Annotated in this window: 55 protein-coding genes, 1 tRNA gene and 4 pseudogenes (2 of these 60 running past the window's edge); 30 read left to right on the top strand and 30 right to left on the bottom strand. The window is 48.7% G+C overall.

All coding sequences use genetic code 11. The annotated features are described in order from the left end of the window. Positions 1-236, top strand: partial view of a PEP-CTERM sorting domain-containing protein gene (locus tag KME12_00570; protein ID MBW4486260.1) — the end only. It extends 328 nt beyond the left edge of the window; the window shows 236 of its 564 coding nt (coding positions 329-564); the start codon falls outside the window, past its left edge; the stop codon is at positions 234-236. Positions 237-501: 265 nt separating this feature from the next. Here the strand turns inward: KME12_00570 and pyrC are convergent, their stop codons facing one another. Both pyrC and KME12_00560 read right to left on the bottom strand, forming a co-directional pair. Beyond that, on the bottom strand, positions 502-1,539 hold the full coding sequence (pyrC, locus tag KME12_00565; protein MBW4486259.1) for a dihydroorotase: 1,038 nt from the start codon (positions 1,537-1,539) through the stop codon (positions 502-504). A 129-nt stretch (positions 1,540-1,668) separates the two neighbouring features. Next, positions 1,669-1,801: pseudogene (locus tag KME12_00560) on the bottom strand (phage integrase N-terminal SAM-like domain-containing protein). Between the two features lie 265 nt (positions 1,802-2,066). Between KME12_00560 and KME12_00555 the strand changes: the two are divergent. The 6 genes and pseudogenes from KME12_00555 to KME12_00530 all read left to right on the top strand — a co-directional run bounded on the left by KME12_00555 (position 2,067) and on the right by KME12_00530 (position 6,304). Next, positions 2,067-2,510, top strand: coding sequence for a hypothetical protein (locus KME12_00555; protein MBW4486258.1), 444 nt, complete (start codon positions 2,067-2,069; stop codon positions 2,508-2,510). A gap of 168 nt (positions 2,511-2,678) precedes the next feature. Next, positions 2,679-3,617, top strand: coding sequence for an ADP-ribosylglycohydrolase family protein (locus KME12_00550; protein ID MBW4486257.1), 939 nt, complete (start codon positions 2,679-2,681; stop codon positions 3,615-3,617). Between the two features lie 181 nt (positions 3,618-3,798). After that, positions 3,799-4,155, top strand: coding sequence for a nuclear transport factor 2 family protein (locus tag KME12_00545; GenBank protein ID MBW4486256.1), 357 nt, complete (start codon positions 3,799-3,801; stop codon positions 4,153-4,155). Between the two features lie 120 nt (positions 4,156-4,275). After that, complete coding sequence (locus KME12_00540) at positions 4,276-4,767, top strand: hypothetical protein (GenBank protein ID MBW4486255.1); 492 nt, start codon at positions 4,276-4,278, stop codon at positions 4,765-4,767. A gap of 198 nt (positions 4,768-4,965) precedes the next feature. Continuing rightward, positions 4,966-5,748 (top strand): annotated as a pseudogene (locus tag KME12_00535) (class I SAM-dependent methyltransferase). 130 nt (positions 5,749-5,878) lie between these two features. Next, a complete protein-coding gene (locus tag KME12_00530; GenBank protein ID MBW4486254.1) occupies positions 5,879-6,304 on the top strand; it encodes a GFA family protein in 426 nt (141 codons plus the stop codon). A 344-nt stretch (positions 6,305-6,648) separates the two neighbouring features. Here KME12_00530 and KME12_00525 read toward each other — a convergent pair. The 3 genes and pseudogenes from KME12_00525 to KME12_00515 form a co-directional block, all read right to left on the bottom strand. Beyond that, positions 6,649-6,867 (bottom strand): annotated as a pseudogene (locus KME12_00525) (DUF433 domain-containing protein). Positions 6,868-6,990: 123 nt separating this feature from the next. Further along, the gene (locus KME12_00520) at positions 6,991-8,157 is read right to left on the bottom strand and encodes a pyridoxal phosphate-dependent aminotransferase (GenBank protein MBW4486253.1); all 1,167 of its coding nucleotides are present in this window, start codon (positions 8,155-8,157) and stop codon (positions 6,991-6,993) included. An 85-nt stretch (positions 8,158-8,242) separates the two neighbouring features. Beyond that, entirely contained in the window at positions 8,243-9,325 is a 1,083-nt protein-coding gene (locus tag KME12_00515; protein ID MBW4486252.1) for a class I fructose-bisphosphate aldolase, read from the bottom strand. Between the two features lie 411 nt (positions 9,326-9,736). Here KME12_00515 and KME12_00510 point away from each other — a divergent pair, with 411 nt between their 5' ends. Further along, on the top strand, positions 9,737-11,959 hold the full coding sequence (locus KME12_00510) for a phosphoketolase (GenBank protein MBW4486251.1): 2,223 nt from the start codon (positions 9,737-9,739) through the stop codon (positions 11,957-11,959). Between the two features lie 118 nt (positions 11,960-12,077). On the opposite strand, the gene KME12_00505 is transcribed toward KME12_00510, so the two are convergent. Next, on the bottom strand, positions 12,078-13,829 hold the full coding sequence (locus tag KME12_00505) for a GAF domain-containing protein (GenBank protein ID MBW4486250.1): 1,752 nt from the start codon (positions 13,827-13,829) through the stop codon (positions 12,078-12,080). 29 nt (positions 13,830-13,858) lie between these two features. Then, positions 13,859-14,665, bottom strand: a complete 807-nt coding sequence (locus KME12_00500; protein ID MBW4486249.1) for an alpha/beta hydrolase — start codon at positions 14,663-14,665, stop codon at positions 13,859-13,861. A 279-nt stretch (positions 14,666-14,944) separates the two neighbouring features. Between KME12_00500 and KME12_00495 the strand changes: the two genes are divergently transcribed. The 7 genes from KME12_00495 to KME12_00465 all read left to right on the top strand — a co-directional run bounded on the left by KME12_00495 (position 14,945) and on the right by KME12_00465 (position 20,827). After that, positions 14,945-15,592 (top strand): hypothetical protein, encoded by a 648-nt coding sequence (locus tag KME12_00495; protein ID MBW4486248.1) that lies wholly within the window; start codon positions 14,945-14,947, stop codon positions 15,590-15,592. 2 nt (positions 15,593-15,594) lie between these two features. Beyond that, complete coding sequence (locus KME12_00490; protein MBW4486247.1) at positions 15,595-16,920, top strand: four-carbon acid sugar kinase family protein; 1,326 nt, start codon at positions 15,595-15,597, stop codon at positions 16,918-16,920. Between the two features lie 90 nt (positions 16,921-17,010). Beyond that, the gene (gene minC, locus KME12_00485) at positions 17,011-18,030 is read left to right on the top strand and encodes a septum site-determining protein MinC (protein ID MBW4486246.1); all 1,020 of its coding nucleotides are present in this window, start codon (positions 17,011-17,013) and stop codon (positions 18,028-18,030) included. Between the two features lie 126 nt (positions 18,031-18,156). Beyond that, positions 18,157-18,963, top strand: a complete 807-nt coding sequence (minD, locus tag KME12_00480; protein ID MBW4486245.1) for a septum site-determining protein MinD — start codon at positions 18,157-18,159, stop codon at positions 18,961-18,963. Positions 18,964-19,081: 118 nt separating this feature from the next. Continuing rightward, positions 19,082-19,363 carry a cell division topological specificity factor MinE gene (minE, locus tag KME12_00475; GenBank protein MBW4486244.1) on the top strand — a complete coding sequence of 94 codons (282 nt, stop codon included), beginning with the start codon at positions 19,082-19,084 and terminating at the stop codon, positions 19,361-19,363. Then, a complete protein-coding gene (locus KME12_00470) occupies positions 19,360-19,878 on the top strand; it encodes a ferredoxin (GenBank protein ID MBW4486243.1) in 519 nt (172 codons plus the stop codon). The genes minE and KME12_00470 overlap by 4 nt, the downstream gene beginning before the upstream one ends. A gap of 301 nt (positions 19,879-20,179) precedes the next feature. Next, on the top strand, positions 20,180-20,827 hold the full coding sequence (locus tag KME12_00465) for a response regulator transcription factor (protein MBW4486242.1): 648 nt from the start codon (positions 20,180-20,182) through the stop codon (positions 20,825-20,827). Positions 20,828-20,928: 101 nt separating this feature from the next. Here KME12_00465 and KME12_00460 read toward each other — a convergent pair whose 3' ends face one another. The 5 genes from KME12_00460 to KME12_00440 form a co-directional block, all read right to left on the bottom strand. Beyond that, the gene (locus tag KME12_00460; protein MBW4486241.1) at positions 20,929-21,276 is read right to left on the bottom strand and encodes an NIL domain-containing protein; all 348 of its coding nucleotides are present in this window, start codon (positions 21,274-21,276) and stop codon (positions 20,929-20,931) included. A 17-nt stretch (positions 21,277-21,293) separates the two neighbouring features. After that, entirely contained in the window at positions 21,294-21,665 is a 372-nt protein-coding gene (locus KME12_00455) for an NIL domain-containing protein (GenBank protein ID MBW4486240.1), read from the bottom strand. Between the two features lie 10 nt (positions 21,666-21,675). Further along, positions 21,676-22,557 carry a sulfate ABC transporter permease subunit CysW gene (cysW, locus tag KME12_00450; protein ID MBW4486239.1) on the bottom strand — a complete coding sequence of 294 codons (882 nt, stop codon included), beginning with the start codon at positions 22,555-22,557 and terminating at the stop codon, positions 21,676-21,678. After that, on the bottom strand, positions 22,547-23,404 hold the full coding sequence (gene cysT, locus KME12_00445) for a sulfate ABC transporter permease subunit CysT (GenBank protein MBW4486238.1): 858 nt from the start codon (positions 23,402-23,404) through the stop codon (positions 22,547-22,549). The genes cysW and cysT overlap by 11 nt, the downstream gene beginning before the upstream one ends. A 176-nt stretch (positions 23,405-23,580) precedes the next feature. Continuing rightward, positions 23,581-24,669 carry a sulfate ABC transporter substrate-binding protein gene (locus KME12_00440; protein MBW4486237.1) on the bottom strand — a complete coding sequence of 363 codons (1,089 nt, stop codon included), beginning with the start codon at positions 24,667-24,669 and terminating at the stop codon, positions 23,581-23,583. A gap of 194 nt (positions 24,670-24,863) precedes the next feature. On the opposite strand from KME12_00440, the gene KME12_00435 reads away from it, so the two are divergent. Then, a tRNA-Thr gene (locus KME12_00435) sits at positions 24,864-24,936 on the top strand. A gap of 249 nt (positions 24,937-25,185) precedes the next feature. Here KME12_00435 and KME12_00430 read toward each other — a convergent pair. Both KME12_00430 and KME12_00425 read right to left on the bottom strand, forming a co-directional pair. Then, positions 25,186-26,511, bottom strand: a complete 1,326-nt coding sequence (locus tag KME12_00430; GenBank protein MBW4486236.1) for a hypothetical protein — start codon at positions 26,509-26,511, stop codon at positions 25,186-25,188. Between the two features lie 592 nt (positions 26,512-27,103). After that, positions 27,104-28,135 (bottom strand): AI-2E family transporter, encoded by a 1,032-nt coding sequence (locus KME12_00425; GenBank protein MBW4486235.1) that lies wholly within the window; start codon positions 28,133-28,135, stop codon positions 27,104-27,106. 253 nt (positions 28,136-28,388) lie between these two features. On the opposite strand from KME12_00425, the gene KME12_00420 reads away from it, so the two are divergent. From KME12_00420 to KME12_00400, 5 genes are read left to right on the top strand one after another with little or no spacing between them, the layout of a single operon-like run. After that, the gene (locus KME12_00420; protein MBW4486234.1) at positions 28,389-29,588 is read left to right on the top strand and encodes a PQQ-dependent sugar dehydrogenase; all 1,200 of its coding nucleotides are present in this window, start codon (positions 28,389-28,391) and stop codon (positions 29,586-29,588) included. 55 nt (positions 29,589-29,643) lie between these two features. Continuing rightward, on the top strand, positions 29,644-30,450 hold the full coding sequence (locus tag KME12_00415; protein ID MBW4486233.1) for a superoxide dismutase: 807 nt from the start codon (positions 29,644-29,646) through the stop codon (positions 30,448-30,450). 44 nt (positions 30,451-30,494) lie between these two features. Next, a complete protein-coding gene (locus KME12_00410; GenBank protein ID MBW4486232.1) occupies positions 30,495-31,832 on the top strand; it encodes a ferric reductase-like transmembrane domain-containing protein in 1,338 nt (445 codons plus the stop codon). A 6-nt stretch (positions 31,833-31,838) separates the two neighbouring features. Further along, entirely contained in the window at positions 31,839-31,997 is a 159-nt protein-coding gene (locus tag KME12_00405; GenBank protein ID MBW4486231.1) for a hypothetical protein, read from the top strand. A 3-nt stretch (positions 31,998-32,000) separates the two neighbouring features. After that, positions 32,001-33,440 carry a hypothetical protein gene (locus KME12_00400; protein MBW4486230.1) on the top strand — a complete coding sequence of 480 codons (1,440 nt, stop codon included), beginning with the start codon at positions 32,001-32,003 and terminating at the stop codon, positions 33,438-33,440. Here the strand turns inward: KME12_00400 and KME12_00395 are convergent. Further along, positions 33,381-33,569, bottom strand: coding sequence for a PAS domain-containing protein (locus tag KME12_00395; GenBank protein MBW4486229.1), 189 nt, complete (start codon positions 33,567-33,569; stop codon positions 33,381-33,383). The genes KME12_00400 and KME12_00395 overlap by 60 nt on opposite strands. A gap of 328 nt (positions 33,570-33,897) precedes the next feature. Next, positions 33,898-35,112 (bottom strand): acetamidase/formamidase family protein, encoded by a 1,215-nt coding sequence (locus tag KME12_00390; protein MBW4486228.1) that lies wholly within the window; start codon positions 35,110-35,112, stop codon positions 33,898-33,900. Positions 35,113-35,368: 256 nt separating this feature from the next. Between KME12_00390 and KME12_00385 the strand changes: the two genes are divergently transcribed. Beyond that, positions 35,369-36,067 (top strand): DUF4397 domain-containing protein, encoded by a 699-nt coding sequence (locus tag KME12_00385; GenBank protein MBW4486227.1) that lies wholly within the window; start codon positions 35,369-35,371, stop codon positions 36,065-36,067. A gap of 37 nt (positions 36,068-36,104) precedes the next feature. On the opposite strand, the gene KME12_00380 is transcribed toward KME12_00385, so the two are convergent. Beyond that, the gene (locus tag KME12_00380; GenBank protein ID MBW4486226.1) at positions 36,105-37,637 is read right to left on the bottom strand and encodes a SagB/ThcOx family dehydrogenase; all 1,533 of its coding nucleotides are present in this window, start codon (positions 37,635-37,637) and stop codon (positions 36,105-36,107) included. Positions 37,638-38,062: 425 nt separating this feature from the next. On the opposite strand from KME12_00380, the gene KME12_00375 reads away from it, so the two are divergent. Continuing rightward, positions 38,063-38,602 carry a pentapeptide repeat-containing protein gene (locus tag KME12_00375; protein ID MBW4486225.1) on the top strand — a complete coding sequence of 180 codons (540 nt, stop codon included), beginning with the start codon at positions 38,063-38,065 and terminating at the stop codon, positions 38,600-38,602. A gap of 6 nt (positions 38,603-38,608) precedes the next feature. Further along, positions 38,609-39,268: a deoxyribonuclease V gene (gene nfi / locus KME12_00370; protein ID MBW4486224.1), complete on the top strand. Its 660-nt coding sequence runs from the start codon at positions 38,609-38,611 to the stop codon at positions 39,266-39,268. A 13-nt stretch (positions 39,269-39,281) separates the two neighbouring features. Here nfi and KME12_00365 read toward each other — a convergent pair whose 3' ends face one another. Continuing rightward, entirely contained in the window at positions 39,282-39,683 is a 402-nt protein-coding gene (locus KME12_00365) for a hypothetical protein (protein ID MBW4486223.1), read from the bottom strand. Positions 39,684-40,036: 353 nt separating this feature from the next. Between KME12_00365 and cynS the strand changes: the two genes are divergently transcribed. Beyond that, the gene (gene cynS, locus KME12_00360; protein ID MBW4486222.1) at positions 40,037-40,477 is read left to right on the top strand and encodes a cyanase; all 441 of its coding nucleotides are present in this window, start codon (positions 40,037-40,039) and stop codon (positions 40,475-40,477) included. A 104-nt stretch (positions 40,478-40,581) separates the two neighbouring features. After that, on the top strand, positions 40,582-41,583 hold the full coding sequence (locus KME12_00355; protein MBW4486221.1) for a cation diffusion facilitator family transporter: 1,002 nt from the start codon (positions 40,582-40,584) through the stop codon (positions 41,581-41,583). On the opposite strand, the gene KME12_00350 is transcribed toward KME12_00355, so the two are convergent. Then, positions 41,545-42,534, bottom strand: a complete 990-nt coding sequence (locus KME12_00350; GenBank protein MBW4486220.1) for a class I SAM-dependent methyltransferase — start codon at positions 42,532-42,534, stop codon at positions 41,545-41,547. The two genes, KME12_00355 and KME12_00350, sit on opposite strands and share 39 nt — an antisense overlap. 162 nt (positions 42,535-42,696) lie before the next feature. On the opposite strand from KME12_00350, the gene xth reads away from it, so the two are divergent. Together xth and KME12_00340 are read left to right on the top strand one after the other, a co-directional pair. After that, the gene (xth, locus tag KME12_00345) at positions 42,697-43,503 is read left to right on the top strand and encodes an exodeoxyribonuclease III (GenBank protein ID MBW4486219.1); all 807 of its coding nucleotides are present in this window, start codon (positions 42,697-42,699) and stop codon (positions 43,501-43,503) included. A 70-nt stretch (positions 43,504-43,573) separates the two neighbouring features. Continuing rightward, entirely contained in the window at positions 43,574-44,461 is an 888-nt protein-coding gene (locus tag KME12_00340) for an SDR family oxidoreductase (GenBank protein MBW4486218.1), read from the top strand. 11 nt (positions 44,462-44,472) lie between these two features. Here the strand turns inward: KME12_00340 and KME12_00335 are convergent, their stop codons facing one another. The 5 genes and pseudogenes from KME12_00335 to KME12_00315 form a co-directional block, all read right to left on the bottom strand. Further along, positions 44,473-47,202: a hypothetical protein gene (locus KME12_00335; GenBank protein ID MBW4486217.1), complete on the bottom strand. Its 2,730-nt coding sequence runs from the start codon at positions 47,200-47,202 to the stop codon at positions 44,473-44,475. 355 nt (positions 47,203-47,557) lie between these two features. After that, on the bottom strand, positions 47,558-48,334 hold the full coding sequence (locus KME12_00330) for a TIGR00297 family protein (protein ID MBW4486216.1): 777 nt from the start codon (positions 48,332-48,334) through the stop codon (positions 47,558-47,560). Between the two features lie 93 nt (positions 48,335-48,427). Further along, positions 48,428-49,819: a tRNA uridine-5-carboxymethylaminomethyl(34) synthesis GTPase MnmE gene (gene mnmE, locus KME12_00325; GenBank protein ID MBW4486215.1), complete on the bottom strand. Its 1,392-nt coding sequence runs from the start codon at positions 49,817-49,819 to the stop codon at positions 48,428-48,430. 71 nt (positions 49,820-49,890) lie between these two features. Beyond that, a complete protein-coding gene (locus KME12_00320; GenBank protein MBW4486214.1) occupies positions 49,891-50,502 on the bottom strand; it encodes a hypothetical protein in 612 nt (203 codons plus the stop codon). Between the two features lie 24 nt (positions 50,503-50,526). After that, positions 50,527-50,742 (bottom strand): annotated as a pseudogene (locus KME12_00315) (DUF2281 domain-containing protein). Positions 50,743-50,847: 105 nt separating this feature from the next. Between KME12_00315 and KME12_00310 the strand changes: the two are divergent. Next, positions 50,848-51,933 carry a mechanosensitive ion channel family protein gene (locus KME12_00310; GenBank protein ID MBW4486213.1) on the top strand — a complete coding sequence of 362 codons (1,086 nt, stop codon included), beginning with the start codon at positions 50,848-50,850 and terminating at the stop codon, positions 51,931-51,933. 6 nt (positions 51,934-51,939) lie between these two features. Continuing rightward, positions 51,940-53,046 (top strand): mechanosensitive ion channel family protein, encoded by a 1,107-nt coding sequence (locus tag KME12_00305; protein ID MBW4486212.1) that lies wholly within the window; start codon positions 51,940-51,942, stop codon positions 53,044-53,046. On the opposite strand, the gene KME12_00300 is transcribed toward KME12_00305, so the two are convergent. From KME12_00300 to KME12_00275, 6 genes are all read right to left on the bottom strand, one after another. Beyond that, positions 53,029-53,184, bottom strand: coding sequence for a hypothetical protein (locus KME12_00300; protein MBW4486211.1), 156 nt, complete (start codon positions 53,182-53,184; stop codon positions 53,029-53,031). The genes KME12_00305 and KME12_00300 overlap by 18 nt on opposite strands. After that, positions 53,168-53,365 (bottom strand): hypothetical protein, encoded by a 198-nt coding sequence (locus KME12_00295; protein ID MBW4486210.1) that lies wholly within the window; start codon positions 53,363-53,365, stop codon positions 53,168-53,170. Before KME12_00295 ends, KME12_00300 begins: the two co-directional genes overlap by 17 nt. A gap of 365 nt (positions 53,366-53,730) precedes the next feature. Next, positions 53,731-54,123, bottom strand: coding sequence for a hypothetical protein (locus tag KME12_00290; protein MBW4486209.1), 393 nt, complete (start codon positions 54,121-54,123; stop codon positions 53,731-53,733). Further along, positions 54,116-54,673, bottom strand: coding sequence for a SocA family protein (locus KME12_00285; GenBank protein ID MBW4486208.1), 558 nt, complete (start codon positions 54,671-54,673; stop codon positions 54,116-54,118). The genes KME12_00290 and KME12_00285 overlap by 8 nt, the downstream gene beginning before the upstream one ends. Before the next feature lie 114 nt (positions 54,674-54,787). Further along, complete coding sequence (locus tag KME12_00280; protein MBW4486207.1) at positions 54,788-56,224, bottom strand: YdiU family protein; 1,437 nt, start codon at positions 56,222-56,224, stop codon at positions 54,788-54,790. Between the two features lie 92 nt (positions 56,225-56,316). Beyond that, positions 56,317-56,904: the 3' portion of a bifunctional (p)ppGpp synthetase/guanosine-3',5'-bis(diphosphate) 3'-pyrophosphohydrolase gene (locus tag KME12_00275; protein MBW4486206.1), read on the bottom strand. 1,662 nt of this gene lie beyond the right edge of the window; the window shows 588 of its 2,250 coding nt (coding positions 1,663-2,250); its start codon lies beyond the right edge, outside the window — the gene reads right to left on this strand; it ends in the stop codon at positions 56,317-56,319.

Genomic DNA, 56,904 nt, shown 5'->3' with positions numbered 1-56,904 from the left:
TTTTCTCCCCCTTCATTGTGGAGGCTCCAGGCTCTTTTCTCTTTTTTGAGCGGTTTGAAAAAAGGTATATTGAGGACTTATTTTTCCCATCTGAAACCAGGGGCTCATTTACAGCAGAGTTGGTTCCTGCCGAAAACCCACCCGTAGAAGTTCCTGAGCCTGGAGTTTTGCTAGGCACTCTAGCAGTAATGGGGATGGCTTATAAACTGAAAGGGCGTTTCCTGCGCAGTTGCTAATCTAATACCAATTCAACTTAAGGATGCATAGAGAATTGGTATTACAGCTTATTAGTGAAGGTGATAAAAATTTAAGCGAGTAGAGTAAGCATTGCTTATGAAAACTTGAGAATTTAATGTCATGTATGTATAAATGATTATGGATTATGGATAAAGAACTTACACAGACAACCACCTCAGAAATTCAACTCTTCCAAAGCGTTGAACAGAAAGAAGACTTTTTCTTTTTACTCGGTACACGATCATCCCAATCAATTAACTTCTGTCACGCCGCGTCACGCCATTGCCACGTCATCTCTTGACCTGCCCCTAAGGGCACAAGCCCAGCTTCAGTGAATGGAACTTCATTGGGAACGCGCCAGGTCGTTTTGGTCAAAGTAATCTGTTCGGTATTGCGCGGGAGTTGATAAAAATCTGGCCCATAGAAGCTGGCGAAAGCTTCAAGTTTATCGAGTGCATCAACACTCTCAAAAGCTTCTGCGTATAACTCCATCGCGTGCAGAGCTGAATAGCAACCCGCGCACCCACAGGAACTTTCCTTGCTATCGCGGGGATGGGGAGCGCTATCGGTGCCAAGAAAAAACTTAGGATTGCCAGAGGTTGCTGCTTGCAAAAGAGAGAGGCGGTGCTCCTCACGTTTCAAAACTGGCAGGCAATAAAAATGGGGGCGAATGCCACCTTGAAATAGGATATTGCGGTTAAACAACAAATGCTGTGGCGTGATCGTTGCAGCGACATTGTTGGCAGACAGAACATACTGCACAGCGTCTGAAGTGGTAACGTGCTCAAGCACCACACGCAGATTGGGAAATCGCTGCTTGAGAGGGATCAAATGCCGTTCGATAAATACTTTCTCGCGATCGAACATATCAACATCTTGATCGGTCACTTCCCCATGCAGGAGTAAAGGCATGTCTACCTGCTGCATCACTTCAAAGACGCGATCGCACTTACGAATATCCGTCACACCGAAGTCTGAATTGGTCGTTGCACCCGCTGGGTAGTACTTGACCGCTTTGACAAACTGGGATTCTTTAGCCGCGATAATTTCTTCGGGACTCGTGTTATCGGTGAGGTAGAGCGTCATCAGGGGCTCAAACTGTTGGCCTGTCGGATTGGCGGCAAGGATGCGATCGCGATAGGCCGCAGCATCAGCGACCGTGCGGATTGGCGGCTTCAAGTTCGGCATGATGATCGCGCGGGCAAATTGACGCACTGTATGAGGCAGAACCGCTTTTAGTGCCGCACCATCGCGTAGATGTAGATGCCAGTCGTCAGGTCGGGTGATCGTAAGCTTTTGCATCTCCCAATTATAAAACCGCTAGTGCTTTGTGATGCCTTGAGGAGAATTGTTATCAGGGCGATCGCTAGGTTATGAAAGGCGATCGCGGGAGATGTGGCAGGATGGTTCAGGGAACGGGCTGGTGCTGAAATGACGATTATTATGAAACAGGATGTAGCAGCGAATCCACTGCACGTAGTTTTTTTTCAGCACGGTAGGCGTAATGCTTGAGACGAATGGCATCCCGCACCTGATCCAGCAATCTCTCAGGAGGTGGTTGCATAGTGATAAGCAGATGTACTGCGCATTTAATAGTACATCTGATCGCCTACGTAGGGGATCTGAAAATGTGCGGAAAGATTCTCGCTATTCAGCTTGGGCGGCGTATTATGCAGAAATAATTTGCATTTTGCATAAGTAGTACATTTAGAATCTTAGACAGATTATTGCTGCCTATTTACCCTAATTGGGATCTTATGCAGAAATTTTCAGCCTATTAATAGTTCGGCGGCTTGCGCGCAGCCTTGTTGAAAGTGAAACTTATTTCTATGAATCGTGACGATGTTTTACCTTTAGTCAGGTCAACCAAAGATGACGAAATGTATAAGCAACTTCGGGAAGCACTGCGCCAAATGGATGAAGTGGAACTGTTTCATGGCCTTTATTGGGTTGCTGTCGAAACTCCTTATCAAACGCCGAGTTTTCCAATTTATTACGCTGGCAATCTTTTGTTTGACCTAAACCCGACTTGCCAAATCAGTTGTGAAGAAGCTGTCAGGGCTATGTTGTCGCCTGGATGGGACATCAGTCTTGAGGAAGTGCCTTGGTATTTGTATAAGCAGTTTGGTATAGCTCCCATCCATGAAGCTGTTGAGCGAATTCGCCCAGAACCTTTATCAAACGAAGAGCGTGTGAGATTAGATACTGTGAAGTATTGGGCAGACACGATTCACAAAGAGGGCATCGAAATCAACGAGAAATGGCGGATATAGCTCGTCAACAAGCCGCCGAACAAGGCGCTGCACCCGACCGCCTACAGCTTCGCTCGTTCCTCGCTGCGCTTTCGGCGGCGGGTGATCTTGGTCGTTATACTGCCAACCAAATCTTTGAGATTACGGACTGCGGCCAATGTGGGAGCAGTGAAAAGTATTGTTGATCCTATGAAACACTCAAAGGTACTAGCTGGTCTAATGGGTCTTTGCATAGGGGATGCTCTTGGCGTTCCCGTTGAGTTTTCAACTCGTGAAGAACGAACTCAACACCCTGTTCTTGATATGAACAGCCACAATGCTTGGAATGAACTTCCTGGTACTTGGTCTGATGATAGTTCTCTAACCTTCTGTCTAGCTGATTCTCTCTGTAATGGCTTTTCGTTGCAGGCGATTGCCGATTCCTTCTGTGACTGGTATTACGAGCAGAGGTGGACTGCACGAGGAAAAGTGTTTGACATTGGAATTACGACACAAATGGCAATTGAGAAACTGCGTCGAGGAGTACCCCCTTTACGGGCAGGAGACACTGTAGAACGGAGCAATGGCAATGGCTCTTTGATGCGAATCTTGCCACTAGCCTATTACTATAAAACTTGGGATTTCTCGGTGTTACTTGAACGAGTTCATCAAGTTTCTTGCATTACTCACGCGCATCCTCGTTCACAAATGGCTTGTGGTATTTATATCAGTGTCGCCATTGCTCTATTGGAGGGTAGAAATCCTCAAGTAGCGTATCAAGAAGGGTTAGACCGAGTTGATTTGTTTTACCAAAGATATCCTTACAGCCAGGAGAGAACTCATTTTGAACGAGTATTCAGCGGTCAAATTGATGCTCTACCAATTGAGAGTATTAACTCTGAAGGCTACGTAATTGATACCTTAGAAGCTAGTTTGTGGTGTTTTCTGAATACGTCCTCTTATGTAGAGGCAGTTCTAAAGGCTGTTAATTTGGGTGAGGATACAGATACTACAGCAGCAGTCACTGGAGGGTTGGCAAGTATTTACTATGGAGTTGAAGGTATCCCGGTGGAGTGGATGAATACAATTGCTCGTAAGGACGACATTATTGCTTTAGCAAATCGTCTAGAAGTGGCAATCTACCAGTGAAAAGCAGCATAACAAGCCCAATGCAGCGGACAGTTGAGAGCCACTGGTGCTAAGTTCGAGGTTATCTCTGCTGCTGATTTGAGCCGTTGGGCTGCTTGAGTTACTAGTGGGGCAGTATTTTGAATTTGTCGGTTGAGCGTGCAGGAGTTAGGGTGGTTGTTGGACGGAATGAGTGAGCACAATGCAAGACCTGGTTAATCTCGAAGAGCAAGGATGGCAAGCCCTATCAACGGGAGTAGAAGCGAGCAAAAAGTTCTACAGTTCCGTTCTCCGTGATGATGCAGTCATGGTCTTTCCAGGCGGGATGATTATCAATGGAAAAGAAAAAATTTTGCAATCCTTAGCCGCCCAACCCTGGAAATCGTTTCAAATTGAAGAGCCGCGAGTAATTTTATTATCAGCAAGTGCTGAAGTGCTCATATACAGGGTGACTGCACACCGTGAAGGTAGCGAGCCATACATAGCACTGATCAATAGCACATATGAACTCAGTGGCGGAGCGTGGAAGTTGGTACTTCACCAGCAAACACCAGTGTAATTGTCGCCCAACAAGCCCGCTGTACCGGAACGAATCCAAGCCATCGTTAGAACCAAAATTCCTCCATGCCCAGTGATCGGGAGCGTTAGACCGCTCAACTGAACAATTTGTGGAGGTATAGTGACTGAACAAGAGGAAAAGTATTTACATTTTGCTTACTGTATAGACGATCTCAATTATGCTTGGCGGCTTTTACAAGAGATCAGAGAGTGTAAAGGCAATTCTCTTGTAGGTGCTGCTTTTCAGTTTGCTTTAATCCAGTACTCCAAACCGTATAAATGCTCCTATGGGAGCGTACTAAACTCTAAGGGCAAAACCACCTCCTATAAGCTTGATGAGTCACACATTCCCACCAAGCATATTGAATTACATAGGAGAATAATTAATGCTCGAGATCAAATTCATGCTCATTCTGATCTCACAGTGAAGGAAGCTAAGTTATACATTAGCGATACTTCGCATGGAAAGACAGCCATTAGAGGACAAAACAAGATACTTGGCACTGAAGAGCTTTCAAACATTGATGCCGTCATCGATTTGATCGAAGAGTCACTTAATAGTATGTATGAAAAAGCTAAGCAATCAGAAGCTGAATTGCCCATCACCTTTTGACGTTAAAAGCTAGTCTAACAAGCCCAGTGCAGCGGATTGACGAACGCCGTTAGTACTGGGTTCCAAGTTATTAGCAACCGCTAACTGGGGTCGTTATACGGCTTTCAGTTATCTGTTGGGGCTGTACTTCCAGATTGCTTGTTGGGCGATAAATGTGGAGCAAGTGCTAAATTTACTGCAATAAGTTGAGGAGGCAGGATGGCACTATATGACATTATTGGAAAAACCTATGCTCAAACAAGAAGAAGTGATTCGCGTATTGCTGAAAAATTGCTAGAGATTTTGCTATCCTCCCAAACTTCTGCCGTTGTAGATATTGGTGCTGGAACAGGATCTTACGCAAGTGTTTTAGCTGAGCATGGGTATCGCGTTTTTGCAATGGAGCCGTCATAGGCTATGCGGAGGCAGGCGATCGCCCATCCTGAAATTGAATGGATCGATGGATATGCTGAGAATTTGCCATTACCCGATCAAGCAGTGGATGCAGCTATCATCATGCTTGCTTTTCACCATTTTCCCGATTATCGACAAGCACTGAATGAGATTCACAGGGTTGTAGGTAATGGACAAATAGTTTTCTTCACTTACGATCCATTAATGATTTCTAGCTTCTGGTTGACTGAGTATTTTCCCTCGTTTATTAGAGACGTTGAATCCACATTTTTGCCAATTCCAAAGCTAGTAGAGGAGATTCAATTAATCGCAGATGGTGTGGTGAATGTGATTCCTTTTCCTTTACCGAACGATCTGTCGGATTCATTTGCAGCCGTTGGTTGGGCACGACCGGAACTGTACCTAGATAGTGGTATTCGCAAAGGCATCTCTTCGTTTAGCAAGATTGACCATAATGAGCTAAATAGTGGTCTATCCCGCTTAGGAAAAGATTTAGAGAGGGACAGGTGGGATCGCAAGTATGGACATCTGCGCCAGCAAAGTCAGTATGATGTTGGATATCGCTTTGTTCATCGTCCAGCCGTATAACAATCGCGCTGCACCGGAATGTACCAATATGGTCGGTTGAGTTGCAAAGGTTTTTGCAGCCGCTGACCTTTGCCGTTAGGCTTTCAAAATCTCACTAGAATCCACGAAGAGCCAAGCAAAGAGATCTTTTATGAATATTCCATTTTCAGGAGGCTGCGCTTGCGGTGCCGTACGCTACGAGTGTTACAGTGCGCCTCTGGCAATGCTGAATTGTCATTGTAGTGATTGCCAACTATCCAGTGGAGCACCGTTTGCATCTGGCGTAGTCGTATCAACAAAGTCCATCAAAGTCACTGGCTCACCGAAAGAGTACTCTGTTCGCGCGTCAAGTGGCTCTCAGACAACGCGAAATTTCTGCTCGAACTGCGGTAGTCCCTTGTTCACAACCGGCGAAGCGATGCCAGATTTCACATCCATACGCTTTACAACGTTTGACGACCAAAGCGATTTTTCTCCTGCGCTGGACATTTGGACATCAAGCGCAGCCTCCTGGGTTTGCATGAATGAGGAATTGCCACACTTTTCGCAGTCCCCCTCACCGGCCACACAAGCGTAACGATATGTACATTTGGTTCAGCCCATCGGACGAACCAAATTGAGTTGGAAGGCGAAGATACTGCTTGGGATTCCTCTAAACCTTTGCCGAAAGACACTCGATAGTGTCGAATGGTGAAATTCTGAAGTAAGCCCTTGGTAAAGTTACTCAGTGATAGCTACAGAAGCGTGTTCTGGTTGGGTTACCTAACACTGTGTTGGTGCGGACGGAACAAAGATTATCAGTGAGCGCTGAAAGACATCCGCCGCCGCACAACTTCACCGTTAGACCGCTTCACGAGGTTGGGAATACTGAGCATAGGCGATCGGTGAGGTATGGTCTAACAAGCCCGTTGCACACCGACCTACAGAGGCTACTAAACGATGATCACGGTCAGCAGCAAATTCTAGGCAAGCTCGGATATCTGCTTCTGTTAATTCGGGGAAGTCTTCTAGAATTTCAGCATGAGACATACCCACTGCTAGCCACCCTAAGACATCGTACACAGTAATTCTCATGCGTCGAATACAGGGCTTACCGCCTCGCTTATCGGGTTCGATGGTGATGATGTCGCGATCGCCCATGACGCTTGCGAGCCCCAGAGTCCAAGTGATTGTTTAAGTCTAAGGTAGCTTCCTTCAGCGTTGCAATAACACTAAGAGCGATCGCCTTTTATCACCCAGCGATCGCCCCTCCATCCCTTTACTTCAAAGACGCGATCGCACGAACTCAGCTAAACGCTCCATCCCTTTTTCGATCGTGGTCATGTCGGTGGCGTAGGAGAGACGGATGTGGTCATCTGCGCCGAAGGCGACACCAGGAATGACGGCGACCTGTTGAGTTTCTAGCAATTTGTCGCAGAACTCCAAGGACTTGAGGCCAGTCTTGCTGATGTTAGGGAACAGGTAGAAAGCTCCGTCGGGTGGGGGGCAGCTCAGACCAGGGATGGCGTTGAGGTGGTCTAGCATCACTTGGCGGCGTTGGGCAAAGGCTTGCCGCATTTCTTCGACGCAATCTTGGGAACCTTGATAAGCTGCGATCGCCCCATATTGAGCAAAGGTGCAGACATTGGAAGTACTGTGGCTTTGCAGCGTGCTGACTGCCTTGATTAAATCTGTGGGGCCTGCCAAGTAGCCAATCCGCCACCCTGTCATGGAGTAGGCTTTGGCAAAACCGTTACTAACAATGGTGCGCTCAAATACTTCTGGACTCACCGCACCAATGCTGAGATGTTCTGCGTCGCCGTAGATCATCTTTTCGTAGATTTCGTCAGAAACTACTAAGATGTCTTGCTCGACAATTACCTGAGCGATCGCACGAATTTCGTCGGGGGTGTAGACAACGCCTGTAGGGTTGGAGGGCGAGTTCAGAACAAAGAGTCGAGTTCTAGGTGTGATGGCTTGGCGCAATTGGTCTGGGGTAACTTTGAAATCGCTGGCAGCATCCGTTTCAAGGATAACGGGCACTCCTGCGGCCAACTTCACCATTTCTGGATAGCTGAGCCAGTAAGGGGCAGGAATAATCACCTCATCGCCGGGGTTCAATAGAGCCAGCATGAGATTAAACAGCGAATGCTTGCCACCATTGGTGACGACAATCTGTTCAGCTCGGTAGGCTAGGTGATTCTCGGTTTGCAGTTTCTGGGCGATCGCCTCTCGCAACTTCGGTTCCCCTGCCGCTGGCCCGTATTTAGTTTTGCCCTCATCTAGCGCTTGCTTGGCAGCTTCTTTAATATGCGTGGGGGTGTCAAAGTCAGGTTCCCCAGCGCTGAAACTACACACATCAATGCCCTCGGCCTTCAGAGCTTTCGCTTTTGCAGCGATCGCCAATGTCAAAGAAGGTGATACCTGCCCCACTCGTGCTGCCAGCTTCATTGCGCTTTCAGATTTGTTATTAGATCTCAGATTCCTAGAGTAATCCAAAATCCCAAATCCCAAAGCGTCAATCACAAAGAAATCATCAGGCGATCGTCACATCCGACGACAAATAAACGTCTTGAATGGCGTGGAATAGTTTCACCCCTTCTTCAAATGGACGCTGAAAGGTCTTGCGGCCTGAGATTAAACCAGAACCCCCAGCCCGTTTGTTCACCACGGCAGTCCGGATGGCTTCGGCAAAGTCATTTTTACCGGAAGCCCCCCCAGAGTTAATCAGGCCCGCTCGTCCGGCGTAGCAGTTGAGCAACTGATAGCGGGTCAGGTCAATGGGGTGGTCGGTCGTAAGTTCGGAATAAACCTTCTCATGGGTTTTGCCGTAGCTTTTGCCTGTGGCTTGGGCAACTGCTTGATAGCCGTGGTTGAGTTCGGGCAACTTTTGCTTGATGATGTCGGCTTGGATAGTGACGCCGAGGTGGTTGGCTTGGGCCGTCAGATCGCCTGCCAGGTGATAGTCCTTGTCCTGCTTGAAGGCATCGTTGCGTAGGTAGCACCAAAGGATGGTGGCCATGCCGTATTCGTGAGCTAGGGCAAAGGCTTGACTCACTTCTTGAATCTGGCGATCGGATTCTTCAGAACCGAAGTAAATCGTGGCTCCTACTGCAACGGCTCCCAGATTCCAAGCTTGCTCGACTGAGGCAAACATGATCTGGTCGAATTTGTTGGGGTAGGTGAGCAGTTCGTTGTGGTTGAGTTTGAGAATGAAGGGAATTTTGTGGGCGTATTTGCGAGACACGCTGCCTAACACTCCCAGCGTTGTGGCCACGGCATTGCAGCCTGCGGCGATCGCTAATTTAATGATGTTTTCGCTGTCGAAGTAGATGGGGTTGGGGGCAAAGGAAGCACCAGCGGAGTGTTCCATGCCTTGGTCTACAGGCAAAATCGACAAGTAACCTGTGTTGGCTAAGCGGCCATAGGAGTAGAGCTGTTGCAAACTCCGCAAGACTTGGGAGGAGCGATCGGTTTGGGCAAAGATGCGATCGATCCAATCGGGTCCGGGTAGGTGTAAGAGGTCTTTGGAGATTTTGGCTTTGTGGGTTAAGAGGTCTTCGGCTTCGTCTCCAAGCCAAGATTCGAGTGACTGAGGCACAGATACTGTAGCGGTCATACGCTTGTCCTCAAAACTTTTTCAGAACGCGGATGGTTCGTTGTCCTTTCTATGGTAATCAGGTTGTCTAGGGGGTAGGTGTATTTATTTGGAAGAATCCGAGCCTTGGGGGCACTCGCCCCCAAACCCCCGCTGAGGGACGGTTGCGTCCCCCAGACCCCCTCCAAACGAAGCTAAGTGTGGGTGTTTCGATACCTGGGATCGTTAAGTTTTTCACTCCTCACTCCTCACCCCTTACTCCTTACCCCTCACCCCCTTTCATCCTACGCTTCGCGAACGGCAGGGCCGAACATCCCTCATCCTTCCTACTTTCACCCCTCACCCCTCACTCCTCTCTCCTCACCCTTGTACTATGGGAATGAGTTAATCCAGACCAGACTCAACATTGCACCAGGTAACAGGTATCTCAGCATGACCGCAGTCACTCCTAATCCCATGTCAGCTACTCCTGCTTTCTGTGAAGGCATTCAACATTTCGGTGATACGGTGCCTGGGTTTGATGCCTATGGCCAAATGCCTGCGATCGCGGAGGGGCAGAGGGCGATTGCCAACTCGACTGATCGGGCGGCGGTTTATCAGACGATGTTGGCGGCGGATGCGTTACGTTACCTAATTTTGCAAGTGACGGCGAGTAAGGCTTCGGGACACCCTGGTGGGTTTGCCAGCCAAGCGGAGGCTTATGCGGCGTTGGTGATGTTGGGGCACAAGAACATCATTACGGAGGTGGGGCACCATGCGCCTGGTTTCTACAGTGCGATGTTCCTCGATCGCTCGTTGGAAGATATGGGCATCAAGACGGTGCAGCAGTTGCGCGATCGCTTCCGGGAGAAGCATGGGCTGTTAGGGCATTTGTCGGGCTTTATTCCGGGCATTTTGGCTCCGGCGGGGCCATTGGGTCAGGGGCAACACTTCGCGATGGCGGCGGCGCTGTTACACCGCAATACGCTGTTTCCTTACACGGTGGGCGATGGGGGCTTGGGTGAGCCTTACATTATGAGTTCGATGGCGCATTTCCATACGGCTTATCCGGAAGCGACCAATTTCTTACCTGTGTTGGTTTGGAATGGCTTTAGCCAAGAACACCACAGCATGGTGTCGCTGAAGTCTAACGAGGAAATGCTGGCTTACTGGCGCGGTAACGGGTTTGAGGAAGTGATTTTGGTGGATGCCAAGGCTTTCGATGACCAAAACCAACCTGGAGCCTATGTGGATAGCACGGCTTTTTCGTTTGAGCAGCGGTTGGCATTCACGGAGGCGGTGTTAGCTGGAGTTGATAAAGCGGCTCAGTTGGCGCTGAATGGCAAGTTAACGGTCTTCATCATTAAGCAACTCAAGGGCGCTGGGGTACATGCTCGTGGGTCTAAATCTCACAATCTTTATGCCCATCACACCCTCGACAACCCCGATATTGTGGCAGCGTTGCAAGCTCGCGCTTTGCCTGCAAAGGCTTGGGAACTGGTGCGGACGAATTTTTCTCGCTCGAACGGCGGACCATCAGCCAAGACTGCGGTGACTGAGTTGGAACTGCCTCTGCCTGAACTTGGTAAGCTACCGCTGGAAGAATATTCGGTTGGCGGTGAACCCAAGGTTTCTACGACAGCGATGGGAGGATTGGTGGCGGCGGTAGGGCAGCGCGATCGCAACTATATTGTGACGAACGCTGACGGCAACGAAGCTTCGGGAATTGCCAATATCAACCAAGCGCTGAAGATTATTCACCCCACTACCGACGACCTCTACAACCAAAGCCCCACAGGTCAGGTTTATGAACCCCTCAGCGAGGATGCTTGTGCAGGCTTGGCCGCAGGGTTAGCTTTGATGGGGAGTCGCACGCTCTGGTGCTCTTACGAATCGTTTGCGATCAACGGCTTACCCATTTGGCAGACGGTGACCCAAGCCATGTCTGAACTGCGCCGCCCGGCTCCTTCTACCGTGACGCTGTTTACGGCTGGAGCCTTGGAGCAAGGCCGCAACGGTTGGACCCACCAACGCCCGGAAGTGGAAGCGTACTTCGCTGCGATGATGCGGAATGGCAATGTCTTTCCGCTATTCCCACCCGATGCCAACAGCATCCAAGTTTGTTACGACTGGGCTTTGACGACCAAGAACAAAGGCGTGGTGATCACAGCCAGCAAATCACCTTTGCCGATTCGCACCACATTTGCCCAAGCTCAGCAAGGATTGGAGCAAGGAGCCGTGACGCTGCAAGAAATTGCTGGCACGGAAGGCGGCAAGCTCGTAGTCTTAGCGGTGATTGGTGATATGACCCTGATTCCCGCTCTAGAAGCCGCGACTTTCTTGGAAACCGAAGGACTAGCGGTGCGCGTTGTCTCAATTATCAATCCTCGTCGCCTCTACCGTCCCTCAGATGTGGCTTGGGACACCTGCTCTGAAGCCGACGGTACATTCTTGGATGATGCTGGTTTTGCAGCCTTGTTTGGCGGCGATGCCCTGCTCGGCATTACTGGGGGTGCCAGTGGCATGCTAGAGCCAATCATGCTCCGCAGCACCAGCAAGCGAGACACCTTTGCCTGGAAGCGGGGTGAAACCACTGCTAGTGCCGGAGAATTAATGGCTTTTAATGGTTTGACTGCGGCAGCGATCGCCAAACGCGCGATCGAGTTGGTTCACTAAAACCAAACCTCCAAGTTCTACCCCTTGCACCGCCTCTCCCCTAACCCCTTTCCGACACGGAGAGGGACTTTGAATCTGGCTCTCCTTCCCTTGCAGGGAAGGGGTTGGGGGTTAGGTTTTATGGCAAGGCGATCGCAAACTCCAGAACAAAGGCAGTTTCGCCGCCACCACTTTCCACTCGAATGGCGATCCCTAAACGATCGGCAAACTTCTTTACCAGCGCTAACCCCAGCCCTGTCCCGCTATACTTCCAGGGATCGTGGTTGGGAATGCGGTAAAACTTGCTAAAAATATGCTCCTGTTCTGCGGCTGGAATCTCAACTCCAGAATTACTCACGCGAATTTCTAGTGCGGTTGAAGTTGCTTGAGCGGACAAAGCGATCGCGGCTCCAGCAGGACTATATTTGCAAGCATTATGCAGCAGCTCGATCAAGATTCGTTCTAAATAGGCAATATCGGTGGTTAAGGGTGGCAGATTGTCAGGAATATTGATCTGAAAGTGTTGTTGTTGATGACGAATTCGCTCAACAAACGGCTCTATAAAATAAGGAATGAAAAGCTGAAGATCAATCGTAGCAAGGTTAAGCGGCTCGGTATCAGCATCTAGTCGAGCCATGTCGAGGAGATTGTTAATCAGCTCCATCTCCCGCTGGCCTTCCTCGCGAATGATTTTGCAAGAACGGGCGATCGCATGGGATTCATCGCCAAACAGCCCCAGCGTTTGCAAGTTTACCTCTAGCACTTGAGTGGCTAGTTTAATGCTAGACATGGGGGTACGGAGTTCGTGAGAAACCGTGTTAAGAAAATCATCTTTGAGCTGGCTCAACCGTTCCAGTTCTTGCACTTGTCGCTGAGCTTCGCGATATAAGCGTGATTGGCGCAGGGCGATCGCACAGTGATTCGCTACCTGTTGTACCAGTCGGATTTCTAAGTCGTTAAAGCTTTCTTCTTTTCGCCTAAACAGCCACAGATCCCCTAAAACCCCTTGATCATCGTAAATAGAGCAAGCGAGGATGACTAATTGGCTGACATTAGGAGGCGCTTTATCTGGAGTAATAGGGCAAAATTGCAGAGCTTCCCTCTCTAAAAAAGCAACATTCGAGGGAGAGGCAGGAGTGATTTGCAAAAACCACCCTTGAGCGGCAGCTAAAGTTTGGTGAGATTCATAGGCAGTCGTAGCTCGCGTGTGGTCAGCCTGATAGATTTCGACATCGCAATACTCAACGCCCAATCCCGCTCCTAATTCCTGTACGGCTGTTTGGAGGATGTGTTGCTCATCCAAACTGTCACGGACCTTGGCTGTAATTCGTTGCAGTAATGACTCAAAATTCAAGGCTTGTTGCAGTTGAGCCGTCCGTTGCTGCACTTGCTCTTCCAGTTTGGCATTCAACTCCAATAGCTCTATCTGCTTAAGTTCCAATGCTGCCTGAGCTTGCTCTAATGCTGCGTTAGCCTGATTCTGGGCGCGAGTAGCGGCTTCTGCTACTTTCTTAGCTTGCAGCAGTTCGTCTTCATACTGGATGCGCTGGCGAATGGGAACAAAGATGCAGTCGTTGGAGCAGCTGTTATCTCGTTCTTGCCGCACCGCATTAATCAGCATGGGGACATCATTTCCCTGCTTAGAGCGCAACAAGAGATAAATCTCCTCAACTTTGCCGAGCAGCTTCAACAGTGGAAAGAGATGGGTTTGATAGAAGATGCGGCTGGCGATCGGTAGAATCGATGCGATGGGTAGCCCCTCTAACTGATCTGGCTCATATCCCAGCAATTTAGACAGGGTGGCATTAACCATTGCAATGGTGCCATTGTCTGTAAATGAGAGGAAACCGCAGGGAGCTGTATTGAGCAGCCCGTCTATCTGGCACACCATAAACTTAGAAATTGCGGGCTTTATGTATCCTAAGCTACAGACAAATAGTCCTGCATCAGCTGAATGGCTTCTTCTGGATGGCTCATATGGGGGCAATGCCCGGTTGCCTGCATGATTTGCAAGGCGCTTTCGCTCAAATAGTGATGCATGTAATGGCCTACCTCAGTCGGAGCGATCGCATCTTCAGAGCATTGCAGGATCAGCGATGGCACGGTTACTTGAGGCAAGTCAGAGCGGTTGTCAGAGAAAAAGGTAACCTCAGCAAAGCGACGCATAATTACCGGATCGGTGGAGCAAAAGCTAGTCTCAAGCTCTTGAGCCAGTTCTGGGTGTTCTGAGTTCTGCATAATCACTGGAGCGAGAAAGCTGGCCCAGCCGATGTAGTTTTTATCCATCAGATCCAACAGGTCTTCAATGTCTCGGCGATCGAATCCGCCTGGGTAGTCCGGCAGATCATTGAGATAGCAGGGCGAAGGAGCCATGAGAATCAGATGGCTGAAGCGCTGGGGAGCTTGAATCGATGCCAAGATGCCAATGACACTACTCACCGAGTGCCCAACAAAAATCACGTCCTGCAAATCCAGTGCGGTGCAGACATCCAGCACATCCTGGGCATAACCTTTGAGGTCACTGTAGCGCTCAGGGCTATAAGCCTGAAGATCTGACTTTCCAGACCCGACATAATCGAATAAAACGACTTTGTAATCATTCTCGAAAGCTGATGTGACAAAACGCCATACATTTTGATCACACCCGAATCCGTGAGCGAACAGGATTGGTTGCGTACCCTTTCCAAGGACGTTCACATTATTCCGCAGAAAAATGTTTTGAGCCATTCTATTTCTCACTGATCTTTATAGATTTCCCAGGCGTTCTGAGCGGATCTACAACTGCTCAGGCGTTGCAATCAACTGTAACAGCGGTGCGATCGCCCAGAGATCACCAGCAAGAGAGACGAGAGATCAACCACTAATAATTGGCAACGTCGAGAAGTTTGATTTACCGTGAAACCTCCGAGGCGGGGCAGGAGTCAAACTTAAGATCATGAACTTTAAGATCATGAGCAGTAGCAAACAAAGCACAGCCTGCTAGACCTAATTAGGGGGCATCGACGGATGCGAGCGGATTTACAGGGCTTAGAGATTACCAAAGGCGAGCTGCGACGGCTGAGCGGCGTGCGGCGTGGCGACTTGCTGATTCCTCCCACCCGAAGACAAATTAGCTGGGAATTGCTCAGGACTCTAATTGCGATCGCCCTTCTCGCTCTCAGCTATTGGGTTTTATCACTAAATTTTGCTCACCACACATTTCTCCTGATCGTCCTACATTTGAGTGCCGTGGTAGGACTCGTAGTGGATGATGTGCAAACGATTCACTTTAGCCGTAAAAATCGCCATCTGATTAACTTAGTGATGGATGTGGATCGTTACAACGCGGTGATTAAGGCGATCGACATCAACGACCAAATTGAAGCAGCAGGTAACTCAGAAGTAGCTCTGCACAACCGAGAGCAGGTGATTGAAGCCTTAGAACTCACCAGATCTGATTTAGTCCGAGCGCTGAAAACTGAAAGAATTTTGCGAACGAATCACCGCTTCATGGCTCGACATTCAGATTTATTTGACAATAACTTGACAGCCTTAGCGACTTTACAAGTTAATGATCAAGCTAGCGAACATGGACGATTGCTGAATCAGGCATTGGACATCGCAGTCGATGTGCAAGCAGAAATGAAGAAGTTACAAAACCAGCGATTCAGTTGAGCATGACTACCAAGCCTAAAATTATTGTTCTCGATGACGATCCCACCGGATCGCAGACTGTCCATAGCTGTTTGCTCCTGACCCGCTGGGATGTAGAAACGCTGCGAGTCGGGTTAGCGGATGAGTCTCCCATCTTTTTTGTCTTGACCAACACTCGCGCCTTGTCGCCGGAAGAAGCTACAACCGTGACGCGAGAAGCTTGTCAAAACTTAAAGCAGGCAATCGCCCTAGAGAATAGTCAAGATTTTTTGATCGTTAGCCGCTCTGACTCCACGCTGCGCGGTCACTATCCTGTAGAAACCGATGCGATCGCGGAGGAGTTGGGGCCGTTTGATGCTCACTTTCTTGTCCCTGCTTTCTTCGAGGGGGGAAGATTCACGCGGGACAGCATCCATTACTTAATGATGGATGGCGTGCCTACTCCGGTACATGAAACAGAATTTGCCCGTGACTCTGTGTTCGCTTATCAGCACAGTTACTTGCCCGATTATGTGGAGGAGAAAACTCAAGGGCGTATCACCGCTGATCAAGTTGAGCGATTTCTCACGGCTGACATTCAAGCTGGGGTACGCGATCGCCTGAGACAGCTCAACCACAATCAATGCGGCGTAGTCGATGCAGAAAACCAAACCGACTTAAATCACTTTGCATCTGATATTTTGGCGATCGCAGCCGCAGGAAAGCGGTTTTTATTTCGTAGTGCCGCTAGTTTGCTCACCGCTCTAGCCGCCTTGCCTCCCCAGCCAACTCCACCAGAAAATATGGCCCAGTACGCCAGAGATGGCAAACCAGGGGCAGTCATTGTGGGTTCCCACGTCCAAAAAACCACCGAGCAGCTGGAACGACTCTTGCAAGAACCAGGCATTGTCGGGATTGAGGTCGAAGTAGCGCGGCTGAGAGATGGTGCTGCTGCCAGTCGCGCGGCCCTCTTAGACGAAACGTTGCAGGCTGTCCGTGAGGCTCATGTCGCTGGGAAAACGCCCGTGGTTTACACCAGTCGGCAAGAGCTGACCTTTGAGGATGTGCAGGTACGCTTAGACTTTGGTACAGCGGTTTCAGCCTTGCTAATGGATGTAGTGCGCGGATTACCCCGTGAGATTGGCTTCCTGATTAGTAAAGGCGGCATTACCTCCAATGACGTGTTGAGCACTGGCTTAAACTTAACCACAGCTCGACTCTTAGGCCAAGTCTTAGCAGGCTGCTCAATGGTTTGCACTCCCGCGAATCATCCTCTCTTTCCTAGCTTGCCTGTGGTGCTGTTTCCTGGCAATGTAGGGGATGCCGATGGCTTAGCCACAGTTTATCGTCGGCTTAGCAAACCTAGCTAGAATACAGTCCTACCGTCTTTAATGAGGGGAAATGAGTCTGCAAAGTCCCCCAGAATCGTTTCAGGTTCTAACCGCTTAGGCACGTTTCGCATGACCTCTGATTCCAACACTCCTATTTCTGCTCCACCTGCTGCCCCCACGCAAAGCAACGCAGTTGTAACTCCTAACCCTGCATCTGCCGGAGCCACGACCACAAGTACAGCGACGCCTCCCAATCCAACGGAACCTGCCGAGTCTGCTGTGAAAACTTCTGTTACGGCTCCCGACGCAGCTTCCGATACAGTTCCCGATGCAGTTCCCGATGCGGCTGCTCAGTCTACATCAGCTCCTGCTTCAGAAGTACCTCTGATCAAAGACCTACAGGTGCGGTTCAAGAGTGAGGCAGGCCAATTACTTTTGATGTTGCCTCCCGAAACGGAGGTTAGCGATCCGCCTTCTCCGACGGCTCTAACTTGGGCTGACTTATGGCAACAACTCAAGCAACGCTTATCGGGGGGCGATCGCTTTTGGCAACCCGGAACCGTTGTGCATCTGATGGCGAGAGATCGCTTGCTGGATGGGCGGCAGCTCCAGGCGATCGCGGATGCTCTTTCAGAAGTGCAACTGCAACTCAAGCGGGTGGCTACCAGTCGCCGCCAAACTGCTGTGGCCGCAGCTACCGCAGGTTATTCGGTTGAGCAACAAGCAGCCGTCGCCCACCTCAGCCAACCCACTACTGCTACCCAACCTGCTTTAGCCGATCCGCTCTATATTCAGACCACGGTGCGTTCTGGGGTCGAGATTCGCCATCCCGGTACCATCGTGGTCATAGGAGACATCAATCCTGGCAGTTCTCTGATTGCAGACGGCGATATTGTGGTTTGGGGCCGATTGCGGGGTGTGGCTCATGCGGGCGCAAGTGGGAATACGCAATGTCGGATTATGGCGCTGCAAATGGAGCCAACCCAACTGCGGATCGCGGAATCTGTAGCCCGTGCCCCCGAAAAGCCGCCAGCCCAGTACTATCCAGAAGTGGCTTATGTTACCAAGGAAGGAATTCGGATTGCTCGTTCTATCGATTTCGCTAAAACTCAATTACTCATCTCGATCAACTCAGGCCCAACTTCCTGACATTTTGGCAGGAGAATGATTGAATGCAGATGATTAATAAGTCTCACTGAATTAATTTCGGTGAAAATGCGGTTTGAGTTAAAGTTAATTGAAAGTTGAAGTAAAGTTCATTCGTCTAACCACCTCATGAGTCGCGTTATTGTTGTTACATCGGGAAAAGGAGGGGTGGGCAAAACCACCACCACAGCCAACTTGGGCATGGCCCTGGCTCAGAGAGGTCGCAAAGTTGTGGTTGTGGACGCAGATTTCGGCCTGAGAAATTTGGATTTGCTGCTGGGGCTAGAAAATCGCATCGTTTATACTGCAGTGGAAGTGCTAGCAGGTGAATGTCGGCTAGAGCAAGCGCTAGTAAAAGATAAGCGCCAAAGCCGTCTCGCCTTACTACCTGCTGCCCAAAACCGCACCAAGGACGCAGTCAGCCCTGACCAGATGAAGCAGGTGATCAGCGCCTTAGCCAAAGCTTACGACTACGTTTTAGTCGATAGTCCCGCTGGGATTGAAATGGGCTTCCAGAATGCGATCGCCGCCGCTCAAGAAGCTTTAATCGTCACTACCCCAGAAATCGCGGCAGTTCGGGACGCGGATCGGGTCGTCGGCTTACTAGAAGCCAATAACGTCAAGAAAATTCGTCTGATCGTCAATCGCCTCAAGCCAGCGATGGTGCAGGTTAACGACATGATGTCTGTACAAGACGTGCAAGAAATTCTCGCCATTCCCCTGATCGGTGTGATTCCGGACGACGAACGGGTGATCGTTTCTACAAACCGAGGGGAACCCTTAGTCTTATCGGAAACTCCTTCTAACGCAGGCACTGCTTTCAGTAATATTGCCCGCCGCCTAGAAGGTGAAACCGTAGAATTTTTGGATCTCAACCCCAACAACGGCAGCGTTTTCTCCCGCCTTCGGAAGTTTCTGTACACCAGGATTCTTTAACTCTCTTGGTCAGGTCAAGGCTTTTATTCAGATTGCATTTACCGCATCGTTAGCCTCGTCCTCTATTCCTGCTTCTATATCCATGCTTTTGCCAGATTCTTGACCCTCCCCAAGCTCCATGATCAATGAACTGTTAGAACGCCTATTTCCCCGCCAGGGTTACGAAAGTAGCCGCCAAGAAGTGAAGCGCCGTCTGCAATTTGTTTTGGCCCATGACCGAGCTGACCTCAGCCCTGAGTCGATGGATCAAATGCGGAAAGAAATTCTAGACGTGGTTTCTCGCTACGTTGAGATTGATGCTGAGGGTCTGGAATTTTCTCTGGCTAACAATGAACGAGTCACGGCTTTAATCGCTAACTTGCCTATCCGTCGCGTCCGGCAAGACTCTGAGGAGTCATGAGCGCTAACACTTCTCCCGATTGCAACTCTCTTACGAGTTGTGCTCAAGCCCTGAAGCTCGATCAAATTCAGCGGCATGTCTTTATCTGCGCCGACCAGACGGTGCCCAAGTGCTGCGATAAGCAATTGAGCCTAGAATCCTGGGACTACCTGAAGCGGCGATTGAAAGAACTAAAACTCGATACCCCAATTGCTTCCAATAGGGCGATTTCTACAGGGGCGATCGCAGATTCAACCTCTGCCGCATCCCCTTACGTCTTTCGCACTAAGGCCAACTGTCTGCGCGTCTGTCAGCAAGGCCCCATCTTAGTCATTTATCCAGATGGGGTTTGGTACCATAGCGCCACGCCAGAAGTAATTGAGCGCATTATTCAAGAACATTTAATTGGCAATCAAATTGTCTCAGAATTCGCTTTTTTGACTCATCCTTTGCCGAATCCGTCCAAGACCACAGCAGAAATTGAGTTAAAAGTTAGTGATTCAGCCGCTGAAACCCTGGCTACGGCTCACGATTAGGCGATCGCAAATCCAACTTTGTTAAAAAATACTAATTAACCCGAATTAAGCCTGGGTTGCCAACGATACTTTGATAATGAAAAAACTTGTTAAGTCGGCCACCAAAGTCACCTGCCATGCTTGAAGTAGGTAAATAATTGATAAAGTCAGCACCCTACTAGACCACTGTCAATTCCTGATCAGGCACTATATTAATGAAGGAATACGTAGTAGACAGCGACATGTCTAGTAGAATGTGACAACAATACTGAAAGTTTTATTTATAAACTTTAATTAATTCAGGCATGGCGAGTGACAAAGCATGAAGGAAGCGAGCGTGGGAGATCACAAACGGCTACTGCTTATTGATGACGATCCTAACTTAATTCTGTTAGTCAAGGATTACCTGGAATTTCGCGGGTATGAAGTAGTTACAGCAGAAAATGGCCGTGAAGCTCTAGAAATTCTGGAGCAAGATATTCCAGATATGATTATTTGCGATGTGATGATGCCGGAAATGGACGGCTATTCCCTCGTAAAGCATGTGAGAGAAGACTCTCGCACTAGCTGGATTCCAGTTCTATTCTTATCGGCCAAGGGACAAAGCCAAGACCGCGTTAAGGGGCTCAACACCGGGGCAGATGTTTATATGGTGAAGCCCTTTGAGCCTGAAGAACTAGTGGCTCAAGTGGAGTCCTCACTGAAGCAAGCATCCCGGATGATGCAGCATCAAACCAAGGGCATCGACAATGGTCCTAAAATCCAGGTTCCCTTCGATGTCGAACTCACCCCAACTGAGTTGAAAGTGGTGCAGTTTGTGGCCCGTGGGATGGCTAATCGGGAAATCGCTGACGAACTCAATGTCAGCCAACGCACGATTGAAAGTCACGTCAGCAACATGCTGGGTAAGACAGGTCTACACAACCGCACAGAATTAGCACGCTGGGCGATCGAGAACAATATGGCCTAGTTGTGGTTCCAGCCACAGCAGTGTAGATAAACCGCAAAAGCAGAGTAGAACTCAAACTAAGTTGTTCTACTCTGCTTTTTTAGGAGCCCGACAAAACTCGCTTACAGCCAATCATCTCCATCTGGGTTTGGTTTTCCCCAAATCGTGATGTTTAAAGATTGGAGATAGGCTAACGCTTGTTGGAGTTGTGGGGGAATACCCCGCAGTTCTAGGTCAAACCAGCCATCTTCTTGGAGATTGGCGCTGAGTCGAGCAGCGGTAATGTTAACGCTCAGCCCACATTGAGCTGTGAGATGAGAAATAATCGGTTCTTGGCGACGTTGAGCTGGAATCCGCACTTTAATGCGAATTTGGGTTGAGCTTTCAGCGCCCCGGTACGACCGCGATCGCCTTGGTGCAAAGGCTGGCTGAGACTTCTTCAACCAGCAAGGTTGCTCGTGTTGCAGCATGGGTAACTGCGTCTGCATTACCAACCATCCTCTTGCGCACTCGAATCGTGCCAAATCTCCAGGTCTAGCTCATTTAAGTAGAGCAAGGCACTGTCAATCTGGGCAGTGGTGCCCTGGAGTTCTAAGTCAAACCAGCCATCGTCTCGTGCGTTCGCTCCTAGCAAAGCCGCTGTGATATTTACAGTGAGGCCATGCTGAGAGATTAGGCGAGAAATGACAGGCTCTTGATGGTAGTTCTTGGGGATACGAATCCTAATGCGAGTTTGGGTGTATCGCTGATCCGCAGTCGCCTCTGAAACGGGAGCCGATAGATGAGATTCGCCCAGCGGTTTACCATCTGGGTTTGAAGTATTCAAGAGAGTGTAGCGATCGCTGTCATCCGCCAACATGATCTGCCTCCTATTCAATATCTTTGATTTTGGTTTTACGTTCCAAAATTTCCTTGAGCACCAAGGTCACAACAGCTAGAAACGCGAGCAGCACCGCCGCAGAAAAGGCCGATTGGGTCGCATACTGCTTGTAGGCTTCTTCTACAAACAACGGCAGCGTCTGGGTTTTGCCCGCAATGTTGCCAGAAACGACAGAAACTGCCCCAAACTCACCCATGACTCTGGCATTGGTCAAAATTACGCCATACATCAAACCCCAGCGAATATTAGGAATCGTGACTCGCCAGAAAATCTGCCAATCGCTAGCGCCTAGAGTTCTAGCTGCTTCTTCTTGATCACTGCCTGCTTCTTCCAGCACCGGAATCACTTCGCGAGCAATAAAGGGCAGGGTAATAAAGGCACTCGCTAGCACCATCGCGGGCATGGCGAAAATAATTTTGATGTTCCCTGCTTCTAGCCAAGAGCCAAACCAGCCATTGCGCCCATACAGGAGCACAATCATCAAACCTGCCACGACTGGAGACACCGCAAAGGGAACATCCAACAAGCTAATGAGAAAAGTGCGTCCCCGAAACTGATTGCGAGCAATGACCCAAGCCGCACAAAGACCAAATATGGTGTTGATGGGCACTACGATCAAGGCAATTAAAAAAGTGAGTTTGGCAGCATGCAGGAAGTTGGCTTCCCCTAAGTTGCCTAAAAATGGCCCCACCCCGTCTTTAAATGCCTGCACAAAAACGTTGAAAGCTGGGATAAACAGCACCAAGGAGAGATAGGCGATCGCGATGCCAATCAAGACTCCTTTGACCCAAGTTTTTTGTCGAGCGGGAGTAGGAGCTTGGGGCTCGGAGATCTCAGGATTAAAAGATTTACCTGCCAGACTAGAGCTCATACTGCCGTCCCCACGCTTGCAATAGATTAATTGCTAATAGAATCAGCAACGAAATGCCTAAGAGCACCGTGCCAATGACGGTAGCACCGGAGTAGTCGTATTGCTCCAAGCGTTGAATAATCAGCACAGAAGCAATCAAGTCTTTGAATGGGATGTTAGAGGCGACAATCACGACGGAGCCATACTCGCCCACCGCACGAGAGAATCCCAAGGCCAATCCGGTCAGAATCGCTGGCAATAAGGGGGGCAAAACCACCCGATAAAAAGTTTGGAACTGGGAAGCACCTAAAGACCAAGCAGCTTCTTCTACTTCTTTCTCCATCTCGTGCAAGACGGGTTGGAGCGTCCGCACCACAAAGGGCAAGGAAATAAAGATCATCGCCACACCGACCCCCAACCGGGTAAAGGCCACTTTAATTCCCAAGGGAGCCAGCAACGAACCAATCCAGCCGTTGTCGCTGTAAACTGTGGCGATGGTCAAACCTGCAACTGAAGTGGGCAGGGCAAACGGCAAATCGATCGCAGCATCAATGATCCGCTTGAAAGGAAACTCGTACCGTACCAAAACCCAAGCAATTAAAACACCAAAAACGGCATTAATTAGGGCCGCAATCAGAGCGGTGACAAAGGTGACATTATAGGTGGCTAGGGCTACAGGACTCGTAGCAATGCGCCAAAATTCAGCAGGAGTCTCGGTACTGGCCTTAGCAATCAGCGCTGCCACAGGTAGCAGCAACATAATTGTGAGATATCCCAAAGTTACGCGCCAAGGCCAAGACAGCCCCAAGAGCCTTTGAATCGGGTTTTTGGGCCGGGAGGAAGCAGAGGGAAGAGTTGAAACAGCCATAGAGCAGAGCAAGTAAAGACAGCAGGCTAGATCAGGCTAGTAGGGTAGAAATAAATCGGGACAGATATTGTGAGAAGTTGATCCTAAGCTAATCAAGTATCTAACAAGTCTGTCCCTTCAATTCGTCGCGATCGCTTGCACAGAGATGGGAAAGCAAAGTCAGTCAGCCAATGCCCCTACCTATTTGCTCGCATCTGGTCGAATACAGCACCATCTTCAAAGAATTTCTTCTGAACTTCGCTCCAGCCACCGTAGTCTTTTACGGTTGCCATGTCCTTCACTGGAGGATACTTACCTTCTAGCGATTTCGCTTGGGCTCCGTTGAGATCGCTCAGACGGAAACCTACGTTGGCAAACTCTTGCTGTGCTTCGGGAGAGAAGAGATATTGCACAAAGGCTTCGGCAACTTCGCGCGTGCCGTGCTTGTCTACGTTTTTGTCCACCACTGCGACTGGATTGTCAATCGAAACATTGACGGCTGGAATGACGTAGGGAAGTTTTTCACCATTTTCAGCAGCCAACAGAATCTCATTTTCATAGTTAATCAAGGCATCACCCTGACCTTGCTTGAAAAAGATATCACTCGCTTCCCGCGCATCTCTGGGCAATACCGGAACGTTCTTGTAAGCCTTCGTGACAAATTCTTGAGCTTTGGCATCATCCGCACCGGATTTAACCGCAGCATTCCACAGGGCTAAGAAGTTCCAGCGAGCCCCACCGGAGGTTTTGGGGTCGGCAGTAATGAAGCTCACGCCGTCTTTGCCCAGATCTGTCCAATCTTTAATCCCTTTGGGATTGCCTTCACGAGTGACGATCGCGGCAACAGAACGACTTGCAATGGCATCATTCGGTGCTTCCTTGTCCCAACCTGCTTCGATCAGACCCGCCTTTTCGATCTTCTGCACGTCCAAACCTAGGGCTAGATGCACTACATCCGCTGCTAAACCATCGATCACGGCGCGAGTTTGAGAACCAGATCCCCCATAACTAGGCTTGAAGACGACCGTTTGGTTATGCTCTTGCTGCCATTTCTCAACAAACTTAGGAATAATTTTGTCGTGGGCCGCTTTGGTTACGGCAAAGGAAACCAAAGTTAGTTCAACTTCCTTTTTGGTGGCACCTGCACCACCTGGAGCGCTAGCAGTGTTGGAGCCATTGCTGGAGCAAGCGGCGATCGCCACACTTAAACTTAGACCCACTAAGAATAGTGAGACAAATCCTTTTAACGAACTAAGCCGTTTCGAGCCACGTTGCCACAGACCCATAACCTTAATCTCCTTTCAAACCCCAGTTAGTCGGTCGGAATACCGGATTTCCGCATGAACATTGATAGTACCGAGAGATTTGCAAAAAAGCAAATAAGTTGTCAGGGGACGCAGCGATCGCTTTTTGCAAAATCAATTCGATTTAAGTGGTGAAGAGTGTTGCAGAATTTGATATACTTACTTTTAGTCAACTCGCTGGTGTAGCTCAGTTGGTAGAGCAGCTGATTTGTAATCAGCCGGTCGCAAGTTCGAATCTTGTCACCAGCTTTTAGAAAATCTATAAATATCGAGCTAGCAGCGCGATTGCAGCTTGTTAGTACTGCTCATCTAGATATTTATTACGCCGAGCGGCACAACTCCTCTAGCGATCGCAGAGAACTACAAAACCATTTATAGACTTCCTACGGTCTAAATCTAAGCTTGAATGGTGGAACAAAAACACCTATCCCTATACAAGCCAGAGTTTTTAGTTGATAAAATGTGGTTATTGAAATTCTGGCAAAGTGAGCCTGATTTTCATAGCCTAGGTTCAACTCCGAAATAGCCATTTTCCCAGAAAATAGGCTTGGTATAAGGTGCACTCTTTACTTCTGGCAAAAAGTAGCTAATAACACTACGGAGAACATCACAAGCAGTCTGGGCAGCCTCATCAAGGCCAACCTTTTTGTCTCCTAATCTACATGGCTCTTTAATTGAGCTACCATGTGCAATTGCGCTACGTAAGTCATAAATATCCTTTGCAATACGATACGCATGAGAACGCTTTTCTGGGGTATTAAATAAGGTTGAATAATTTAGAGAAAAGCGAAACTTTAACTCCGATCGGCGATCATCTTTTGACAATCCAGCTAGAAGAATAGATTCCAAACCTATTGCTGCATCAAGCAAGCGGTCTTGAAAGCGAGTTCTTGATTCTGCTTCAGCTAGCCTCCTACATGCCATTTCCATTGCTTGATCTAGCCCCGAAAAGATTAACATTGCATGATTCCTTAAGGTATCTACCTCATTTTTGGATATTTGATAAATACCAAAAGGTATGTACGCATCTCCTGTTTGAATTGAAGTTATTTTTGGTAAAGGACAAAAGCCTTTAGGCCTAATATGAATGCAGTCATACCCTACTGGACCACTCTTAAAAGTTCGCAATACAAGAATTACTTGATTAAGTTTTGATTTGACATCAAATCCAGATTCATTAAATTTTTCGTAATTCTCATACACTTTTAACTCTTCAAACTCCCCTTCCAAAACGGAATAAGGTACAGAAAAACTTCGCTTTAAATTGAAAGGAATCATGGACATAGGACCACCGTACATCTTTGAAGCCTCTCTTTCACTTAACTGCCGAATAACAAGATTGTTAGGCAGTTGAACTGCTTCTGCATCCATCTTATAGTTCAGTAGTGTTGCGGTATAGTGAAACTTAAGAGTTGGACAATCTATAAATTTAGCAAATTCCTGCAAGAGTATTTCAATAGACTCATTAGTCACCTGAGTAGCTTCATGTCTATTCCATAATTCACCTAAAGCGCTCTTTAAAATCCCTGAAGGATCATTAACAATATTAATAAAGCAGCCCCTAGTACCTACAAGATTGGTATACTGCGGATAGTACTCACAAAATATCTTTATAAACTCCGCACTAGTCTCGTGGAGAAATTCTCTTGCTTCACGAAAAGTAAGGTAAGAGCTAGACCGATCTACCCACGATGCTTGCCACTGTAAATTTTCATCCCTATACCACTCAAGATATGGCTCAGTAAGTTGAGTGTATAGCGGATAAAGGATAGGCAAAGATTTAGTGATAGCATCCTTTAAAGCGTTCTTGACCTTTTCTTGCATAAACGACAGCCCTCACACCTGGCAGAATCAATTTAGCATTTCGATTACAAAGCCGAAATACTAATAACATCCTAACTTTGAAATTTTTGGATATCTTTAATCTTATAAAATTTGAATTTTCAAGCTTGAATTCTTCACCTCAAATTGTAGAGACAAGGCACAAAAATCGGAGTATCTCCACCTGTATCTAAGCAAAGTTTAGGTAAGGCATAAAATGAGTTTTTAACTATATTATGAAAGGTTTTACTTCTGAAACTTTATAAACTCTTGCCCGCTCAGTTTCAGCCAATTATCTCCTGATTTGTAGTAATGGGGGTTATAAAACTAAGGCTTACTATACTTAGGGCAACATCAGTATATCTAGTAGCTAGAGATAAAAGCTCCTGACAACGTGCAGGAACTAAAGGGTTTTAGTTTTTCACGAAATGCTTTGTAGAAGCCATTGCACTTCCAAATCTTACCCTTAGCTTCAAAGTCTAATAGTTACTCCTCACTATCACTTTTCTGTCACATTTACTGCCGAACCTGAACGGCGATCGCTATTCAGGCTAGAGCGAGGTGCAGAATTCGTTCCTCCTTCCTCTTATTTCCCTCATCCCCGCTTCTCCTGCCATTGATCCAAAATATCTTTGAACAACAGTTCTTCTATCCAGGTTTTAGCTACAACGGTCAGCGGGAGAGCCATCAGCAAGCCCAACACTCCAAACAAACTGGCAAACAAGATTTGAGCAGTGAGAGTAATCGCAGGCAACAAAGCCACTTGTCGTGCCATCACCGTTGGGGTCAGCCAGTAACTTTCAATTTGCTGAATCACGATGTAAAGGATCAGCACCGCGATCGCTTTCCAAGGAGCATCAAGCAAGGCAATCAGCATCGGCAAAAATACGCTAAGAGTGGGGCCAATATTAGGGATAAAGTTGAGCAATCCTGCTAGGACAGCGTGAGCCAAGGCTAAAGGCACCTGCAAAACCCACAACCCAATACCGCTTAACGCACCAATGAATAGCATTTCAATCAAGGCACCCACCGTCCAAGCAGCGATCGCACTTTCACAGCGCTCCAGAATGTGATCAACTCGCAGACGGTAAAACTTAGGAAATAACCGAATTAAGATGCGACGGTAAGGTTGCGGATCAACCAGGAACATCAGCATCAACACGAACACAAGTAATAGCTCTAGCAAAGCATTGAGGGATGTAGAGAAGAAGGCGATCGCTCGTTGCACTACATTAGCGCCAGCAGGAGCCAACTGTTGCAGCAAGTCATCGAAGTCCAATCTGTCTGGAAAAAAGGGGTCGAGTAGACGATCTTCCAGCCAGTCGATCCATTGCTGGATCTGCTCTAAGCCTGTAGGCAAGAGAGCCACTAATTCTTGAAACTGAGTGACAAAGGACGGCACAATTAACCCTAAAATGCCTGCCAGTAGCAGCAGTAATAGGCCTAGACTCGCAGCGACTGCCCAACCTCGCTTCCAGCGAAACCTTTGCAACTGTTGTACTAACCGATTGATTGCTGTCGCTAAGACGGCGGCTGTAAAAATCAGCAATAGTAACTGCCGACTTTGCCAGACGACGTAGACAGATGCAAGCAGCGTTAGCAGCCCTAGCCATTGGCCTAGTTTCATCCAGATGTCTCCTTCTTTATTGCCAGTTTCGTTAGCAAATATGACCTAAATGTGATTTGAATTCTTGAATTGAAGAGTTACGCCTCGCTGTCACTTTCCTGTCACATTTACTGCCGAACCTAGAGGTATAGCAACAGTTATGCAGGTTAGAACGGGTGCAGAAAGCTAGCCTATGTATGAGCAGTCAGCATCCCCAGGAGAAGTCACCATGAGACGGACAAACATCTTCACCAGTGGACTAGTGATTGGCATCATGCAGCTCGCTGCCTGTAGCGCCGCACCACCAGAACAGAACGCCTCCAGTGGAGCCAACCCCCCAAAGCAGACCAACCCCACACAGACAACCGCCCAGCGATCGCCCTCAGCGCCAGCAACGTCACCCGCAGGCTGTACCTTGGTGAGAAATGGGTTTGGGCCTCCAGGCCAAGTCCAAGTGCGGGTGGAAGAAGTCGTGACGGGCCTAGAGGTGCCTTGGGGCATCGCCTTTTTGCCGAATGGAGATATGTTGGTGACTGAGCGAGCAGGACGAGTTCGACTGGTGCGCGATCGCAATCTCCGTCCCCAACCCGTAGCCACTGTAAACGTAACCGATAGCGGTGAAGGGGGACTGCTGGGAATTGCCGCTCATCCCGACTTTAACAGCAACCGCTGGTTCTATCTGTACTACACCGGAGTTAAAAACGGCACGGAAGTTAATCGGGTAGAACGCTGGCAACTGTCTCCAGATGGGGTGAGTGCCACCCGCGATCGCCTGATTCTTGATGATATTCCCGTAGCGGTTTACCACAATGGCGGGCGGATTCGCTTTGGCCCGGATGGCATGCTCTACATTGGCACCGGAGACGCTCGTAACCCAGACAGTGCCCAAGACCAGAAGAGTCTAGCAGGCAAAATCTTACGCCTGACTCCGGATGGTCAAGTGCCCTCAGATAATCCCTTTTCAGGTAGCCCCGTGTATATCACGGGTATCCGCAATACTCAGGGATTTGATTGGGTAAATGACTCGACCCTGTGGGTCACCGATCACGGCCCTAGCGGAGAGCTGGGGAGAAGCGGACATGATAAAGCCAGCCTTGCCAGAGCAGGAGATAACCTCGGTTGGCCCACCACCTATCGCTGTGAATCGCAGCCAGGATTAGTCACCCCATCCATCGTTTGGCGGCAAGCACTTCCGCCCGGAGGATCTGTGATCTACACAGGGGATGCCATCCCAGAATGGAAAAATAGCCTAATGATCGCTACTCTGCGGTCTGAACATTTGCAACGGGTGGTGTTTAATCCGCGATCGCCGCAGCAGGTAGAGCGTCATGAAGTCTACTTGCAAGGTCAGCAAGGACGACTGCGGGATGCCGTCATGGGGCCTGATGGTGAATTGTATGTGACGACCAGTAACTGCGATGGTCGAGGCAGTTGTCCGCCAGAGGGAGACAAAATCCTCCGCATCACCCGCTGATCATTAGTCACGCCATCATTAATCATTTTAGTCAAAACTTAGAGGGGATAAACCAATGCAAAAATTGCTCCAAAAACTACGCTTCATCCTTTTAGGATTGGTATTCGTTGCTCTAGCCATTGCTTGCCAACCTGCCGCGAGAGTGGAGACTTCCCAAGTTGGAGAAACTGCTAGTCCCCCCATCGCCAGCGCCCCCACAGGCAGCCCCTCAGCAGCAGCCACCTCTCTACAACTGCCACCTCTCCCCTACGACTACGCGGCCCTAGAGCCCCATATTGATGCTGAAACCATGAGATTGCACCATGATAATCATCACGCTGCCTATGTCAAAAATTTGAATGAAGCTTTGCAGAAATATCCCAACTTGCAAAACCAAGGGGTAGAAGCTTTGGTGCGAGACCTCAACAGCATCCCAGAAGAGATCCGGACTAAAGTTCGTAACAATGGCGGTGGGCACCTCAACCACACAATGTTTTGGCAGATTATGAGTCCTGATGGCGGGGGAGAACCCACCGGAGCCTTGGCCCAGGAAATCACCAAAACCTTTGGTAGCTTCGAGAACTTTAAGCAGCAATTTAATACAGCAGGTGGCGATCGCTTTGGCAGCGGCTGGGTTTGGCTTGTTCGCAACACTCAAGGACAACTCCAGATCACCACTACACCAAATCAAGATACTCCCCTGATGGAAAGCATTTACCCGATCATGGGCAATGATGTCTGGGAACATGCCTACTATCTGAAATATCGTAACCGTCGGGCAGAATATCTTAGCAACTGGTGGAACGTCGTCAACTGGACTGAGGTCAATCAGCGGTTCTCTCAAGCCAGAGCCATGCAGAATCCTCAGCCAGATCTGACCTAATTGCCGCCTTCTAGTCGAGCTTCAAACCATCCCTGGGTAAGTCTATGCGCAGCCTACTAATGCGGAGCCCGATTGCGATCGCTGCCTTTTGGATCGGCGTTTACCTGTTAATTACCCTATCTCCCTTATTCATTCTGCTGTTGCATCCCGCTCCCGCAGATCGGGGGTTTTGGATTGAGTTTTCCGTGGCCCTAGGGTTTATTGGGCTGGCGATGATGGCGCTACAATTCGCCTTGACTGCCCGCATTAATCGCATTGAAGCTTCCTACGGCATTGACATCATTCTGCAATTTCATCGCTACACCTCGATCGTGGCGTTCATCTTCATCCTGATTCATCCCGTGATTTTGTTTGTGACTCAGCCCGAAACGCTGCAACTGCTGAATTTTTTCCAGGCTCCTTGGAGAGCAAGAGCAGCGGTAGCGAGTACCCTGGCCTTGGTGGCGCTGATTGTCACCACTGTTTGGCGGCAGCAACTCCGCATTCCTTACGAACCCTGGCGGCTGTGGCACGGGGTACTGGCGGTGCTAGCAGTGGGGTTGGGGCTGGCCCATGCTTTAGGGGTGGGCAACTATTTGGGGCTGTTTTGGAAAAGCGTACTTTGGACAGCGATCGCCGTGGCAGCACTGTGGCTACTCTTGTATGTCCGGGTCGTGAAGCCTTGGTTCATGTCCAAAAAACCGTATTTAGTTGAAGCAGTCGTTCCCGAACATGGCAATGTCTGGACTTTGGTTTTGCGACCCAGAGTGCATGAGGGCATTCGCTTTCAACCAGGACAGTTTGCTTGGTTAACGCTCGGCATTTCTCCGTTTCGGATGAGAGAGCATCCTTTCTCTATGTCTTCTAATGGTGATCAGCCAGAGCAGATTAGTTTTGGCATTAAAGCCGTGGGGGACTTTACCAACACCATCAAAACCGTAGAACCTGGAACCGTGGCCTTTCTCGATGGCCCCTATGGTGCGTTTACCAGCGATCGCTACTGGGATGCCGCCGGGTTTGTGCTGATTGCAGGGGGCATTGGTATTACCCCCATGCTCAGTATGTTGCTGACAGCCGCTGAGCGCCAAGATGAGCGTCCATTTTTGCTGATTTATGCCAGTCGCTCTTGGGAAGAGGTGACCTATCGAGAAACCCTAGAAGACTTGAAAGCCAAACTTGACTTGACGGTTGTGCATGTTCTCCGCAAAGCCCCAGAAGAGTGGACAGGCGAAACAGGTTATGTCGATGCCGATCTCCTAGAACGCTATATCCCAACTAATCGGGGGAGTCGGCAATATTTCATCTGTGCGGTGCCTAAGATGATGGATCAAGTTGAAGTGGCTCTGCACGATTTAGGAGTTCCGATCACCAACATTCACATGGAACACTTCAACCTGGTTTAAACTGCTATGCGTTACAGCATCATGCTCCAACTGGTCGTTGGTATTGGTACCATTCTAGTGGCCGCTGCGGCGCTGTTTGCCTGGATTCAAAATCGTTCGGTGACACCGCAGCAAACTACTAGAGATGATATCTCACTCCATCTCGGCTCCTATCTTCATCGCTGATTCATGGCTCCATCTCACCCTTCCTTGGCTCGCCGTCCCCATTGGTGGCAACGTCTCTTGGCGCTGATTGCCCTGTTGAATTTAGTACTGGTCATGTTTGACCTGAGCTACCTACACTGGCGAGACGCTTACCTGCAAGTTCTCCCGAGCTTGACTCAAGCCTATGACCCAGTCAAAGCCATTCAACCCCATCCCGAAACGCAACATTATCTCAATCAGGTCGATCGCCTGAATCAGCAGATTTCCGAGACAGGGTTACAGTCTCTAGAAACAGAAGCCTTCTTGGCAGAACTGCGCCAACTCAGTCAACAGATGAGCCAAGATAATCCGTTTGAGGAGGCCAACAAACCTTATGTATTAGCCAAGATTAAACAAGAAGTCCGCGATCGCACAGGCGAACAAATGGCGAGAGATGGGTTTGCTACCTTTTGGAGCGCTCCTTACCTGTCTCAGGCTAGCTGGCAGACAGAAGCAGATTTTTTTAACACCAATCTTCGTCCGTTGATTGCGGCGAACTACTATCGAGACAGCGATCGCTACGGCTTACTCGTCGATCGCTTCTGGCTTTTGGACTTACCGTTTATCGCGCTCTTTGCGATCGATTTTCTAGTTCGGACTTATCGCACAAGTCGTCGCCGTCCGGACCTCACTTGGCTAGAGGCCATCCTGCGGCGTTGGTATGACTTGCTTCTGCTGCTACCCTTCTGGCGCTGGTTGCGTGTCGTTCCTGTGACCATTCGGCTCTACGAATCTAGGCTGTTTAATCTGGAGCCACTACGCGCCCAACTCAATCATGATTTTGCCGTTAGTTTTGCTCAAGAGCTAACCGAAATGGTAGGGATTCAGGTGATTGATCAAGTCCAAGACACCATTCAGCAGGGAGATTTGGCCCGTTGGTTATTGCATCCAGAAAGCCGTCATCCCTATGTGCAGGTCAATCATCAGGATGAGGTAACAGCGATCGCGACCCGCCTGATCCAGGTCAGCGTCTATGATGTATTGCCACAAGTCCAGCCCAACGTAGAAGAGCTGCTTCGACATGGCATTACTAGCACCCTCAGCCAAGCTCCCCTCTACCAACAGCTACAAATGCTGCCCGGTTTAAATGGGTTGCCAGCTCAAATTGCCGAAAATCTAGCAAAAACATTGTCTCAATCGGTCTACAACAGCTTAACCGGGATGTTGGCAGATCCTGTCGGCGCAGAAATTACAGCTCGTTTAACTCAAAACTTTCGCAATGTTTTAGAGCAGGAATTACAAAAAACTTATAACCTGCAAGCAATTCAAGCTTTACTTGTTGATTTGCTAGAAGAAATCAAAATTAACTATGTCGAACGGATTGCTCAAGGTGGCATGGCCAGAGCCATTGAGGAAGCTGAGCAGCTACAACGAGCTAGGCACCGCCCAAACTTCGTGCCACGCATAGAGTCCGGGCAGAAATAGCTCAAATTTGACAACAATGCCCCCTGCCGCTGCTTGTCGTAGTTGCGCTTCCGCTGGCGTGTTGAGTAATTCAGGAAACACCTCCCACACAGAACGCCCTAGCAACTCGGCTTGCTTACGTCGCAGCAATAGCTCCGCACTGTACTAGACAGATATATAGTTCCAATCTCTGTCTAGTACCGTAATTGCATCGGACGTAGACTCTAGGACTGTTTCAAGATCCAAATTCGTTCTCCGTTCCAGGCAAACTTCCTATTATAAAATTAGTGCGTTCAGGTACTTTATACATCTAGCGATCGCCTGATCTTGCGGAGTAAGCTGGGTTCTAGAACAGTTCTTAAGCGCTAGTCAAAATAAAAGGAATCTGCTTGAAAGATCCAACTTCAGTGGTTTTGAATCTTTCAAACAGATTGAATTGCCGTTGTCTCGGCACCTGAATATAGGGTAAGGCTGTGAATTACTTGATGCGATTCACCTTAATTAGATCTTTCATGATCACTCCATGAATTCCCTTGACGATATCCACAACTTGAGTGACCTCAAAATCTACTGCGGCACTGCTCAGTTGTAGAGCTTCTTGTCCGTTGAGGGGTGTAACTTCTGTGATAAAAGTGAGGCTTTTACGCACTGCATCCTTCATCGCTTCATCCAAATCTTGATTCAACCCAATCGGAACAAAGGCGATCGGAGTTTCTAGGAAAGGTGCGGTAAATGTTTTCCTAGCAGCGAGATCTTTGCGTAGAGTAATCCGAAATGTTGGCTTTAGAGAACACTCGATTGCGGTTAAAGCAACCTCTCCATCTCCTTGAGCACAATGAGGATCACCCGTATACATGAGAGCACCAGGCACTTGCACAGGGAGATATAGCGTAGTTCCCGCCGTAATTAAATTCAGGTCAATATTGCCCCCATAGCGGCCTGGAGGAACCGAGTTTTCAGTTTCAGCATCGTTTTCAGGAGCGACGCCAATTAGCCCCATGAATGGTTTTAAGGGAATCTCATAGGAGGGAGAACCGGGCCTGTCAGGTTGTAGAATTCCTAATCCAGTAATTCCCTCTCGCTTGAAGTTGGCGTACTGGAGAGGAGAAGTAGTCTGTCCTTGACGAGTTCTCAGAATCGCCTGAACAGCTTGAGGATCAGTCACGATTTTGATGTATTTGCTATCAGCAACCTTATCTCCCACAGGATATTCTCCGGGCAATGTACCTTTACCCTTACGGCTACTAATAAACCCATAGGAGGCACGATGCTCAATCTTGAGAGTTTCAATCTGCAAGACATCTCCGGGCATAGCTCCTTCGACGTAGATAGGGCCTGTGACAACGTGAGGTCCTTTGCCATCATGAGGGACGTTCGCTCGGATAGTCAGTTGGTCTTGCAGGATCTCTTTTTCGGGCACTCCCTTCTGAGTCAAAAACTCAATGGCTCCAGCAGCAGTGCCATCCCGTGACTGGTCTTCTAAAATGCCCTCATGAGAGACGGTTTCAATGGTTACAGTGTCTCCGGATCGAATGCGTAGAGCAGGCTTAGCTGTCTTGCCATACAGACGTCCCCAAATCACAGTTTCTGGGGTGGATTTAAGCAGATATTCTTTTGCCCCAGCGGGAGAGTGGAAACCCCAAATGCCTAGAATCAATCCAGCCAATAACCAGGTGTGGTTTTGCCTCACCATCCCGCTCACGCCTCACTTGACGACTTCAGCCGTACAATAGCTTCACCCATCCGTATTATTTGTAAGCTTAACTACATTCTCTTGCCGAAAAATCAGCGAAATTGTCCTTGAATCAGGCAATTTTTAGCAAAAATTACTGCGTTGCTAGTTCTAGCCGTTGAGGGTAAAGCGCATAGAGACTGGCACGAAATTGCTTTGATTTTTTAGCGAGTCGTTCACTAGCAGTTCTTTAGCATTAGGGTTAGGAGAATCAGCAATGCCACTTCATCATCAAGGCTGGATGCTGCTATCAGTCCTCGCGACTGGGGTTGGACTAGCGATGCCCTCCCAAGCTGAGAACTTGGCTTACGTAAACTACTGGCTACTGGATGCTAAACCAACCGTGAAGACGCTGCACTTAAACCAGCAACCGCTCCATGCTTCTTATTCTCCAGAGCAAATCATTCCATCCCAACGCCTTCCTGCGGGAAAGTACGCCCTCTCCCTCAATTCCCCTGCTGCTCCACTAGCGCAGAGCTTTAATTTAGAAGCTGAGCAGTTTTACACCGTAGCTCTATTTCAAAAGGGTCAGGTACTTCAAGGGCTAGTGCTGAATGACAAGCTGAGTCGTCCTGAACCTACAGTGAGACTTGTGAATCTCATGCCTGAGCCTGTCCAAGTGACTATCAATCAAGCTCAGTTAAAAGGATTAGAGCTGCAATCGGGTGAGCAAAAAGATGTGGCGATCGCTATTAATAGCCCCTCGAAAGTTGGTTTAGTGACGGTGCAAACCACTGCTAAATCTAATCTGAGTCACTCGGTGACCAAAACCTTTGGGGTTGGGCCTGATTATGCTTCTGTGGTCGTGATTAGCCCTGAAGCCAGCTCACTCAGATTGACTCGTTGGCAGTACGATCGCTGTGCTGTCCGGATTGAAACTTACCAGTACGAAGATGCCTGTGGTCACTCAGATTAACCCACTGGACTGGTTAACCCACTGGACTGGGCAACAGCTAGGCTGGGCGACCTAGAGTAGTGATATAGAGAGCCGCTTCATCCACCGGGATGCCTAGCACTTCATTTACCTGGTCATCAAAAAAGCCACCAATACCGCTGACCCCCAAACCGAGATGAATGGCCGCGAGGTTGAGCTTTTGTCCCAAGTGTCCCGCATCCATGTGCAGATAACGGTAGACGCGATCGCCATATTGGGCCACCGCACTTTTTAGGTCTGCTGTATGAAATACCACTGCTGCGGCATCACGACCTAAATCTTGCCCCAAGCATAGGTAATGTAATTCTCGCCGGAAGTTTTTGAAGCGGATTTGCCGTAACTCCTGAGTCTGGGGGGCGTAGTAGTAGCAGCCTTCCTCTAAACCAATCACACCAGAAACCGCAATAAAGGTTTGAATCAAGCTCAAGGCAAAATAGTCTGGGTGCCCATCCAACTGCTGCTCAATATAGTGTTGAGGTTGGTAAGTAAAGTCTAGTAACGCTTTCAGCTCGGCTAAGGTAATCGATTCTCCGCTGTAGGCACGGGTAGAACGACGACGAAGCATAGTTTCTTGCATAGCTCCCAAGTTTTCTCCCCAAACAATCGGTGGGGATAGCGTGGAAACTTTCAAGCAAAACGGAAAATTGTATTTATCCGGCTGAGCTTTCTCTAAGCTCTTCTGAGATTGCGCCTTTTTGAAAACCGCGCTTGGCTGAATCTGGGTCGCTTGGTGGAAATAGCTCAGCAATTCTCCGTCAGGAATGCTGGGATACTCAGTTTGGGTGGCTGAAGCCAAGGCTGTCACCGCGAGGGGCAAGTTTTGCGTTACTTCCAGCAGATCGGCTAACGGAATCACCGCGAGCGCTCCTTCTTGCTCCGGATCGAGGTAGAGCAACTGATCGATCGCTGCATCGGCAAATCCGCCAATCAAATGTGGACGGTAATCATTGAGGGCGCAGGCCAGCTCCATATTGCCCAACAGATGCCCCGTATCCAAAAAAATGCGACGGTAGGCTCGGTCTTGATAACGCCACGCCGAGCGGAAGAACACCGCAGTAGTCACTACCGCCATCTGCGTGTGATCTAAAGTGGGATGCCAAAAGCAAGCTGATTGCAATTTTTGCCAAATATCACTGTCCCAGAAATGCAGGAGCGAATGAGTTTTGGACTGATAGTTATACAACCCAGCAGGCAAAAACGGTGTCCCTCGCGAGACTAAATAAATTTCTGCAGGATACAATCCGCCTGCGGAAGGTGCAGCGCGTAAGTACACTGGGCTGCCAGCCGTGGGAATCATGCCTGTCAACCCATAGCTGCAAAATAGCAGGCGCGATAACCGTTGCCACCAAAGGGTTTCTGAGTCTTCAGCCAAAGCATCTCGTTGATCGCTTAGAAAAGGCTTGAGATCTATGGACGTGCCGATCTGGTATTCCTTAAACGGAACAGGCTGGTTCTCCCAATCCAGATAATGGCTTTTGCTGGCAAGGGTTTGTGGATCGTATTTGGTGCGCTCATGGTAGTGCTGAGCGATCGAGACTCGAAGTTCTGGCATAACAGTTTCTGGGCAGTGCAGTTACGTCCCTATTTGGATCTTGCCACCCCTGCTTGGGAAAATGTCTTCTTGACTAAAACTTGACTAAAAACTCTCCCCCAGTATCCCTAAAACTTTTTACAAGTCGTCTTTACAGGTCATCATTTTTAGAAATACCGAGAGAGTATCCCCAAGGCGACAGATGTTGCTAAAGTTTTAATCTGCAACAGTTGAGCAATAAATGGAAACTAGCTCTCCAAGCTCAATCCAGCAGGTTTATAAGATGCGATCGCATCTTAATAAATCCTTAAAAAAGCGTTAAGTAATCGTATTTCTTGTCACATTATTTTACATTTTTACATAGGTTAAGTATAAATGCTCAAGGTGTATCCAGCATCGCCCCCATCAGGGGTTTGATGTCAGGGATACTGTCGGGAACGGTTATCATGCAGAGGGTCAGCGCCAAAGAAATATTATCTTCCTACGCAGAAGGGCAACGGAATTTTAGCGAAATTGATGCTGAGGAAGTTTCTCTGTTTGAAGCAGATTTGTCAAACATCAATTTACAAGGCAGCAACTTAGCCGCAGCTTACCTACCGTATGCTAATCTCACCCACGCCAATCTCCAGTCTACGCAGTTGCAAGCAGCGGAGATGAGCAATATTCAGCTCTACCAAGCAGATTTGGCGGGAGCAGACTTACAAAAGGCAAATCTATCGCGGGCCAACTTGCGACATGCCAACTTACAAGGCGCAAATTTAGCAGGCGCAGATCTATCCGGGGCAGATCTATATAACGCTGACCTCACCAAAGCAAACTTGTCTTCAGCAGACCTCAGCCGCACCAACTTAGAAAAAACTAAACTCCAAGCGGCTCAGCTCACAGGCTGTAATTTGTACCGGGCTCAACAAGCCAATCTAGAACAAGCTTATATCGATCGCACCACCATTTTTCCTGATGGTCACCGAGACAGTCCTTCTCAATGAAGCTCTATGAAAATTCAACCACGACATGATTGGCCCGCCACCGCTGAACAGGCCACTGTGATTCAACAGCAGTTGCGCGGTGAGATCATCATGACAGACCAACTAGGAACTGTGCAGCGCGTAGCTGGAGTCGATGTGGGATTTGAGGCCGAGGGGACGATTACCCGGGCTGCGATCGCCGTGTTGAGTTTTCCCGAATTGCAACTGGTAGAGCAAGCGATCGCCCGTCGCCCCACCACCTTTCCTTATATTCCAGGCTTTTTGTCGTTCCGAGAAATTCCCGCTGTCCTGGATGCTTTAGCGCAAATCACGACTCCCCTCGATCTGCTCCTCTGTGATGGTCATGGGATCGCGCATCCGCGACGGATGGGCATTGCGGCCCACTTAGGGCTACTGGTGGATTTACCTGCCATTGGTGTCGGCAAGTCTTTACTAGTGGGAAAACATGATGAGGTGCCCAATGAGCGAGGCGCTTGGCAACCGCTACAGCATCGAGGTGAAACCATTGGAGCCGTGTTACGAACCCGTATTAACACCAAACCCCTCTACATTTCCCTAGGGCACCGGATTAGTCTGCCGAGCGCGATCGATTATGTGATGCGCTGTACGCCAAAATATCGGCTCCCAGAAACCACCCGTCAGGCTCACAAATTGGCATCCGGGTGATCTAAGTGGTGATCTAAGTTTCGTGTTGTTGGGCGATCGCCAGGGTTTGGTCAATCATAATCCGCACAATCTCTAAGGCTTGATTCAAACTTTCCCGAGGCCGAATTTGATAGGTATAACGTAGACGTGCCTGTCCTTGATCGGCGGGATGCTGCCACTGTAAGACTGGACATTTTTTGCCAAAACCAGTTTGTCGTTTGATCCGCACATGTACTAGCCAAATCGGCCAGTCACGATAGGTGGCAATAAAGTGAGTTTTATTTTTGTCAACTTCACTCCGCTGAGCGGCCAAAGCAGACTGACTAGAACCACTGCTAGGCGTGGAATAATTTACCTGTACAGCCTTATGGGTGGATGAAACACTTGATCTAGAAGGATACAAGGATTGTGGAAGTGACCTCGATCCGGTAGTCATGTTCAACTGTCCCCCTGTGCTTACAATCCCAGCTCTCTTTGTTAGTCATCTACTCGATGCAGTTTAGTGACGAGAGCGACTATCTAGATTACCATCAGGGACGAAAATGCCGCTCACTATACTAAGGCACTCAACGGCACTCAACCTGTTAGTGAAAAATACTGATTCTTTAGATAACAGAGCATCCCCCTTTAGAGTTATTCTCTGCAACTAGAAGCATCAGACTTGAGTTGGGCGACAAATGTTCCTGAGTTCAGGCTAGAGCCAAGTCACCTGTACTCGTAACTTTAGTTACAACTACGTAGTGTAGTTTTAGTTACTACTGGAATCGATGAATATTGAGTGAACTTTTCATGACGATTCCAGCAATTACTCAGAAGCTACTAGCTGCGAAACAAATCCAAGGGGTGAGTTTTACAGATCTAGAAAAAATTCTAGGCCGAGATGAAGTTTGGATTGCGGCAGTGTTTTATCGCCAAGCCAGTGCTTCTGAGGATGAAGCCAGTAAGTTAGTGGAGGCTTTAGGATTAGGGCCAGACGTAGCATCTGAGTTGACCGAATATCCCCTCAAAGGTCTAGGGCCAGTAGTACCAACCGATCCGCTGATTTATCGCTTCTACGAAATTATGCAGGTCTACGGCATGCCATTAAAGGAAGTCATTCAGGAGAAATTCGGAGATGGCATTATGAGTGCAATCGACTTCACGCTGGATGTAGAAAAGGAAACAGACCCGAAGGGCGATCGCGTCAAACTGACCATGTCAGGAAAATTCTTGCCCTACAAAAAGTGGTAAATCGGCAGTTTTAGGGAAAATTGTGATTATATGGGGAGCTTGCATCAGAGAAATTGCATCTACTCTAGAGTAGATCGCGCTAAGGCTCCCTGTTTCCTCCATTAATGCTCCACCATCATCACTCCTCCCACTCCTGCAACAGTGATCACTGTGACCACTCCATCTCCGCTGCCTCTCTAGACCCAGGCAGCACACCAATTCAGAAGTTGCGCTTATTGTGGATAGCGCTCATTCTGACAGGTTGCTTTTCGCTAGCGGAGTTAATCGTGAGTCACCGCAGCCATAGTTTGGCCCTGCTGGCTGATTCAGGACATTTGTTCTCCGACACGCTATCGCTCGCTTTAGCACTGTTAGCCACCTGGATCGCCCGTCTACCTGCTTCTGAACAAGCTCCTTTTGGCTACCGTCGGGTGGAGATTTTGGCCGCTTTAGCCAATGGGTTGAGCTTGGTTGCGATCGCTTGCTGGGTCGGTTGGGAAGCGATCGCCCGACTGCAATCTCCCCCGACTGAAATTCTCAGCTTGCCCATGCTGCTCACGGCTGTGGTGGGCTTAGGGGTTAATAGCTTAAATGCCTGGTTCTTGCATCGCGACACCCACCACGACTTGAATCTGCGGGGAGCCTTTCTACATATGGTGGCCGATGCCATTAGCTCCGTGGGCGTAATCTTGGCAGCGACCGCGGTCGGCAAACTGCACTGGCTCTGGGCAGATGGAGCCATTAGCCTACTCGTGGCTGGGTTCATTGCCACTGGAGCCATTCCGCTGATTCAGCAGAGCTTGAATATTCTGCTAGAACGCACCCCTCAGCAGATTGATGTCCCAGCCCTGGCAGCAGCTTTAATGCAGCACAAAGCTGTGGTTAGTATTGAGGCTCTGAAGCTTTGGACGGTGGCTCTGGGGCAAGAAGTGCTGTGTGTGCAATTACAGGTCAATTTAAGCGATGGGTTAGCCCGCGATCGCTTGTTGCAGCAAATCCAAACCCAAATGCAGCAAGAATTTGGCCTACAAGATGTGATGGTGCAAATGACTCTAGCTCCTGGTCAGCAGGCGATCACGACGCAACTATCACCGACGCTGAGCGACCAGATTGTACTTCCCAGCTAAGAAGCCCGCTCCTTGCAACGTAGCAATTCCTTTTAGGGTATTGCCATTCACCTCCCCGGCGAACTGAATCGTTAGTGGCTGGCCTTTCACATTTTTGCTCGTCTTAAAGCTGATTTGTTTACCCGTCAACTTGGCATTGTTGATTGCCAGCGTTTCACTGCCTGCCGTCGCTGCGCCACTCACTTGCTGGAATTGCTGCCGCAGTAACAAGTTGACAGGTTGCGGCCCAATGGGGGTGGCTAATGTCCCTTGCCAGTTTCCCGCCACCTTCTCTGGCACCACCCAGTAGTAAATTGCATGAATGCGGCCCGTTTTAGGCACTCTCACCGTTAAGGTTTTATCGGGTTTCCAGTTGCCCATATCAAAGGCATGAGAAACCACGCGCGACCCCGGTTTAAGTTCATTCAAGAGCTTAGGCTGCAATTTAAGGTTAACGGCAGGCAACAAGTAGAGAGTGACCACGGTGGCATCGCGGAGATTGGTTTGAAACAAATCTTGCTGCAAAAACTGGACGCGATCGCCCAAACCTGCTTTTTGAGCGTTGGCATTACTCTCTTGAATTAGCTTCGGGTCAAGTTCTACCCCAACTCCACGAGTGCCGTACTTCTGAGCTGCGGTCAGCACAATGCGCCCGTCACCTGAGCCTAAGTCGTAGAGCTGATCTCGGCCTGTAACTCTCGCCACCTTCAACATTTCGGCCACCACTTCATTCGGCGTCGCCACATAAGGCACTTCCTTCTCCACCACTGGGGCACCAGGGGATGAATTAGGAGGCGGAGAATTAACCGCAGGAGCCTCCGCCACTGGAACAGAAGCAGACACAACTGCCGAGTTGGAGGCCGAGACGGACGAGTTGGAGACGAGAGACTGAGTACAACTAGCCAAAAGTGCGATCGCAGTCCCTAAACCCATTCCTTTGGCTACCACAGCCATCCTGCGTTGGATTTCCATTCACTCGCCTCCTATCCAAGTTTGACGGCTTCTCCATAATTATGTCTGCTCCCGCTTGATCTGGCATTGCCTCAGGCAGATCTAGGCAGAGCATCTAGCCTATGGCATACTCCCCAAGGAAGACTGAAACACCTAGAATTAAGAATCGCTCGTTAAGCCTGCATGAAGATTGCCACCTGGAACGTCAACTCCATTCGCACCCGCCTAGAACATGTCCTAAACTGGCTGCAAGCCAACCCAGTAAACGTGCTGTGTGTGCAGGAAACCAAAGTCATAGACGCTGACTTCCCGCGATCGCCCTTCACCGAGTTAGGCTACCACCTCTACATTTCTGGGCAAAAGTCTTACAACGGCGTCGCCCTAATCAGCCGTACTCCTTTAGAAGATGTCACCGCTGGATTCACCCCAATTTTAGGCGAAAGCTTAGTAGGTGAACTTGATGTCCAAAAACGAGTGATTACAGGGGTTTTAGATGGCATTCGCATCGTTAACCTGTACGTCCCCAACGGCTCCGAAGTGGGCAGCGAAAAGTATGTCTATAAATTGCGATGGCTCCAAGTTCTGCGCGAGTATCTCGAAGCTCTATGCCTCAAAGACAGCAACCCACCTAAAATTTTAGTCTGTGGCGACTTCAATATTGCCTTAGAAGATCGAGACATCCATAACCCCAAAGGCCGTGAAAAACACATTATGGCCTCGGATCATGAGCGTGCCGCCTTGCAAACTGTTCTGGAGCTGGGCTTTGCAGATGCGTTTCGCAAATTTACCCAGGATGGAGGTCACTTTAGTTGGTGGGACTACCGCTCTGGCTCTTTTCAACGCAACAGCGGTTGGCGGATCGACCATCACTACCTAACTCCAGTCTTGTACGAACGGGCGATCGCTTGCACCATCGACATTGCCCCGCGCCAACTAGAAAAACCCAGCGACCATGCACCTGTAACTGTCGAACTGGAGGTCGCACTTTAGATAGTTGCAAACTCTTCAACTGAACTTGCTAAACTGCATCAGATAGTTCACCTTCCAGTTGAGTACCCCTATGTTTTTAGTCACTGGAGCCACCGGAGGGCTAGGTCGCAAAATTGTCCACACGCTGTGTGAGCAAGAAAAAGCGGTACGAGCGTTTGTGCGGCTGACATCCCGCTATGCCGAACTAGAACACCGTGGTGCGGAAATCTTTATCGGGGATTTGCGGCAAGAACGCGATATCCAAAAAGCTTGCCAAGGTGTGCAATATGTCATCAGCACTCACGGTGCGACTGGCTCTAGTGATGGCGATGCTCAAACGCTGGACTACCGCGCCAATATTGACTTAATTGATGCGGCTAAAGCCAATGGAGTGCAACACTTTGTCTTTATTTCGGTGCTAGGAGTGGATCGCGGCTACGAAGACTCCCCCACCTTCAAAGCCAAGTTTGCCGTAGAGCGCTACCTACAAAACAGCGGCCTCAGCTACACCATCCTGCGTCCTTCTGGTTTTTCGTCTAACTTGCTCCCTCTAGCCGAGCAATTTAGCAACACTGGTATCTATCTCTTAGTTGGCGATCCTCACAACCGTTCCTCCATCGTCAGCACCGACGACCTCGCCAGAATTAGCGTTGATGCTGTTTCCAATGAAGCTGCCCACAATCAAATCTTTGCCGTTGGTGGACCCGAAATCTTAAAGCGATCGGATATCCCTGCTATCTTTGGCCGCATCTTTGATCGCGACCCCATTGTGATTAATCCTCCCTTATTCCTATTCGACGGCGTGAGAACCGCAGTTGGGCTAGTCAATGCCAGAACCCAAAAGGCTTTGGGCACTCTTCGCACTCTCCTTGCTAACGAATTTTTCTGTACTTCCAAGGAGATCGAGCGATTAGAATCTACCTTCCACATCAAAATGGAATCCCTCGAAACCTTCCTGCGGCGTTATTTGAGTGTTTAGCGATCGCGGCCCTATCCCTGCCCAGCTACCACGCTCGATTCAATTGCCCAAAGCTCAGTTCCGTGGACCCCATCATCAGCTCCAAAGAATAGCTTATTGTCGCTTTGCACAAAATTGTAGCCTGAGAAAGAAGATGGCTGCGAACTGTTCACACCTGGGTTGATATCCTCAACCAGAGTTGTTCCTAACGTGGTGCCATCACTCTTCCATAACTCAGCTCCGTACACAGAATCATCAGCCCCGAAGTAAAGTGAACCATCAAAGTTAACTAAGTTCTGAGGATTGGAACTGTCTACACCCGGGTTAATATCCTTCACAAGAACAGTTCCTTCGGATGTGCCATTACTTTGCCATAACTCAGTGCCATGCACTCCATCATTGCTTGAGAAGTAAAGCGTATCGTTGATAGCTGTTAAATAGCTAGGGCTGGAACTAGCTGCACCTGGGTTAATGTCTTTTACGAGGAAAGTTCCTTCAGATGTGCCATCACTCCTCCAAAGTTCTTTACCATGCACACCATCATTAGCTTCGAAGTAGAGCGTATCGTTGATATTGAGGAACTTGAAAATCCCTGGTGACAAAGAACCAATTGCACCAGGGTTAATATCCACAAGTACGGTCCCTTCGGGTGTGCCATCACTCTTCCAAAGTTCTGTACCATGCACTCTATCATTAGCCATGAAGTAGAGCGTACCATTCACGTTTGCAAAGGAGAGATTGGAAACTGGCCAAACACCCTGCTTCAGCAAGACAGTACCCTCGCCAGTGCCATCACTCTTCCATAACGCCTCGCCACTACCTGATGAATATGCCGAGAAATAAAGCGTGTCATTTATATTCGTGAATATAGCGGGAGCAAAACTGCCAAAATTACCTGGATTGATATCCGTCACCACCAGCGTACCTTCAGGAGTGCCATCGCTCTTCCACAGTTCTGGCCCATGTATTGTGTCATGGGCTGGAAAGTAAAATGTATTACCGATAACAGCGACGTTAGTTTTGAACTGTGCAGAAGTAAAAGCATTACCTCCAACAGCTTTTATGAAAGTTTTACCAGCCTCAGTGCCATCGCTCTTCCAGAGGCCACTAGAGAAGAAGTAGAGTAAGCCATTCACGTTAGCAGAAGGGTACGCATTTTGCTTGACTAGCGTTGTTCCTGCTTCAGTGCCATCACTTTTCCAGAGTCCCTGCTCTGGGCTAGAAGCAGAAAAATATAGTGTCCCGTTCACATTTACTGCGTTAATGAGGAATCCGTAGGGCCACTGACCCAATCCGGGGTTAATATCTTTGACAAGGTAGGGATCTCTACCGATACTAAGGTTAAAGCTGCTGTTGAGAGTAGTGGTACCATCAGTGACGCTGAAGTTGAAGCGATCGCTGCTCGCATTACCACTATCACTCTGATAACTGACTCGACCTTGATTGATGTCATCTTGGGTAAAGGTTTGATTCGCATTCAAGACCAAACCATTTAACTGGAAGCTGCCATTGAGAGGTGCGTCTTTGAGCGTATAGATCAATTGAGTTGCATCGGTATCAGCATCAACGACGCGCAATTGATCGTTGCCAATGATTTTGGTGGAGCCAGAGGTGAGAGTCAGCCCAGTATTGTTAGCTAATAGAGGCGATGGGTTGAGCGAAAGGCTCAATGCGTAATTCGTGTTCGTCTCAGCATTATCAGGCGCAATCTGCACATAGTAGCTGCCTGCTTCTAAGATGCCACCATCCTCTGAAAGAGTGATAGCAGGGGTGGCGGTGAAACTTTGCAGGATTTCGCCTTGTTCGATCGCACCATTGCTATTGCTATCCTGAGCCATCTGTAGCGTCACTGCACCACTCTGTACATTCAGCGATCGCTGCCATTCTCCTGCTCTGCCTAGTGTGAACTGATACCAATCTGCCGTGTCTGAGATGCCCACAAAATCTGTAATGCTATTTGGCGTAGTACCCAACCCAGCCAGCCGAGCGCTAGCTAAGGAGTCGCCTGCATAATCACTCCCTGGACGGCCTTCTCCCTGGCCAAACAGTAAGTAATGTTCATAGGCTTGCTGGCAGTTGAAGCCTGCGGTGCCCAAGTCGGGGTTATTGGCTAAGTAGACTTGGACATTAAAGCTAGGAGAGGAAATACGTCCTTCTGCTAAACCATAGCGCTGGAAGTGCTCATAAGCGCCTCGATTATCCAGTCCCGCTGCTCCCAAATCGGGGTTGAGGGCTTGATAGTAGTTGATATCCAAGGTGGGAGAAAATACTCGGCCTTCTTGCAGCCCATACATCTGGAGGTGCTGGAGCAGCTGAGTTTGGTTCAGCCCAGCTGTTACTAGGTCTGGGTTATTTGCTTGGTAATAGTTAGGGTCAAAGAAGGGAGAAAACTGTCGCTTTTCCTCTAAGCCATAGAGTGCAAGATGCTGTAATGCTTGAAAGCGATCGCCCCCAAATGCTTGACTTACATCTGGGTTGTTTGCCAAGTAGAAATTGAGGTCTACAAAAGAGGAAAACACTCGGCCTTCTGCTACACCAAAATCTTGTAGGTGTTGAAAGAGTTGCTGATTAGTTGTCAACCCTGCTGCCGCCAAGTCAGGATTACGAGCTTGATAGAACTGGAGGTTGACAAAGGGAGAGAACATTCGGCCTTCACTCAAGCCATAGGTGAAAAAGTGAGAGGATGCCTGTTCATCTGTGAGGCCAGCCAAATCAGGATTCAAGGCACGGTAAAAATTAGCATCGAATAACTTCGCAGGCATGAATCATCTCCCCTACTAATCATCACGGCAGGTTCTAGCCCACTGGGTCTAAACCCAGACAACTTACGTATAACTCAGCACAAAGGTAGGGTAGTAGGACTACATAACTTTATTTAGACTGTACGAAAGTGTTAGAGCTTTAAACACCCGTTGGGCTATAACTATATTTCTGAAGCAAGCGCTTGTACGTTTCTCAGGCTCTAGCCAAGAACTTATCTTGAGTGTTACAAAACTTTACAATCAGTCTCTAACAGTTCTCAGATATTGCATTCCTCAGGTACATCCCCTGATTTTTCGCCCGCACTAGTTGAGAGTTTTGGGCCTGCGATCGCCTCAATCCTCTCTCTACAAGGATCTAAGGAGAAATCAACCAAGCTAGTGAAATTGCCACAACTGCTCCTATTAAAGTATTCAAAACATTGACCACTTCATTAGTGAGCCAACCATATTTAGATTGCAGTGTTGCCCCAATCACACTTTCTAGGTTAGTTGCAATGAATGCTGCAATGATGCACAGCCCAACGCCTACTAAACTAATCAAACCAACTCCCCAGCCTACAAAGGCGATCGCCGCAGAAGCGACAACGCCTGCTAAAGTGCCTTCCAAGCTGACAGCGCCTTCAGTGCCACGTGGGACGGCTTGCAGCGTGGTAATGAGAAAAGTGCGCTTGCCATAGGCTTTGCCGACTTCACTGGCAGATGTGTCCGAAAGTTTGGTACTAAAGCTCGCCACATAACCGAGGAGCAGGAGAGGGATAAAGAGACGAGTGTTATTAGTAGGATTCAACAGAGGGATGAGAAACGCTCCCAGAGCACATAAAGCACCCACTAATGCAGAACCCCAGACATTCTCTGGACCTCTTGCCCCAGAACGCTTCTCAGCGATTCCTTCTGCCTCCTTTTGGGCCATACCGATCCGAGTCACAGCAGAGCCAACGAGAAAATAGAACATCACGACTACATATCCCTGCCAGCCCAATGTTCCCAAAATCAAGACACCCAAAAACCAGGCATGGAGCAGACCTGCTGGGGTGAGGAGTTTTTTAGGAATGAACCAGGCGATCGCCGCTAAAACAGAGTTCAGAGCCAGCGCAATCAGCCAAGGATTGAAGGTCGCGAGTTCAGCAGGCATATGTCAGGTTGCATTGAGGGGGATGTAGTCATTCAAGCAAAAATTATTGAGCTTGCACCCATGATTTGAATTTCTTGAAGATTACTCGTGGCGTTATTTACCAATACAAAAACGGCTGAAAATGCGATCAAGCACTGATTCGGTGACTTCTTCGCCTGTGATTTCTCCCAAGGCTTGAATGGCTCCGCGCAGATCGATCGTCCAGAAGTCGAGGGGGAGGCGATCGCTCATGGTGGCCTGGACTTGCTGGAGGGCAGCTTTGGCGCGAGTGAGGGCGGCGGCTTGGCGTTGGTTGATGGCTAAATCTAGGTTGGCAGCTTGCAGGTTTTCGGTTTGGACGGTGGCGAGGATGGCTTGCTCTAGATCAGCAATACCTTGGTTTTGAGCAGCGGCTGTGGTGACGACTCGCCGGATAAGTGCAGGATAAGTGATTGATTCCAGATGTGGGGTTGCGACTAAATCAGTTTTGTTAATGACTAAAATCAGCGGTCGGTGCTGCACTTGGTCATAGATGGTTTGGTCATCCTCGGTCCAGCCTGCTTCAGCATCAATGGTCAACAGTACCAGGTCTGCGGCTTGAGCTGCCGATCGCGATCGCTCTACGCCAATTTTTTCTACCTGGTCTTCGGTGTCGCGGATTCCTGCCGTATCGAGCACTTGCACGGGAATACCTCCCACCACCAGTTGCGACTCGACGACATCGCGGGTGGTGCCAGGGAGATCGGTGACAATGGCGCGATCGCAGCGGCTCCAGGCGTTAAGCAAGCTGGATTTACCCACATTCGGGCGACCTACGATCGCGACCTTGAGGCCAGTTCGCAGCAGCTCTCCTTGCTCGGCAGTGGCTAGAATCTGAGTCACTTCAGCCAGCACCTGATGGAATTGCGCCTGAATTTCTGGTTCGTTTAGGGGCGGCAGGTCTTCTTCAAAGTCAATTCGGGCTTCAATTTCGGCCAAGATGTCTAAACAAGTGGTTCGGAGTTGCCGAATCGGATGGGCGAGTTTACCTTGCAATCCTGCCAGAGCAGTTTGAGCGGCTTGGGGCGATCGCGCTCCAACTAAATCGGCAATGCTTTCGGCTTGGGTTAGGTCGAGTCGGCCATTTAGGAATGCGCGGAGGGTGAACTCTCCTGGTTGAGCCAGTTGCGCTCCTTGTTCTACACAAAGCTGCAACACTTGCTGCACAGCCATGATGCCACCGTGACAGTGAAACTCGACCACATCTTCACGGGTGTAGGAACGGGGAGTTAGCATCAGCAGCAGTAAGGCTTCGTCTACCACTTGTTGAGTTTCAGGGTGGCGCACATAACCATAGAGGATTTGGTGGCTCTGCCAATTTTGCTGACCAGGGGCATGAAAGAGGGTTTTGGCGATCGCGACTGCCTCAGCTCCAGACATGCGAACAATGCCGACGCTCCCTTGTTGCGGCACAATAGCTGTGGCGATCGCGGCGATCGTTTTTCCCTGTGTGACTCCCCTAGACATTGTTTCTCCGTAACCTACAGGCTCTATTTCTGGCCGAGACGACTAGCTAGCCTATTCATCATAGAAGTTATTTAGCAGTGGCAATCTAAGGCGATCGCTAAGTGGTTGGGATATTGCTTGAGCAGCCTCTCAACTTCCAAGTCCCATTCTGTTTCATCTTGGCTGGCTACTGTCTCTCCCCGTAAATCTCTAGCAAATGCTTTGATTCCTGCATCCATGCCAATTTCATGCCACTGACCATCAGGAGTGACAAGAGCATAGGGGACTATAGAGGGCAAATCGCTGACGCGGCAGGGATAGGACAAAGGCGGTGCTAACTCTCTAGGTTCTGCTTGAATAAACCGATACGAATCCCACTTCCCCACAGGATTAAGAGTTGTCAGTCTGTAAGGGCCTGTTTCATCCACGCCTGCTATTTCATCTTCAAACCAGTCCAACTCATACTTAGCCAGCGCATCTAAATCATCCTGAGCCACTTCCCAATCTTCTGCCAACTTTGCGATCGCCTGCTTTGGAAGTTGCTGCAATCGCTCCACCTCTTCTGCAACCGCTGCTTGATCCAAGTACTCTTTGTAGGGCTCAACGGTCAGTTCACTGTAATAAGGTTTGAGACGTTCTGTTACTTCAGTTTTAATGTCAGTAGTGTCGGGTGGTATTAAAACAAGAGCAAGGAAATGAGCCATGATTTAGTTTATTGACAGGAGTTATTAACACTCGTTCATCGGTTTTGTGGGAACTATTTCCAGGCTGTCAACCGTTTCAAACCATTGAGTTCAAGCTTCAGCAAGACTGAATTCAGGTTCAAGATTGGCTGTTTTAGGTTGGTGTTGATGAATCATGAAGTCGATGAAATCACTAACTTCTTGCAGGAGCGGTTCTGGAAGTTGCTGCAACTTGGCGATCGCAATTTCTCGAATTGTCATTAGAATCACCTCCGCCAAAACTTTAGACTTGGCACCAATGGCCTTAATTATGTGCCTACCCTTCATAATAGGGTCTGGGATGGAAACGCCAAGAGGAATCGCCCAATGTTAGATGTGTTAAGCGCTGGCACAGGCATTGAATTGAGTTTGCTTGCATTGGTAGGGCTGCTGCTAGTATTTGGCGGTCGCTGGATTTCTGTGTCGGTCAACTCACTGCTCGATCGTTTTGCCTCGCCGCCTGTCAAAGAGTTTTACCAAAAGGTCGTGGAGCCACACCAGGAACTTGGTTGGGTGGTCGCCGTTGTGGGATTGGTGGAACTCTTAGCGGTGCTGATTCCTGAAAAACGAGGGCAGGCATTTGTAGAAGTGCCCGTCAGCCTGGGTTTAACGATTACCGCAAGTTGGTTTGCCTCTCGTTTATTCAAACAATTTTTTGAGTTTTATGTTTTAGAAGCGGTTATTAAAAGTGCGCGGAAATCGAATAGTGAATTCCTGATTCTGATGCAATTGCTGGTAAATATTGGCGTTGTGATCGTGGCGATCGTGCTCTTTGCCCAAACCCACCGCATTAACATTGTTGGTTTAATTGCCAGCTTAGGAATTGGCGGTTTAGCCGTTGCTTTCGCCGCTCAAAAAACCTTGGAACAACTATTAGGCGGAATTGTTTTATATCTCGATCGCCCTTTTGTCGTGGATGACTATATTGGTTTACCCGATGGTGTGTTTGGACGGGTAGAATCGATTGGGTTGCGATCGACTAAAATTCGTACTTCTGGCAAAGGAACGCTGGTAATTGTGCCGAATAGCTCCCTGACGCAGGTAACCATTGAGAACTTTACAGGTGCCAAGAAAGTGATGGCCCTGGTGTACTTGAATTTTTATCAAGTCATTGCGATCGCTGACCGAGCTTTAGTGCAACAGATCATTATCGACAGCACCGATGATATTTTTGGCATTGACACTCAAAACACAATTGTCACGTTTAAGGATTTTACCGATGCTTTAGGTCAGGCGCGATCGCAATCGCAAGTTACTTTCTTTATTTTGGGTTCGGAAGAAGTTTCGATGACGCTGCGTCGGCAACTTTTAGATATTGCCAATCAAACCATTACGGAAAAGCTCAAAACCTACGGAATTACATTTGATATTGACGAGCCCACGATTTATGTGGATGCTCCTATTACCATCTAAACCTAGATGAATATTGCTAACTCGGTTCCGAGCTTACTTCAATTTGATGTTGCCAGAGCGGTATTGCAAAGAGCAACTGTTTTCTTATTATTTGTCTTGCTCTCGTTACTGGTTGGTCGCTATACGCCAGAGATCGTTAAGCTGGCGATTCAGCGTTTTTCACCAGAGCAAGTAGCGGAAATATATGACCATTTAGTTGAACCGATTAAACCTGTTTTTAAGGTTGCTGGCACTTTTGTCTTAATTTCTTGGTCTCTGGCTTGGATTCAAGCTTATCCTGCGGTTCACAACTTTATTAAGCCATTTGTCGATCTGGCAGTGGTTTTAAGTTTGGCTTGGCTCGCTTCTAGGCTGTTTCGGCAATTTGTTCGCACTTATGGCATTGATTTAGTGCGGAAAGTGGGCCGAGAAGTGGATGAATTGCTGCTGGTGGTAGAGACATTAGCCAATGTTTTAATTGGGTTTATTGCCGTTTTTGCTTTCGCTCAAAGCCAGCAATTTAACTTAATTGGTTTGATGGCAAGCTTAGGTTTAGGTGGATTGGCGATCGCTTTTGCAGCCCAGAAAACCCTAGAGCAATTACTCAGTACAGTTGTCTTGTATTTAGACCGTCCCTTTGAACCGGGTGATTACATTCGCTTACCAAGCGGGTTATTTGGTCGCGTCGAATCGATTGGTTTGCGATCGACTAAAATCCGGACTGCCGCTAAAAGTACGCTGTTTATTGTACCAAATTCAACTCTGGCTAATTTAGAAATTGAGAATATTACCAGAGGCAAGAAAATTATGGTTTTGCTCTATCTGGATTTTCTTAATAACCTGCAAGACCGGGAGCAAGCTTTAGTACAACAAGTAATTACTGAAAGCACAAATTCAGTCTTTGGAATTGATCCAGGCAGCACGAATATTACCTTTACCCAACAAGCACCCCCTCAAGTGACACAAGCGAGAGTCACATTTTTTATTTTGGGTTCTAGTGAAAACTCGCTGCAATTAAGAAAGCGATTGCTGGAAGTTGCCAATACCAAAATTTCCCAGCAGCTCAGAAACTTTGGTATTGAATTTGTGCTACAGGAGCCAACAATTTATATTGAGTCACCAATTACAATTTAAGGGCAATTTAGAGGCGATCGCATTCATCAAGCTACGAAACCAACGATCAGCAAATTCGGAGTTCTGCTCTCGATACCACTTATACGCTTGCTCGATCTGAGCTTCGGCAATTGGAGTGATTTCAACCTGAAATGCCATACTTCTGTTGCATTTCTTGGGCGAATTGTGAGATCGGGCAAGTTTGGCCTACGTTTAGTTCCTCAAAGCCTTGCTGAAGTCCAGCGATGGTTTCTAATTGGTCAATCAGTTGGCGGAGTTTAACTGGGTCAGTGGTACTGGGATCAAGCAACGTGACAAGCACTAGGACGCGATCGCCCACGGCTTAAGGATGCTCGCTGAGTTCAACTTTGCCGTTTTGGTATATTCCTTCGATGGTCTTGAACATGAGGGTTAGGTTGGGGAGTTTCTTTGATGAGAGAGATTTATGAGATAGGAGCTACTCCACTAGCTCACCCGTCTGACTGCTCAGGAAATTTGAAGGGTGGGGCAATATGGAAAGGCGCTCACCCTCTACTCTTATGCTGCTTATGCGTAGGACTTTATTGACTGTAAAGTTCTATTCGGTCTGCCAATTTGCCATTGCAAGCCACATAGAGCTTTCATCAGGCTAGAGTTATAGGCTCGTCAGAGCTTATTTTTCGTCAATAACCATATGCTTTTTTGTGTAACTACATCTGCAACATCTTAGTATCCTTCTAAGAAATCTTTAAGAGCAGTTTTATACTTATTTCTCAGCCGCTTGGAGACTAAACCGCCCTGCTGAATCTGTGCAAGAATATTTGTTGAGCAAATCCCTTTAGGAATAGGGCTACTAACAGTAATTAGCCTAGCAAGTTCAACAGCATCCATTTCGCGAGCAAACTGATAGGCTACAACAGACTCATGGACTATAAAGCTCGGCACATCGGGACCTGGCAAAAGAATGCAAGTAGCTTCAGAGCTAGCTCTTCGAGTTGTCACATTGACAAATAAATAATTGCTGTCAGTAGTTTCTGCTATTGCGATATAGAGATGTTCGCCATTCGGAGGTGTATCTATTAAAAATGCATCTCCCAAATTAATGGTGATGCTAGCCATGCAGAGCCTCATCTAAATAAGCTTCCCGAATAGCTTCTTGCTGAATCTCCTCTATTTCCTCGTCACTTTTACCTACGTTTTTGAGAATATCTTCTACCGAAATTGGAATAGCAGAGCCATGAGGATTTTGCCACTCTGGAAGATCATGAGTCCATTCAGCAACATCAAAGGGATCAAGATGCCCAAAGGTTTGATAAACCTGCTGAATGATTTCTTCCTCCTCCTCACAAAGGTCTTCATTCCCTGGATCAGCTAGTAGAGAGACCTGAGTTGTATTACGAGGAGCAATGAACTTAGACCAAAGGGGTAAGGCATCATCAACGGCTTGTCCTTTGATCAGGTCATAAACACCACTGAGAACGGGACCATAATTCATTGACACATAATGATCACCAGTAATTGGTTGCTCCATGCGTTGTAATGCAACACGATCAGCTATGTAAAGCATTTTAAGTAAGCCTAGATACTTCATAGGCTTACCATGCAGCTTTAAGAGCACTGCTGCGGCTTCAACAGCTTTTTCTGGATGAAACCGAAACCGAATTGACATGACTACTCTGGATAGACTGCTTTACTAGTACATTTCTATTGTAGAACCTGCAAATTCAGCAGTCATCAGTACCCCTCTTTACTAATGGCAAGAGCGATCGCCCTTTTCAAGTTCTTAATTCCCCGTGCGAATCTTCGCGAGCAAATCGTAGAAGGGTTGCCAGTTATCTTGTTCGGTGATCGGTTCCCAAATCGCTTCAATTTCAGGGCGGAGCAGAGGGGTGGTGGGGTTATGTCGCTGGAGTCTTTGCGCTATGTTCCCCATCTCCTCAATGGGCTGACTGATTAAAAGAGCGTGATAATGCTGTCGCCAACGCTCTAAACAGGCTTTTTGCTCATCGGTGGTGGCGAAGTCAGCGTTGCTGAAGATTCCACCATCCTCTCGCCAACTTTGATTGAACTGTTGTTTTAGTTCTCGAAAGAAAGCGTGATATCCCACTTCACACAGATGCAATGATTGCAGCGTCAGCTTGATCAACTCATCTGTTTCAGCTTCTGGCAGGTCAGCGAACCCGAGTTTGTTCAACATGCGTTGGCGATAAGCAGCATAGTAATAGTCGCCAAACTTGGCTAAGCCCGCTTCCATATCTGCCAGCTCAATCACTCCCGACAATGGACTTTGCAACATCTCTAGGTTCAGTTGGCAGATTCCAGGTTGGTTGCCGTAGCAGTAGCGCCCAGAATAGTCAAAATATGCGGCTGTAAACCGCAGATCGTAGCGATCCATAAAAGCATAGGGGCCATAATCGAAACTTTCCCCCGTGATCGACATGTTGTCTGTGTTCAGCACTGCATGACAGAACCCCACCGACATCCACTGCGCCGTTAGTTCTGCGACTCTTTGCACTAACTCGGCATAGAACAGGGCATAGCGATCGCTCTCTCCTTTCAGGTGAGGATAGTAGTAATCGATCACATGGTCCAGCAGCTTTTGAATTAGATCCTTACGTTTCAGATAGTGCAGACGCTCAAAGGTGCCGAAGCGGATATGCGATCGGTTGAAGCGCACCATGACAGAGGAGCGAGTGGGGGAGGGTTCATCGCCGCGCCACAAGTTTTCTCCCGTCTCAATCATGCTCAAGCAACGCGAAGTCCGCACGCCTAAATAGTTCAGGGCTTCTGCCGCCAAAACTTCCCGGACTCCCCCTTTTAGCGTCAGTCTGCCGTCGCCACCACGAGAATAGGGAGTGGTGCCAGAGCCTTTGGTGCCGAAGTCGTAGAGTTCGCCATCGGTGCCGCGCACTTGGCCGTAAAGGAAACCCCGACCATCCCCTAAGAAGGCGTTATATTCGCCAAACTGATAGCCGTGGTAGCGCATCGCCAGTAGTGGTTGGCGACCCTCAAATCGACCAAATGCCTCAATGAAGTCTTCATCGGTTACCGCTTGTGGGTCAAGGCCAATTTTGGGTAGGAGGTCGTCGTTGCGCCACCGCAAAATCTGGGCAGGAAAGGCAGCAGCAGCGACTACATCAGAGTAGTCTTCTCCGAGAGATTCAAAGGCAGGTTCGTATTTGAGGGCTAGGAAGGAATTGGTACGAGCAGCGGGGGTCATGCAAGATTACAGGTAGGCGTCCGGACTCCTTCATCGTGCCACTAATCTACCTGGCTTGCGTGCTGCTTTGGGAGTGCGATCGCCTCGATCTTTTAATCCTCTACTTGGTTTAGACGGCGAATATTCAACACGTCACTGAGCTTCTTGACTTGGCTGAAGGTGCGCTCTAGCTGAGCATGGTCCCGAATATCTATCCCTAGGTTGATCGTTGCGGTTTGGTCGGGGAAGGTCTTGACCTGGGCATTACGGACGTTGATGTTGTTGTCGGTCAGGCGAGACAGAATATCCTTCAATACCCCGACGCGATCGATCACATCAATTTGAATATCCACCGGATAGTTCTGAGGTCTGGCCCGCTCCTCGTCAATCGGGTTCCAACTCACAGGAACGAGGCGAGCGCCGGGGATTTGGTCGCAATTGTGGCAACCTTGGCGGTGAATCGAAATGCCATGACTACCACGGGTTACGACGCCAAGAATGCGTTCCCCAGGGACGGGGTTACAACAACCCGCCAGGTGATACAGCAACCCTTCGACTCCCGCGATCGGGGACTTAGTCGTAGGCACCACGGGCACAGGGCGAGTGCTAGTATGCAATGGCAACACTTCCGGCGCGGGAGCAACAGGTTGTTGCGCCTTGACAGTTTCCCGTAAACGGTTAACGACTAGGCTGAGCGTAAC

It is taken from the genome of Trichocoleus desertorum ATA4-8-CV12 (assembly GCA_019358975.1).
Taxonomy (GTDB): domain Bacteria; phylum Cyanobacteriota; class Cyanobacteriia; order FACHB-46; family FACHB-46; genus Trichocoleus; species Trichocoleus desertorum_A.
This window is presented reverse-complemented; position numbering and strand designations above follow the sequence as displayed.

Excerpts from the sequence above, each read along its gene's own strand:
- pyrC (MBW4486259.1), bottom strand. The coding sequence starts at position 1,539 with ATGCAAAAGCTTACGATCACCCGACCTGACGACTGGCATCTACATCTA.
- KME12_00555 (MBW4486258.1), top strand. The coding sequence starts at position 2,067 with ATGAATCGTGACGATGTTTTACCTTTAGTCAGGTCAACCAAAGATGAC.
- KME12_00550 (MBW4486257.1), top strand. The coding sequence starts at position 2,679 with ATGAAACACTCAAAGGTACTAGCTGGTCTAATGGGTCTTTGCATAGGG.
- KME12_00545 (MBW4486256.1), top strand. The coding sequence starts at position 3,799 with ATGCAAGACCTGGTTAATCTCGAAGAGCAAGGATGGCAAGCCCTATCA.
- KME12_00530 (MBW4486254.1), top strand. The coding sequence starts at position 5,879 with ATGAATATTCCATTTTCAGGAGGCTGCGCTTGCGGTGCCGTACGCTAC.
- KME12_00520 (MBW4486253.1), bottom strand. The coding sequence starts at position 8,157 with ATGAAGCTGGCAGCACGAGTGGGGCAGGTATCACCTTCTTTGACATTG.
- KME12_00515 (MBW4486252.1), bottom strand. The coding sequence starts at position 9,325 with ATGACCGCTACAGTATCTGTGCCTCAGTCACTCGAATCTTGGCTTGGA.
- KME12_00510 (MBW4486251.1), top strand. The coding sequence starts at position 9,737 with ATGACCGCAGTCACTCCTAATCCCATGTCAGCTACTCCTGCTTTCTGT.
- KME12_00505 (MBW4486250.1), bottom strand. The coding sequence starts at position 13,829 with ATGGTGTGCCAGATAGACGGGCTGCTCAATACAGCTCCCTGCGGTTTC.
- KME12_00500 (MBW4486249.1), bottom strand. The coding sequence starts at position 14,665 with ATGGCTCAAAACATTTTTCTGCGGAATAATGTGAACGTCCTTGGAAAG.
- KME12_00495 (MBW4486248.1), top strand. The coding sequence starts at position 14,945 with ATGCGAGCGGATTTACAGGGCTTAGAGATTACCAAAGGCGAGCTGCGA.
- KME12_00490 (MBW4486247.1), top strand. The coding sequence starts at position 15,595 with ATGACTACCAAGCCTAAAATTATTGTTCTCGATGACGATCCCACCGGA.
- minC (MBW4486246.1), top strand. The coding sequence starts at position 17,011 with ATGACCTCTGATTCCAACACTCCTATTTCTGCTCCACCTGCTGCCCCC.
- minD (MBW4486245.1), top strand. The coding sequence starts at position 18,157 with ATGAGTCGCGTTATTGTTGTTACATCGGGAAAAGGAGGGGTGGGCAAA.
- minE (MBW4486244.1), top strand. The coding sequence starts at position 19,082 with ATGATCAATGAACTGTTAGAACGCCTATTTCCCCGCCAGGGTTACGAA.
- KME12_00470 (MBW4486243.1), top strand. The coding sequence starts at position 19,360 with ATGAGCGCTAACACTTCTCCCGATTGCAACTCTCTTACGAGTTGTGCT.
- KME12_00465 (MBW4486242.1), top strand. The coding sequence starts at position 20,180 with ATGAAGGAAGCGAGCGTGGGAGATCACAAACGGCTACTGCTTATTGAT.
- KME12_00460 (MBW4486241.1), bottom strand. The coding sequence starts at position 21,276 with ATGCTGCAACACGAGCAACCTTGCTGGTTGAAGAAGTCTCAGCCAGCC.
- KME12_00455 (MBW4486240.1), bottom strand. The coding sequence starts at position 21,665 with ATGTTGGCGGATGACAGCGATCGCTACACTCTCTTGAATACTTCAAAC.
- cysW (MBW4486239.1), bottom strand. The coding sequence starts at position 22,557 with ATGAGCTCTAGTCTGGCAGGTAAATCTTTTAATCCTGAGATCTCCGAG.
- cysT (MBW4486238.1), bottom strand. The coding sequence starts at position 23,404 with ATGGCTGTTTCAACTCTTCCCTCTGCTTCCTCCCGGCCCAAAAACCCG.
- KME12_00440 (MBW4486237.1), bottom strand. The coding sequence starts at position 24,669 with ATGGGTCTGTGGCAACGTGGCTCGAAACGGCTTAGTTCGTTAAAAGGA.
- KME12_00430 (MBW4486236.1), bottom strand. The coding sequence starts at position 26,511 with ATGCAAGAAAAGGTCAAGAACGCTTTAAAGGATGCTATCACTAAATCT.
- KME12_00425 (MBW4486235.1), bottom strand. The coding sequence starts at position 28,135 with ATGAAACTAGGCCAATGGCTAGGGCTGCTAACGCTGCTTGCATCTGTC.
- KME12_00420 (MBW4486234.1), top strand. The coding sequence starts at position 28,389 with ATGCAGCTCGCTGCCTGTAGCGCCGCACCACCAGAACAGAACGCCTCC.
- KME12_00415 (MBW4486233.1), top strand. The coding sequence starts at position 29,644 with ATGCAAAAATTGCTCCAAAAACTACGCTTCATCCTTTTAGGATTGGTA.
- KME12_00410 (MBW4486232.1), top strand. The coding sequence starts at position 30,495 with ATGCGCAGCCTACTAATGCGGAGCCCGATTGCGATCGCTGCCTTTTGG.
- KME12_00405 (MBW4486231.1), top strand. The coding sequence starts at position 31,839 with ATGCGTTACAGCATCATGCTCCAACTGGTCGTTGGTATTGGTACCATT.
- KME12_00400 (MBW4486230.1), top strand. The coding sequence starts at position 32,001 with ATGGCTCCATCTCACCCTTCCTTGGCTCGCCGTCCCCATTGGTGGCAA.
- KME12_00390 (MBW4486228.1), bottom strand. The coding sequence starts at position 35,112 with ATGGTGAGGCAAAACCACACCTGGTTATTGGCTGGATTGATTCTAGGC.
- KME12_00385 (MBW4486227.1), top strand. The coding sequence starts at position 35,369 with ATGCCACTTCATCATCAAGGCTGGATGCTGCTATCAGTCCTCGCGACT.
- KME12_00380 (MBW4486226.1), bottom strand. The coding sequence starts at position 37,637 with ATGCCAGAACTTCGAGTCTCGATCGCTCAGCACTACCATGAGCGCACC.
- KME12_00375 (MBW4486225.1), top strand. The coding sequence starts at position 38,063 with ATGCAGAGGGTCAGCGCCAAAGAAATATTATCTTCCTACGCAGAAGGG.
- nfi (MBW4486224.1), top strand. The coding sequence starts at position 38,609 with ATGAAAATTCAACCACGACATGATTGGCCCGCCACCGCTGAACAGGCC.
- KME12_00365 (MBW4486223.1), bottom strand. The coding sequence starts at position 39,683 with ATGACTACCGGATCGAGGTCACTTCCACAATCCTTGTATCCTTCTAGA.
- cynS (MBW4486222.1), top strand. The coding sequence starts at position 40,037 with ATGACGATTCCAGCAATTACTCAGAAGCTACTAGCTGCGAAACAAATC.
- KME12_00355 (MBW4486221.1), top strand. The coding sequence starts at position 40,582 with ATGCTCCACCATCATCACTCCTCCCACTCCTGCAACAGTGATCACTGT.
- KME12_00350 (MBW4486220.1), bottom strand. The coding sequence starts at position 42,534 with ATGGAAATCCAACGCAGGATGGCTGTGGTAGCCAAAGGAATGGGTTTA.
- xth (MBW4486219.1), top strand. The coding sequence starts at position 42,697 with ATGAAGATTGCCACCTGGAACGTCAACTCCATTCGCACCCGCCTAGAA.
- KME12_00340 (MBW4486218.1), top strand. The coding sequence starts at position 43,574 with ATGTTTTTAGTCACTGGAGCCACCGGAGGGCTAGGTCGCAAAATTGTC.
- KME12_00335 (MBW4486217.1), bottom strand. The coding sequence starts at position 47,202 with ATGCCTGCGAAGTTATTCGATGCTAATTTTTACCGTGCCTTGAATCCT.
- KME12_00330 (MBW4486216.1), bottom strand. The coding sequence starts at position 48,334 with ATGCCTGCTGAACTCGCGACCTTCAATCCTTGGCTGATTGCGCTGGCT.
- mnmE (MBW4486215.1), bottom strand. The coding sequence starts at position 49,819 with ATGTCTAGGGGAGTCACACAGGGAAAAACGATCGCCGCGATCGCCACA.
- KME12_00320 (MBW4486214.1), bottom strand. The coding sequence starts at position 50,502 with ATGGCTCATTTCCTTGCTCTTGTTTTAATACCACCCGACACTACTGAC.
- KME12_00310 (MBW4486213.1), top strand. The coding sequence starts at position 50,848 with ATGTTAGATGTGTTAAGCGCTGGCACAGGCATTGAATTGAGTTTGCTT.
- KME12_00305 (MBW4486212.1), top strand. The coding sequence starts at position 51,940 with ATGAATATTGCTAACTCGGTTCCGAGCTTACTTCAATTTGATGTTGCC.
- KME12_00300 (MBW4486211.1), bottom strand. The coding sequence starts at position 53,184 with ATGGCATTTCAGGTTGAAATCACTCCAATTGCCGAAGCTCAGATCGAG.
- KME12_00290 (MBW4486209.1), bottom strand. The coding sequence starts at position 54,123 with ATGGCTAGCATCACCATTAATTTGGGAGATGCATTTTTAATAGATACA.
- KME12_00285 (MBW4486208.1), bottom strand. The coding sequence starts at position 54,673 with ATGTCAATTCGGTTTCGGTTTCATCCAGAAAAAGCTGTTGAAGCCGCA.
- KME12_00280 (MBW4486207.1), bottom strand. The coding sequence starts at position 56,224 with ATGACCCCCGCTGCTCGTACCAATTCCTTCCTAGCCCTCAAATACGAA.